At 72.1% G+C, this 55257-nt stretch carries 58 protein-coding genes, 1 tRNA gene and 1 riboswitch (1 of these 60 only partly in view); of the genes, 45 read left to right on the forward strand and 14 right to left on the reverse strand.

The features are described from left to right. Positions 1-383 precede the first annotated feature (383 nt). Positions 384-932, reverse strand: coding sequence for a MarR family winged helix-turn-helix transcriptional regulator (locus tag ACZ7JA_RS08355; protein ID WP_389306374.1), 549 nt, complete (start codon positions 930-932; stop codon positions 384-386). A 122-nt stretch (positions 933-1054) separates the two neighbouring features. Between ACZ7JA_RS08355 and ACZ7JA_RS08360 the strand changes: the two genes are divergently transcribed. Beyond that, positions 1055-2329 carry an MFS transporter gene (locus tag ACZ7JA_RS08360; RefSeq protein WP_389306378.1) on the forward strand — a complete coding sequence of 425 codons (1275 nt, stop codon included), beginning with the start codon at positions 1055-1057 and terminating at the stop codon, positions 2327-2329. A 25-nt stretch (positions 2330-2354) separates the two neighbouring features. On the opposite strand, the gene ACZ7JA_RS08365 is transcribed toward ACZ7JA_RS08360, so the two are convergent. Beyond that, positions 2355-4007, reverse strand: a complete 1653-nt coding sequence (locus tag ACZ7JA_RS08365) for an ATP-binding SpoIIE family protein phosphatase (protein WP_389306372.1) — start codon at positions 4005-4007, stop codon at positions 2355-2357. A 130-nt stretch (positions 4008-4137) separates the two neighbouring features. Then, positions 4138-5517: an NAD(P)/FAD-dependent oxidoreductase gene (locus tag ACZ7JA_RS08370; protein WP_351661277.1), complete on the reverse strand. Its 1380-nt coding sequence runs from the start codon at positions 5515-5517 to the stop codon at positions 4138-4140. A 374-nt stretch (positions 5518-5891) separates the two neighbouring features. Here ACZ7JA_RS08370 and ACZ7JA_RS08375 point away from each other — a divergent pair, with 374 nt between their 5' ends. Further along, positions 5892-6719 carry a TetR/AcrR family transcriptional regulator gene (locus tag ACZ7JA_RS08375; protein WP_470807716.1) on the forward strand — a complete coding sequence of 276 codons (828 nt, stop codon included), beginning with the start codon at positions 5892-5894 and terminating at the stop codon, positions 6717-6719. Positions 6720-6967: 248 nt separating this feature from the next. Continuing rightward, positions 6968-8848 carry a sigma-70 family RNA polymerase sigma factor gene (locus ACZ7JA_RS08380; RefSeq protein WP_470807717.1) on the forward strand — a complete coding sequence of 627 codons (1881 nt, stop codon included), beginning with the start codon at positions 6968-6970 and terminating at the stop codon, positions 8846-8848. 556 nt (positions 8849-9404) lie between these two features. Here the strand turns inward: ACZ7JA_RS08380 and ACZ7JA_RS08385 are convergent. Next, positions 9405-11483 carry an asparagine synthase-related protein gene (locus ACZ7JA_RS08385; protein WP_351661286.1) on the reverse strand — a complete coding sequence of 693 codons (2079 nt, stop codon included), beginning with the start codon at positions 11481-11483 and terminating at the stop codon, positions 9405-9407. A 745-nt stretch (positions 11484-12228) separates the two neighbouring features. On the opposite strand from ACZ7JA_RS08385, the gene ACZ7JA_RS08390 reads away from it, so the two are divergent. The 4 genes from ACZ7JA_RS08390 (at position 12229) to ACZ7JA_RS08405 (ending at position 17349) form a co-directional block, all read left to right on the forward strand. After that, positions 12229-13653: an MFS transporter gene (locus tag ACZ7JA_RS08390; protein ID WP_351661289.1), complete on the forward strand. Its 1425-nt coding sequence runs from the start codon at positions 12229-12231 to the stop codon at positions 13651-13653. A 60-nt stretch (positions 13654-13713) separates the two neighbouring features. Then, positions 13714-14931, forward strand: a complete 1218-nt coding sequence (lhgO, locus tag ACZ7JA_RS08395) for an L-2-hydroxyglutarate oxidase (RefSeq protein WP_351662135.1) — start codon at positions 13714-13716, stop codon at positions 14929-14931. Between the two features lie 80 nt (positions 14932-15011). Beyond that, positions 15012-15857, forward strand: coding sequence for a tRNA (guanosine(46)-N7)-methyltransferase TrmB (trmB, locus tag ACZ7JA_RS08400; RefSeq protein WP_351661292.1), 846 nt, complete (start codon positions 15012-15014; stop codon positions 15855-15857). A 58-nt stretch (positions 15858-15915) separates the two neighbouring features. Continuing rightward, positions 15916-17349, forward strand: a complete 1434-nt coding sequence (locus ACZ7JA_RS08405; protein ID WP_470807718.1) for a PrsW family intramembrane metalloprotease — start codon at positions 15916-15918, stop codon at positions 17347-17349. 25 nt (positions 17350-17374) lie between these two features. Here ACZ7JA_RS08405 and ACZ7JA_RS08410 read toward each other — a convergent pair whose 3' ends face one another. The 5 genes from ACZ7JA_RS08410 to ACZ7JA_RS08430 form a co-directional block, all read right to left on the reverse strand. Then, positions 17375-18322, reverse strand: coding sequence for an aldo/keto reductase (locus ACZ7JA_RS08410; RefSeq protein ID WP_351661298.1), 948 nt, complete (start codon positions 18320-18322; stop codon positions 17375-17377). Positions 18323-18470: 148 nt separating this feature from the next. Then, entirely contained in the window at positions 18471-19511 is a 1041-nt protein-coding gene (locus ACZ7JA_RS08415; RefSeq protein ID WP_389306363.1) for a M23 family metallopeptidase, read from the reverse strand. A gap of 9 nt (positions 19512-19520) precedes the next feature. Further along, positions 19521-19687: riboswitch (cyclic di-AMP (ydaO/yuaA leader) on the reverse strand. Positions 19688-19921: 234 nt separating this feature from the next. Next, complete coding sequence (locus tag ACZ7JA_RS08420) at positions 19922-21118, reverse strand: PP2C family protein-serine/threonine phosphatase (protein WP_470807719.1); 1197 nt, start codon at positions 21116-21118, stop codon at positions 19922-19924. Positions 21119-21309: 191 nt separating this feature from the next. After that, positions 21310-21383: transfer RNA gene (locus tag ACZ7JA_RS08425), tRNA-Met, on the reverse strand. A 66-nt stretch (positions 21384-21449) separates the two neighbouring features. After that, the gene (locus ACZ7JA_RS08430; protein WP_470807720.1) at positions 21450-22583 is read right to left on the reverse strand and encodes a dihydrofolate reductase family protein; all 1134 of its coding nucleotides are present in this window, start codon (positions 22581-22583) and stop codon (positions 21450-21452) included. A gap of 86 nt (positions 22584-22669) precedes the next feature. Between ACZ7JA_RS08430 and ACZ7JA_RS08435 the strand changes: the two genes are divergently transcribed. Together ACZ7JA_RS08435 and ACZ7JA_RS08440 are read left to right on the forward strand one after the other, a co-directional pair. Beyond that, complete coding sequence (locus ACZ7JA_RS08435; RefSeq protein ID WP_351661310.1) at positions 22670-23209, forward strand: MarR family winged helix-turn-helix transcriptional regulator; 540 nt, start codon at positions 22670-22672, stop codon at positions 23207-23209. A 151-nt stretch (positions 23210-23360) separates the two neighbouring features. Continuing rightward, on the forward strand, positions 23361-24005 hold the full coding sequence (locus ACZ7JA_RS08440) for a GTP cyclohydrolase II (protein WP_389306358.1): 645 nt from the start codon (positions 23361-23363) through the stop codon (positions 24003-24005). 33 nt (positions 24006-24038) lie between these two features. Here ACZ7JA_RS08440 and ACZ7JA_RS08445 read toward each other — a convergent pair whose 3' ends face one another. The 5 genes from ACZ7JA_RS08445 to ACZ7JA_RS08465 form a co-directional block, all read right to left on the reverse strand. Next, positions 24039-24818, reverse strand: a complete 780-nt coding sequence (locus ACZ7JA_RS08445) for an SDR family NAD(P)-dependent oxidoreductase (RefSeq protein WP_351661315.1) — start codon at positions 24816-24818, stop codon at positions 24039-24041. A 187-nt stretch (positions 24819-25005) separates the two neighbouring features. Continuing rightward, positions 25006-25533 (reverse strand): NUDIX domain-containing protein, encoded by a 528-nt coding sequence (locus ACZ7JA_RS08450; RefSeq protein ID WP_351661318.1) that lies wholly within the window; start codon positions 25531-25533, stop codon positions 25006-25008. Positions 25534-25926: 393 nt separating this feature from the next. Further along, a complete protein-coding gene (locus ACZ7JA_RS08455; protein ID WP_470807721.1) occupies positions 25927-27564 on the reverse strand; it encodes a site-specific integrase in 1638 nt (545 codons plus the stop codon). Positions 27565-27569: 5 nt separating this feature from the next. Continuing rightward, positions 27570-27737: a hypothetical protein gene (locus ACZ7JA_RS08460; protein ID WP_470807722.1), complete on the reverse strand. Its 168-nt coding sequence runs from the start codon at positions 27735-27737 to the stop codon at positions 27570-27572. Between the two features lie 241 nt (positions 27738-27978). Beyond that, entirely contained in the window at positions 27979-28401 is a 423-nt protein-coding gene (locus ACZ7JA_RS08465) for a hypothetical protein (protein ID WP_470807723.1), read from the reverse strand. Positions 28402-28641: 240 nt separating this feature from the next. Between ACZ7JA_RS08465 and ACZ7JA_RS08470 the strand changes: the two genes are divergently transcribed. The 36 genes from ACZ7JA_RS08470 to ACZ7JA_RS08645 form a co-directional block, all read left to right on the forward strand. After that, positions 28642-28953, forward strand: coding sequence for a helix-turn-helix domain-containing protein (locus ACZ7JA_RS08470; protein ID WP_470807724.1), 312 nt, complete (start codon positions 28642-28644; stop codon positions 28951-28953). Next, on the forward strand, positions 28950-29255 hold the full coding sequence (locus tag ACZ7JA_RS08475; RefSeq protein ID WP_470807725.1) for a hypothetical protein: 306 nt from the start codon (positions 28950-28952) through the stop codon (positions 29253-29255). Before ACZ7JA_RS08470 ends, ACZ7JA_RS08475 begins: the two co-directional genes overlap by 4 nt. A gap of 17 nt (positions 29256-29272) precedes the next feature. After that, entirely contained in the window at positions 29273-29722 is a 450-nt protein-coding gene (locus ACZ7JA_RS08480) for a hypothetical protein (protein WP_470807726.1), read from the forward strand. Then, positions 29707-29994, forward strand: coding sequence for a hypothetical protein (locus tag ACZ7JA_RS08485; protein WP_470807727.1), 288 nt, complete (start codon positions 29707-29709; stop codon positions 29992-29994). Before ACZ7JA_RS08480 ends, ACZ7JA_RS08485 begins: the two co-directional genes overlap by 16 nt. Next, positions 29991-32636: a bifunctional DNA primase/polymerase gene (locus tag ACZ7JA_RS08490; RefSeq protein WP_470807728.1), complete on the forward strand. Its 2646-nt coding sequence runs from the start codon at positions 29991-29993 to the stop codon at positions 32634-32636. Before ACZ7JA_RS08485 ends, ACZ7JA_RS08490 begins: the two co-directional genes overlap by 4 nt. A 365-nt stretch (positions 32637-33001) precedes the next feature. Then, positions 33002-34621: a DEAD/DEAH box helicase gene (locus ACZ7JA_RS08495; protein ID WP_470807729.1), complete on the forward strand. Its 1620-nt coding sequence runs from the start codon at positions 33002-33004 to the stop codon at positions 34619-34621. 59 nt (positions 34622-34680) lie between these two features. Continuing rightward, entirely contained in the window at positions 34681-36150 is a 1470-nt protein-coding gene (locus ACZ7JA_RS08500; protein WP_470807730.1) for a DNA cytosine methyltransferase, read from the forward strand. Between the two features lies 1 nt (position 36151). Next, complete coding sequence (locus tag ACZ7JA_RS08505; protein WP_470807731.1) at positions 36152-36475, forward strand: hypothetical protein; 324 nt, start codon at positions 36152-36154, stop codon at positions 36473-36475. Between the two features lie 67 nt (positions 36476-36542). Next, a complete protein-coding gene (locus ACZ7JA_RS08510) occupies positions 36543-36731 on the forward strand; it encodes a hypothetical protein (protein WP_470807732.1) in 189 nt (62 codons plus the stop codon). Then, entirely contained in the window at positions 36728-37063 is a 336-nt protein-coding gene (locus ACZ7JA_RS08515) for a hypothetical protein (protein WP_470807733.1), read from the forward strand. The genes ACZ7JA_RS08510 and ACZ7JA_RS08515 overlap by 4 nt, the downstream gene beginning before the upstream one ends. After that, positions 37060-37527, forward strand: a complete 468-nt coding sequence (locus tag ACZ7JA_RS08520) for a hypothetical protein (RefSeq protein WP_470807734.1) — start codon at positions 37060-37062, stop codon at positions 37525-37527. The genes ACZ7JA_RS08515 and ACZ7JA_RS08520 overlap by 4 nt, the downstream gene beginning before the upstream one ends. Beyond that, positions 37524-38147, forward strand: coding sequence for a hypothetical protein (locus tag ACZ7JA_RS08525; RefSeq protein ID WP_470807735.1), 624 nt, complete (start codon positions 37524-37526; stop codon positions 38145-38147). Before ACZ7JA_RS08520 ends, ACZ7JA_RS08525 begins: the two co-directional genes overlap by 4 nt. 352 nt (positions 38148-38499) lie before the next feature. Then, on the forward strand, positions 38500-38682 hold the full coding sequence (locus ACZ7JA_RS08530; RefSeq protein WP_470807736.1) for a hypothetical protein: 183 nt from the start codon (positions 38500-38502) through the stop codon (positions 38680-38682). Then, complete coding sequence (locus ACZ7JA_RS08535; protein ID WP_470807737.1) at positions 38679-39809, forward strand: hypothetical protein; 1131 nt, start codon at positions 38679-38681, stop codon at positions 39807-39809. Before ACZ7JA_RS08530 ends, ACZ7JA_RS08535 begins: the two co-directional genes overlap by 4 nt. After that, positions 39809-39982: a hypothetical protein gene (locus ACZ7JA_RS08540; RefSeq protein WP_470807738.1), complete on the forward strand. Its 174-nt coding sequence runs from the start codon at positions 39809-39811 to the stop codon at positions 39980-39982. Before ACZ7JA_RS08535 ends, ACZ7JA_RS08540 begins: the two co-directional genes overlap by 1 nt. Beyond that, positions 39979-40287, forward strand: coding sequence for a hypothetical protein (locus ACZ7JA_RS08545; protein WP_470807739.1), 309 nt, complete (start codon positions 39979-39981; stop codon positions 40285-40287). Before ACZ7JA_RS08540 ends, ACZ7JA_RS08545 begins: the two co-directional genes overlap by 4 nt. 2 nt (positions 40288-40289) lie before the next feature. Then, a complete protein-coding gene (locus ACZ7JA_RS08550; protein ID WP_470807740.1) occupies positions 40290-40481 on the forward strand; it encodes a hypothetical protein in 192 nt (63 codons plus the stop codon). A 3-nt stretch (positions 40482-40484) separates the two neighbouring features. Beyond that, a complete protein-coding gene (locus tag ACZ7JA_RS08555) occupies positions 40485-40670 on the forward strand; it encodes a hypothetical protein (protein ID WP_470807741.1) in 186 nt (61 codons plus the stop codon). An 85-nt stretch (positions 40671-40755) separates the two neighbouring features. Beyond that, a complete protein-coding gene (locus ACZ7JA_RS08560) occupies positions 40756-42825 on the forward strand; it encodes a cell division protein FtsK (protein ID WP_470807742.1) in 2070 nt (689 codons plus the stop codon). A gap of 389 nt (positions 42826-43214) precedes the next feature. Further along, complete coding sequence (locus ACZ7JA_RS08565) at positions 43215-43415, forward strand: hypothetical protein (protein ID WP_470807743.1); 201 nt, start codon at positions 43215-43217, stop codon at positions 43413-43415. A gap of 506 nt (positions 43416-43921) precedes the next feature. Then, positions 43922-44203 carry a hypothetical protein gene (locus ACZ7JA_RS08570; protein ID WP_470807744.1) on the forward strand — a complete coding sequence of 94 codons (282 nt, stop codon included), beginning with the start codon at positions 43922-43924 and terminating at the stop codon, positions 44201-44203. 133 nt (positions 44204-44336) lie between these two features. Then, entirely contained in the window at positions 44337-44921 is a 585-nt protein-coding gene (locus ACZ7JA_RS08575; protein WP_470807745.1) for a P27 family phage terminase small subunit, read from the forward strand. Further along, a complete protein-coding gene (locus ACZ7JA_RS08580) occupies positions 44893-46635 on the forward strand; it encodes a terminase large subunit (protein ID WP_470807746.1) in 1743 nt (580 codons plus the stop codon). The genes ACZ7JA_RS08575 and ACZ7JA_RS08580 overlap by 29 nt, the downstream gene beginning before the upstream one ends. A 19-nt stretch (positions 46636-46654) precedes the next feature. Beyond that, positions 46655-48121, forward strand: coding sequence for a phage portal protein (locus tag ACZ7JA_RS08585; protein ID WP_470807747.1), 1467 nt, complete (start codon positions 46655-46657; stop codon positions 48119-48121). Next, the gene (locus ACZ7JA_RS08590; protein WP_470807748.1) at positions 48118-49095 is read left to right on the forward strand and encodes a VG15 protein; all 978 of its coding nucleotides are present in this window, start codon (positions 48118-48120) and stop codon (positions 49093-49095) included. Before ACZ7JA_RS08585 ends, ACZ7JA_RS08590 begins: the two co-directional genes overlap by 4 nt. Positions 49096-49165: 70 nt before the next feature. Then, the gene (locus tag ACZ7JA_RS08595; protein ID WP_470807749.1) at positions 49166-49891 is read left to right on the forward strand and encodes a hypothetical protein; all 726 of its coding nucleotides are present in this window, start codon (positions 49166-49168) and stop codon (positions 49889-49891) included. Between the two features lie 42 nt (positions 49892-49933). Further along, positions 49934-50881, forward strand: coding sequence for a major capsid protein (locus ACZ7JA_RS08600; protein ID WP_470807750.1), 948 nt, complete (start codon positions 49934-49936; stop codon positions 50879-50881). A gap of 19 nt (positions 50882-50900) precedes the next feature. Beyond that, positions 50901-51224: a hypothetical protein gene (locus ACZ7JA_RS08605; protein ID WP_470807751.1), complete on the forward strand. Its 324-nt coding sequence runs from the start codon at positions 50901-50903 to the stop codon at positions 51222-51224. A 1-nt stretch (position 51225) separates the two neighbouring features. Further along, positions 51226-51783, forward strand: coding sequence for a hypothetical protein (locus tag ACZ7JA_RS08610; protein ID WP_470807752.1), 558 nt, complete (start codon positions 51226-51228; stop codon positions 51781-51783). 6 nt (positions 51784-51789) lie between these two features. Then, a complete protein-coding gene (locus ACZ7JA_RS08615; protein WP_470807753.1) occupies positions 51790-52134 on the forward strand; it encodes a hypothetical protein in 345 nt (114 codons plus the stop codon). Further along, a complete protein-coding gene (locus tag ACZ7JA_RS08620; protein ID WP_470807754.1) occupies positions 52131-52469 on the forward strand; it encodes a hypothetical protein in 339 nt (112 codons plus the stop codon). Before ACZ7JA_RS08615 ends, ACZ7JA_RS08620 begins: the two co-directional genes overlap by 4 nt. Further along, entirely contained in the window at positions 52466-52870 is a 405-nt protein-coding gene (locus ACZ7JA_RS08625; RefSeq protein ID WP_470807755.1) for a hypothetical protein, read from the forward strand. The genes ACZ7JA_RS08620 and ACZ7JA_RS08625 overlap by 4 nt, the downstream gene beginning before the upstream one ends. Before the next feature lie 59 nt (positions 52871-52929). Next, on the forward strand, positions 52930-53589 hold the full coding sequence (locus ACZ7JA_RS08630) for a phage tail tube protein (RefSeq protein ID WP_470807756.1): 660 nt from the start codon (positions 52930-52932) through the stop codon (positions 53587-53589). 104 nt (positions 53590-53693) lie between these two features. Beyond that, a complete protein-coding gene (locus tag ACZ7JA_RS08635) occupies positions 53694-54020 on the forward strand; it encodes a hypothetical protein (protein ID WP_470807757.1) in 327 nt (108 codons plus the stop codon). A gap of 128 nt (positions 54021-54148) precedes the next feature. Then, positions 54149-54451, forward strand: coding sequence for a hypothetical protein (locus tag ACZ7JA_RS08640; protein ID WP_470807758.1), 303 nt, complete (start codon positions 54149-54151; stop codon positions 54449-54451). Between the two features lie 3 nt (positions 54452-54454). Beyond that, positions 54455-55257, forward strand: the 5' end (the start) of a protein-coding gene (locus tag ACZ7JA_RS08645) for a phage tail tape measure protein (RefSeq protein WP_470807759.1). 3550 nt of this gene lie beyond the right edge of the window; only the first 803 of its 4353 coding nucleotides appear in the window; the start codon lies at positions 54455-54457; its stop codon lies off the right edge, out of view.

The following is a 55257-nucleotide window of genomic DNA, read 5'->3' on the forward strand; positions in this document are numbered from 1 at the left end:
TCTTTTCTCGACCCGATTTCCTCGGTGCTTTCCAGGTTCCCGCTCTCGCGTTTCCCTTTCCGGCGGTTCCGACTCTATCAGATCCTTTCGGCGTCTGACCCCCAGTCAGCGGGGCTTGTCCTCGCGGCCGTTGGGCCGTTCCGACGTCTCAAACCTTAGCGGATCCGCTCGGCGATTCCCAATCGGGCCGTCGAGTCCCTATTCGAATTGAATTCAGGCATGCCTAAAACAATCCCTAGGGAGATCGTGCTGGTGGTGTGAGGTGCCGCTCGAGGCGGCGGAGGCGTCGTCGAGGAACCGTTACGGCTCCGCGGCAACCCGAAGAACTTTACGGATCGGGCAGGGGGGTGTCAAGCACTCCCTGTCAAGATCTTTTGTCGGGCTCAGTCCAAGTCGCTGAGCCGGCCGCCGGCGTCCGGCTGGGCGTGCTCGACCCGGCGCAGGAGCCTCGTCAGCACCTCGCCGAGCACGGTGCGCTCACCGGGGCTGAGGTCCTGGAGCAGCTCCTCCTCGAAGACGGTGGCGAGGCGCATCGCCTCCAGCCACTTCTCGCGGCCCTCGGGAGTCAGCTCGACGATCACCCGGACGCGGTTGGTCTCGTCCCGCTCACGGGTGACCAGGCCCTCGGTGACCATGCGGTCGATCCGGTGGGTCATCGCGGCCGGCGTGAGGCCGAGGCGCTTGGCCAGTTCGCTGGGGCCCAGGCGGTAGGGAGCGCCGGAGAGGACCAGGGCCTTGAGGACCTCCCACTCGGCGTTGCTGATGCCTAGGTCGGCGGTCTGGCGGCCGTAGGCGACGTTCATACGGCGGTTCAGCCTGGACAGCGCCGACACGATCTTCTCGACCTGGGGGTCGAGGTCCTGGAACTCGCGCTGGTAAGCGGCGATCTGTTCTTCGAGGGTCGGCTCCGTGACGCCGGGCGTGTCGGCCATGGCCGCAGTATGGCACGACGTCCCTTTGCCTTGAAGTCCTTGAATGTGTACTCTTTAGCTTCGAACTTTAGCTTCGAAGTCTTCACTCCTAACTTGTGAGAGAGGTGAACGTGACCAGGGCGATGGGCGCAGCGATGCGCCGGATCCACGTGGGCAACGCACTCAGCGCTTTCGGGCTCGGCTTCACGGTCCCCTACCTGTACGTCTATGTGGCGCAGGTGCGGGGCCTGGGGTCCATGACGGCGGGTCTCGTGCTCGCCGTCTTCGCCGTGGCCGCGCTGATCGTGCTGCCGTTCGCAGGCCGGGCGATCGTGCGCCGTGGCCCGCTGCCGGTTCTGCTCGCCGCTCTGGTCACCGCCGCGCTGGGCGCGCTGGGTCTGGGACTCGCGGGCAACGCGGGTGCCGTACTGCTGTCTGCCGCGGCGCTCGGCGCCGGGCAGGCCGTCATGCAGCCGGCGCTGGCCACGATGATCGTGGACTGCTCCACGGCGGAGACCAGGTCGCGGGCGTTCGCGATGCAGTTCTTCCTGCAGAACCTGGGACTGGGCGTCGGCGGCCTGATAGGCGGCCATCTGGTCGACACCACCCGGGTCTCCTCCTTCACCCTGCTGTTCGCGATCGAGGCGGGGATGTTCCTGCTGCTGGTCGCGGTGATGGCGAGCGTGCGGATGCCGCACTCGCCGCGCATCGCCGACGCTCCCTCCGCCGGGACGCGGGGAAGCTGGCGGCGGCTGCTCGGGAACCGGGTGATGGTGCAGCTGTGCGTGCTGGGCTTCGTGCTGTTCTTCGCCTGCTACGGGCAGTTCGAGTCGGGTCTGAGCGCCTACGGCGTAGAGGCCGCGGGGATATCGACCTCGGCGCTCGGTACCGCGCTGGCCGCGAACACCCTGATGATCGTCGTCGCGCAGTTCGCCGTGCTGAAGTTCGTCGAGCGGCGCCGGCGGTCACGGGTGATCGCCGGTGTCGGACTGGTCTGGGCCGTGGCCTGGATCGCGGCAGGGTACGCGGGGCTCGGGCACGGCAGCCAGGAGATGGCGACGGCGGCGTTCGTGTCGACGTACGCGCTGTTCGGTCTGGGCGAGGCGATGCTGTCGCCGACGGTCGCCCCGCTGGTGGCCGATCTGGCGCCGGAGGGGATGGCCGGGCAGTACAACTCGGCTTTCGCCCTGGTCAAGCAGTTGGCCCTGGCCGTCGGGCCGGCGGTGGGCGGCCCGCTCGGCGCCTCGCTGCACGCGCCGTACATCGTGACGTTCGTGCTCTTCTCACTGGGGATCACGGTGCTGGCGTTGCGGCTGGGGCGCGGGCTGACGGTAGCGCAGGACCAGCCCTGGGCCGCCGCGAGGAGCCGGGTGGTGGCCCGGGGTGCGGCTGCCGAGCCGGTCGTCGCGGAGGCGTAACCACCGCGCGCACCGCCGACGGCCGCTAGTCCTTCGGCAGCAGGAACTCGCACCACACCGCCTTGCCTCCGCCTGGGGTTCTTCGTGAACCCCAGGCGGAGGCGATGGTGGCCACGATGGCGATGCCCCGGCCCGACTCGTCGGCCGGTTCCGCCTGGCGGCGGCGAGGCAGGTGGTCGTCGCCGTCGGTGACCTCGATGATCAGGCGGCGGTCGGTGCGGCGCAGTCGCAGCCGCATCGGGGGTGTGCCGTGCTGGAGGCTGTTGGCGACCAGCTCGCTGGTGGCGAGGACGCCCAGGTCGTGCAGTTCGGCGGGGAAGCGCCAGCTCGTCAGGACGCCCGAGGCGAACGCTCTCGCCCGGGGGGCCGCTTCCACTCCGCCGAGGAGTTCCAGGGCCGCGTTGCGGAAGAGGTCGCCCTGGGGGCCCTTGCGCGCGGGGTGCTGGAGGACGAGGACGGCCACGTCGTCGTCGTGGTCGGCGGTGACGCCGGCCGAGCGGACCAGGCGGTCGCAGACGACCTGGGGGGTGCCGGTCGCGCCGGACAGGGCGCGCTCCAGGGAGGCGATGCCCTCGTCCAGGTCCTCGTCCCGCCGCTCGACCAGTCCGTCGGTGTAGAGGACCGCCGTGGAGCCGGGGCCCAGCGCGATCGAGCCGGAGGCGTGAATCCAGCCGCCGGTGCCGAGCGGCGGGCCGGTCGGTTCGTCGGCGCGCAGCACGGTGCCGCTCTCGTCGCGGACCAGGATCGGCAGATGGCCGGCGGAGGCGTACACCAGGCGGCCCTCGTTGGGGTCGTGGACGGCGTAGACGCAGGTGGCGATCTGGTTGGCGTCGATCTCGGTGGCGAGGCCGTCGAGGAGCTGCAGCACCTCGTGCGGGGGGAGGTCGAGGCGGGCGTAGGCCCGTACCGCGGTGCGGAGCTGGCCCATGACGGCGGCCGCCCGCACGCCTCTGCCCATGACGTCGCCGATCACCAGGGCCGTGCGGCCGCCGCCGAGGGTGATGACGTCGTACCAGTCGCCGCCCACGGCGGCCTCGGTGCCGCCGGGCTGGTAGGTGGCGGCGACGCGGAGGTCGTCGGGCTGTTCGAGTTCCTGCGGGAGCAGGGAGCGCTGGAGGGTGACGGCGGTCTCGCGCTGGCGGCGCTCGCTGGCGCGCAGGCGCTCGGCGGCCTCGGCGTGGTCGGTGACGTCGGTGGCGAAGACGAGTACGCCGGCGTCGCGGTCCCCGTCCTCGGTGACCGCGACCGGGGTGCAGGTGAACGTGTACGAGCGGCCGTCGACGGCCTTGCGGGACTTCAGCGTGCGGGGTCTGCCGCTGCGCAGCACCTGGTCGAGGAGCGGGAGCAGGCCGAGTTCGGCGAGTTCGGGCAGGCCTTCGCGGGCGGGTGCGCCCGGTGGCCGCAGGCCGAATGCCGAGGCGTAGGCGTCGTTGACGTAGGCGATGCGGTGCTCGGGGCCGTGGACGAGGGCGACGAGGGCCGGGACGCGGTCGAGGACGTCGCGCGCGGGCAGATCGTCGACGGCGGGCACCGGCGGGGCCCCGTCGGCCGGCTGTCCGGCGCGGGCCATGGGCACGGAGCCTTCCCCCCGGCGGTCCGGCGGTACCGCGGTGTCGGTGCGCGCGGCGGTGCGGCGCTGCGTTCCGGGGAGCCGGGCGCTCCAACGCGTGAAGTTCACAGTGAGGAAAGCCTCGTGGGTGCTGTGGGCGGGCAGGTGCCCGTCCGAGGACGTGGGGCAGTCTGGCAGGTGGCCGTCCGCGGCGACATCCGTCAGACGCCGGGGCGGCCCGTGGAGTTCCCGGGCGCGGTCAGGACGACCCCTTCGGGTCGTCGGAGGGGCTGTGGGGAGGCTTTCCACCGGCCGCGAGTTCGAACTCCGCGCGCGGGTGTTCGAGCGAGCCCAGCGAGACGATCTCCCGTTTGAAGAGTCCGGCGAGCGTCCATTCCGCCAGGACCCGGGCCTTGCGGTTGAAGGTGGGCACCCTGCTGAGGTGGTAGACGCGGTGCATGAACCAGGCAGGGTAGCCCTTCAGCTTGCGCCCGTAGATCTGGGCGACGCCCTTGTGCAGGCCGAGGGACGCCACCGAGCCGACGTACTTGTGGGCGTACGTCTCCAGGGGCTCGCCGCGCAGCGCGTGGGCGATGTTGTCGCCGAGGACCGCTGCCTGGCGGACGGCGTGCTGGGCGTTGGGTGCGGTGTGGGCGCCGGGTTCGGCGGCGGTGACGTCGGGGACGGCCGCGGCGTCGCCCGCGGCCCAGGCGTGCGGGGCGCCGTCGACGGTCAGTTCGGCGGTGCACTTCAGGCGGCCGCGCGCGTCGAGGGGCAGGTCGGTGGCGGCGAGCAGCGGGTGCGGTTTGACGCCGGCCGTCCACACCAGGGTGCGGGTCGGGAAGCGCTGGCCGTCGCTGAGGACGGCGACGCGGTCGGCGCAGGACTCCAGGCGGGTGTCCAGCAGGACCTGGATGTTGCGCCGGCGCAGCTGGGTGACGGTGTAGCGGCCCATCTCCTCGCCGACCTCCGGAAGGATGCGGTCGGAGGCCTCGACGAGGATCCATTTCATGTCCTCGGGGCGGAGGTTGTGGTAGTAGCGCGCCGTGTAGTGGGCCATGTCCTGCAGTTCGCCGAGCGCCTCGACTCCGGCGTAGCCGCCGCCGACGACGAGGAAGGTGAGGGCGGCGTCGCGGACCGCGGGGTCACGGGTGGAGGAGGCGATGTCCATCTGCTCGATGACGTGGTTGCGCAGTCCGATGGCCTCCTCGACGGTGCGGAAGCCGATGCCGTACTCGGCGAGGCCGGGGATGGGCAGGGTGCGGGCGACCGAGCCGGGGGCGAGGACGAGTTCGTCGTAGCCGACGAGCTCGGCGGTCCGGCCCTCCTCGGCGGTGGCGAGGGTGGAGACGGCGGCGGTGCGCACCGCGTGGTCGATGGAGGTGACCTCGCCGACGACGATGTGGCAGTGGTTCAGGACGCGGCGCAGCGGTACGACGACATGGCGCGGGGAGATGGAGCCCGCGGCCGCCTCGGGGAGGAACGGCTGATACGTCATATAGGGGTCGGGAGTGACGACGGTGATGTCGGCCTCTCCCCGCCTGAGCTCCTGCTTCAGCCTTCGCTGCAGGCGCAGGGCCGTGTACATCCCGACGTAGCCGCCGCCGACAACCAGAATGCGCGCACGTTCCTTCACCATCCCATGACGCACCCGGCGCTCTTGTTTGTCCACAGCCCCGGCAATTTGTGTGACCGGCGAGCGGGGGTGCGGGCGTCGGCGCGCGCTGTCCGGGCGGGGAGGAAGCGGGCAGGTCAGCAGGGGCGGCCCAGAGGGGGCGAAGGGTCTGTATCGGGGCGTAACCGGCCCGTAGTCCGATCGAGGGGCGCACTGTGCGGAACCTGCCCCTTCTGAATTGACTGTCTCTCAACTATGTTCGTGTGTCGACGGGGTGTAGGGGATGTGGCCGAACGGGTCCGCGAAGGCGGTTCCGCTCGGGACCGATGCCAGGTCCGCGCACTCCGTTTCAGTGGCGGGGAGTCTCCGGGGGGAGACGTCATTTACCGGGGGAACACATGCATGTTCAGGACACTCATTGGTCGTCGGCAGCCGCTCTCGCCTCCGGCGGCACGGCGGTGAGCGCGGCGCATGGCGGGCGCGCGGACTCGGCGCGCACGACGCCGCTGCGGGTGGACGCGCAGCGCAATCTGGAGCACGTGCTGCGCGCGGCGCGTGAGGTGTTCGGCGAGCTGGGGTACGGCGCGCCGATGGAGGACGTGGCACGGCGGGCGCGGGTCGGGGTCGGCACGGTGTACCGGCGCTTCCCGAGCAAGGACGTGCTGGTCCGGCGGATAGCCGAGGAGGAGACCGCGCGGCTGACCGAGCAGGCGCGGACCGCGCTCGGGCAGGAGGACGAGCCCTGGTCGGCGCTGTCCCGCTTCCTGCGGACGTCCGTGGCGTCCGGCGCGGGCCGGTTGCTGCCGCCGCAGGTGCTGCGGGTCGGCTCCGCCGGTGCGGGCGACTCGGCCGGCCCGGTCGGAGTGGTGGGCGCGGTCGGTGCGGGCGGTCCGGTGGGTCCGGTGGGTCCGGTCGGCTCCGGCGACGAGTTCCGGGTGCCGCAGCAGCGGGTGCAGCCGGGCGGCGGTGAGCTGCGGCTGGTGCCTGAGGAGGCGTCCGCGGCCGTGGCCGACGACGCCGGGGTCGGCGCGCTGCTCGAGGTCGTCGGGCAGTTGGTGGACCGGGCCCGGGAGGCGGGCGAGCTGCGGACGGACGTGTCCGTGGCGGACGTGCTGCTCGTGATCGCCACGGCGGCTCCCTCGCTGCCGGACGCGGCGCAGCAGGCCGCGGCTTCGGCGCGGCTGCTGGACATCCTGCTGGAGGGGCTCCGGTCCCGGCCGGCGTAGTGGCGGCGGCCGTCCCCCGCCCCGCGTCCGCGGCGGCGGGTCTGCCCCACCCGCACCGCGGTGCGCCTTCGCGGCCGGGCGGTGCGGGTGGCCCGCGCGGTGTGCGCGGGCGGGGGTAGTTCGGCGCCAACTGGGCGCTGGGAGGCCGAATTTCTCGTTCGGGTGACGCCTGGTACTGCGGAGATCGCCGCTGTGGCACCCTGAGCCGGTGACGGGTTGGGCTGTGCCGGTTTCGGGGGCTTTGCGCGATGGGCGTTGACGGGCGGGACGAGCCGCGTGGGGACGGTGACTCCGAGACCGGAGGACTGACCTCGCCGCAGGTGCCGAAACAGGGCGGGCCGGCCGGGGCGCCGGTCGAGGCGGGTGTGCCCGCGCAGCGGGACGGCAGGGCGCCCTCGGCCCGGCGGACGCCGCCCGCGGACGGTGAGCTGATCCACCGGATGCGCGGCGGCGACGACTCCGCCTACGCGGAGCTGTACCGGCGGCACGCCGACGCCGTGCGGCGCTACGCCCGTACCTGCTGCCGTGACGCGCACACCGCGGACGACCTGACCGCCGAGGTCTTCGCCGCGATGCTTCAGGCGGTACGGGGCGGTGCGGGGCCCGAGTACGCGGTGCGCGCCTATCTGCTGACCTCGGTGCGGCGCGTGGCCGCGCACTGGGCCAGGTCCGCCCGGCGCGAGCGGCTCGTCGACGACTTCGCCGTGTTCGCCGAGCAGGCCGCGCGGCCCTCGGAGGGGGCCGCTGACGACTCGGTGGACGTGGGCGCCGATGTGCGCGCGTTGCACGAGGCCGAGCAGTCCATGGCGCTGCGGGCCTTCCGCTCGCTGCCCGAGCGCTGGCAGGCGGTGCTCTGGCACACCGAGGTGGAGGACGAGTCGCCCAGTGACGTGGCGGTTCTGTTCGGGCTGGACGCCAACGGCACCCGGGTGCTGGCGAGCCGGGCCCGGGAGGGGCTGAAGCAGGCCTATCTCCAGGCCCATGTCAGCGCGGCGCTGACCGCTGACGAGGAGTGCGCGCGCTACGCCGACCAGCTCGGCACCTATGCGCGGCGCAAGCTGCGGCTGCGCGCCGAGCGGGGGCTGCGCAAGCACCTGGAGGAGTGCGCCAGGTGCCGGCTGGCGGCCGCGCAGGTCGAGGAGGTCGCAGGCGGTATCCCGGCGGTTGTGCCGGTCGCCGTCATCGGCTGGTTCGGGGCCGCCGGGTACGGGAAGGTCCTCGCGATCATCGCCGGGGGCGCCGGGGCGGGCGCCGCCGGGGCCGCAGCGGCCGGTGGGTCCGCCGGGGGTTCGGGGGCCGGTGGGGCGGCCGCCGCCGAGGGGCTCGGGGTGCCGGTGAAGGCCGGGATCGCGGCCGGTGTGGTCGCGGTGGCCGCGGCGGCGGTGGCGCTGGCCCTGGTGAACGACGGCCGTCCGGGGCGGGAGGTGGCCGGGCCGTCGCCGTCGGCTCCCGCCGTGACGACGCCGGCGCCGTCGGCGTCCGCGTCGCCTCCCGCGTCGTCGGCCGCGCCGACTTCCGCCCCGAGGAGGCCGCCGGTCGCGCCGCCGGTGGTGCCGGCCTCCCGGAGGAGTCCGACGCCGGTCTCCTCGGCTCCCTCTCCCGCGCCGACGGGTGCTCCGCGGCCCACTTCGACGCCGGGTCCCGATCCGAGTCCGACGGCCACTCCCAGTCCGGCTCCGCCTCCTCCGCCGGCTCCCGTCGTCTACGAGTGGAGCCGTCTGCGCTACGACGTCAACGGCGACGGGACCGCGCCGGAGATGCGGCTGTGGGGGAGCAGCTGGGTGTGGCAGCGGTACGGGATGTCCGTCGGCGGGAAGCGGTACGCGCGGGGTGTCAGCGTGCACGGTGGGTCGTCCGTGGTCGTGGACCTCAATCGCCGGTGCACGGCGTACGACGCGCTCGTCGGGGTCGACGACATGACTCTCGGTCTCGGTGAGGTCGTGTTCTCCGTGTACGCCGACGGGGTTCCGGTGTGGCGGTCCGGGGTGGTCGCGGGGCGGGACGCGGCGGTGCCCGTGCATGTCGATCTCACCGGGCGGGAGCGCGTGCGGCTGGTGGTGTCGCCGGGGGGTCCGGGGTTCGGGCGGGTGGCGCTTGCGGACTGGGCGGAGGCGCGGTTCAGCTGCTGAGGCGGGGGCGCCGGTGCTCGGGGGTTCACTGAGCCGATGCTTCCTCGGTGCCCTGAGCCACGGTGGGCCGGGGGCCTGGTCGCGCACCGGCGCCGGAGATGCACCGCTGCTCGGGGATCCGCTGAACCGGTGCTCGCTCAGCGCCCCCAGCCACGCTGGGCCGGGGGCCGGGACGCGCACCGGCGCCGGAGAGGCACCGCTGCTCGGGGATCCGCTGAACCGGTGCTCGCTCAGCGCCCCCAGCCACGCTGGGCCGGGGGCCTGGTCGCGCACCGGCGCCAGAGAGGCACCGCTGCGCCCACCCGTGCCGCCCCTAGCGGCACGCATGCCCGCAGCTGGGGCGAGCCCGATGCCGTCAGCCGGCTGGGGGTGGGCGCTGGCCCTAGCACTCGGGAGCCCGCAGCTGGGGCGGGACCACGCAGCCTCATCGGCCGCTGCCGGGTGGGCGCCGCCCCTGGCTGCATGCATGCCAGCAGCTGAGCGGCTCGAGTGTCGGTGGCTGCGCGGGCTCGGGGGGCCGCAGTCCCCCGGTGTCTCCCCTTCCCCCGGACACGGTTCAAGCGCCGGAGGCCAGGGCGTTTTTGCGGGGTTGGATTCCTGAGGGGACTGCTCGGGCTCGGGCTGGGGTGCCGGTCCAGCAAGTGCCTCGGCGGGACAGCAGGCGGCGGAGCCAGAGTTCGAGGGCGGTCAGGTCGGCCAGGCCGTCCAGGGGGAGGGGTTCGCCCATCGCGGCGGCGCGGACGGCCTTGCGGATCACCCGGGCCTCCACCAGGCCGGCGTCGGCCAGCAGGGGTGTGGCGAACAGGTCCATCAGGTCGTCGGCGGCGAGGCGCAGGCCCGCGCGGGTGGCCGCCGCCGAGGAGGCCTGGGACGGGGCGCCCCAGCCGGGCGGGAGGTCGGTGACGCCGGCGCCCTCCAGCACCCTGCGCAGGACGGAGGCGCGGGCGCCGGGCTGGACGCGCAGGGCCTCGGGGAGGGCGCGGCAGGCGCGGACGACCTGGTTGTCGAGGAAGGGCGCGTGCAGCCGCTGGGAGCGGACCTCGGCGGCCTGCTCCAGGACGCGGAGGTCGGCGGCGTGGCGGGCGAGGGCGGCACGCGCGCGGTAGTCGCCGGGACGCTGGCCGGAGCCGAGGGCGGACCGGTCCGCCTCCCCCTGCAGCAGAACCGATACTTCAGCCAGTGCCTCCCCGGTCAGCCAGCGGGCCGCCGGGCCGGGTCTCGCCCAGGTGAGCCCGGCGAGGGAGGCGCCGACCGCGCCCTTGGGCTCGTCGAAGCGCTGGCGCATCAGCCGCTCGGCGAGCAGTTCCAGGCCCGTCCGGTACGGGGTGCGGGCCAGTCGCCGGGCGGCGCCGTACACACGGGCGGGGACCATCACCGAGCCGTCGGCCCGGGCGAGCGCGGCGACCGGCCGGACCAGGTGGCGCCGTCTGCGGTCCAGGAGGAGGTCGGCGAGGCGGGCGGGGTGGGCGTCCAGGACCTGGCGGGCGCCGTGTCCGGTGAAGTGGTCGGCGCTGCCGGCGGCGAGGCGGGCGCGGTGGCGGGCGGCCGTCACCAGGGAGGGGCCCGGTTCGTCGGTGAGGGGGCCGTCGAGATCGGCGTACGGCAGGCTCTCCTCGCCTCCGGTGACCACGACGTGGTGCAGGCGCGGGTTGGCCGCGAGGGCGCCGGCGCGTTCGACCTCGGACTCGCGGCCGCGGACGGCGAGGTCGTTGAAGGTGACGGCGAGCAGCCGCTCCCCGGCGCCCGTGCCGTGGCCGAGCAGCGTGCCGGGCCTGCCGGGCAGCCCGGCGGCCAGCAGGGCGAGGGTGCCGGAGGCCGGGCCGCCGGACAGGTCGGCGCCGATGCCGGGCACGGGCATCCCGCGCGCGGCCCGCCGCTCGGCCGGTCCCATGCCGGGCACCGGCCCGGGGTCGAGGTCGGGCACGTGCCGGGGCGCCGACAGCCGTGTCCGCACCGCCTCGACGAGGGCGTCCCGTACGGCGTCCACCGCGACGTCCGGGTCGGCGGGGGGCGCGGCGACCGCGAGGGAGGCGACCGGCTCGTAGCCGGTGATCTCGCGTGCTCCGGCGCGCAGGACGAGCGCGTGTCCCGGCGGCACGCGCCGCACGCCCTCGTAGGGGGTGGTGTCGCGCAGCGCGGCCGGTACGTCGGGGGCGGCGAGGAGGGCGGCGAGGTGGCCGAAGTCGAGGTTGGCCTCGATGAGGTCGGCGAGCGGCAGCGCGGCGGTGGCGTAGGCCGTGCCGCCGGCCCAGGGGGCGTGGAAGACGGGGCGGGCGCCCGCGAGGTCGCCGCAGACGGTGATGCGGCGGCCCACCTGGACGACGGCGGTGTAGCTGCCCGGCCAGGCGGTCAGATGGCGCAGCGCGCCCCCGCGCGCGGTGAACAGGCCGCGCCGCAGCTCTTCGTCGGTGGCGCCGCAGGTGCCGAGGACGGCGATGCGGTTCTGCGCGTCGGCGTGCACCACGCGCACCTCGTCGGGGCGCCAGTCGCCGACGGCCCACAGCGGGTCGGGGTCGCCCCACAGGAGGTGGGAGCCGACCGGGTGCAGCGTCTCGCCGTCGTGTCCGGTGGCGCCGGCGGAGCCGATTCCGGCGACGCCAGCGGCGGTGCTGCTCCAACCCACCAACCACCGCATCGACGCCTCCACACAGCGTGGACAACCAGTGCACCGTACGAACCGGACCCATGCTGCCATGAAGAACGCGCCACGGAGGCGCGGTGACGCCGCCTTCGATCGAGGGAAACCGGTGCCGGAAGTCGCAGGGGGCGGCAGAGTACCGGTTGCGCGCCGGTGGGTGAACACCCGGTCGGTCGGGCGGCGGTGGCGGGAGTGCACGCCAGCGGTGCGACGCGAATGCGCCCCCTGCGTGCGCCCCGAAAACGCCCTTCACGCCCTCAAGTCCCGTGGTGGGAGCGGTATTCGCTCAACCGGGGCGGGGGCTGTTTTCAGCCAAATAAGTGACAGGCTCAGGGGTTTGAGCACGCTCCGTACAGGCCTGCGCAAGGCCTGTACGTACGGGCGCGCGCACGGTCCGGGAGGCGGTCTTCGCCCCCCGGACCGGTCCGCCACCCGCGGGGATGAAGGCGGCGGTGTCCCCCAGCCCACTGGATCCAGTACAGCGGGCCGACCCACGCGACTGCCATGGAACCGCTCCCCGGATGGCCGGAGAAGAGCGCACGGGCGGGCGCACGGCCACACGTGCGGGGGCACGCCGCGACGCCTCGTGCACGGTGCGTACAGGACCGTACTCCCGTACGGACCACAATCCCGCCATCCGGAACAATGCCCCTTAACGCTTGGGATGCGGCGAACTACGCTGGGTTTACGAATGCCGCACGGTTATGCCAGCGCGGCAGCCGTCTGTGTCGAGGGGTGACGCATGTCCAGGGAGCAACGCGGGCCGAACGACAAACTCGGCGCCGTTCTCGCCCTCGCGGGAATCAGCAACGCGGGACTCGCGCGACGCGTCAACGACCTTGGCGCCCAACGCGGGTTGACGCTTCGCTATGACAAGACCTCGGTGGCGCGCTGGGTGTCGAAGGGGATGGTGCCGCAGGGCGCGGCGCCGCACCTCATCGCGGCCGCCATCGGCCAGAAGCTCGGCCGTCCGGTGCCGCTCCACGAGATAGGGCTGGCGGACGCCGATCCAGCGCCGGAGGTGGGCCTCGCCTTCCCCCGGGACGTGGGGCAGGCGGTGCGGTCGGCCACCGAGCTGTACCGGCTCGACCTGGCCGGCCGCCGGGCCGGCTCGGGCGGCATCTGGCAGTCCCTCGCGGGGTCGTTCGCGGTGACCGCGTACGCGACGCCCGCGTCCCGGTGGCTGATAACCCCCGCCGACAGCTCGGTCGCGCGGGAGGCGAACTCCGCCGAGGGCTCCGGCGCACCGCTCAAAGTCGGCCACAGCGATGTGCAGAAGCTGCGGGAGGCCGCCGAGGACGCCAGACGCTGGGACTCCAAGTACGGGGGCGGCGACTGGCGTTCGTCCATGGTGCCGGAGTGTCTGCGGGTGGAGGCGGCGCCGCTGCTGCTCGGCTCCTACTCGGACGAGGTGGGCCGCGCCCTGTTCGGCGCCTCCGCCGAACTGACCCGGCTGGCCGGCTGGATGGCCTTCGACACCGGGCAGCAGGAGGCGGCCCAGCGGTACTACATCCAGGCGCTGCGTCTCGCCCGCGCGGCGGCGGACGTCCCGCTCGGCGGGTACGTGCTGGCCTCCATGTCGCTGCAGGCGACGTACCGAGGCTTCGGCGACGAGGGCGTCGACCTGGCGCAGGCGGCCCTGGAGCGCAACCGGGGGCTGGCGACCGCCCGCACCATGAGCTTCTTCCGGCTGGTGGAGGCGCGGGCGCACGCGCGTGCGGGGGACGCGCCGGCCGCCGGCGCGGCGCTGAAGGCGGCGGAGAGCTGGCTCGAGCGGTCCCGGGACGGTGACAACGACCCTTCTTGGCTTGGTTTCTATGGCTATGACCGATTCGCCGCCGACGCGGCGGAGTGCTACCGCGATCTGAAGGCGCCGCGCCAGGTGCGGCGGTTCACCGAGCAGGCGCTGTCGAAGCCGACGGAGGAGTTCGTGCGGTCGCACGGGCTGCGCCTGGTGGTGTCCGCCGTCGCCGAGCTGGAGTCGGGCAATCTGGACGCCGCCTGCGAGCAGGGGGTGCGGGCCGTCGAGGTGGCCGGGCGGATCTCCTCCGCGCGCACCACCGAGTACGTGAAGGACCTGCTGCACCGGCTGGAGCCGTACGGGGACGAGCCGCGGGTGGTGGAGCTGCGCGAGCGGGCCCGGCCGCTGCTGGTGGCTCCGGCATAGGACCGCCGATCCGGGTTTGAAGGCATTGTCAGTGGCGCAGTGCACTATCGGAGCCGGGAGGTGGTGCGGGTGCGTGAGGGTGCGTACGACTGCGACGTGCTGGTGATCGGAGGCGGCATCGTCGGCCTGTCGACGGCCTACGCGATCACGCGGGCGGCGCCGGGTACGCGGGTGACCGTGCTGGAGAAGGAGCCGGGGCCCGCCCGGCACCAGACCGGGCGCAACAGCGGGGTGATCCACAGCGGCGTCTACTACCGGCCGGGCTCGCTCAAGGCGCGGTTCGCCGTGCGCGGCGCGGCCGAGATGGTGAAGTTCTGCGCCGAGTACGGCATCGCGCACGCCGTCACCGGCAAGCTGATCGTCGCCACCGGGCGGGACGAGCTCCCCCGGCTGCACGCGCTCGCGCAGCGCGGCCGGGAGAACGGGATCCAGGTCCGCGAGCTGGGCGCCGCGCAGATCGGCGAGTACGAGCCGGAGGTGCGCGGGCTGGCCGCGATCCACGTCGGCACGACGGGCGTGTGCGACTTCGTCGGCGTGGCCCGGCAGCTCGCGCAGGCGTCGGGGGCGGAGATCCGGTACGGCGCGCGGGTGGTCCGGGTGGACCGGCGCCCGGAGCGGGGCGTGGCCGTGCTGACCGCGGCCGGGGACGTCGTGCGGGGCCGGGTGCTGGTGAACTGCGCCGGGCTGCACTGCGACGAGGTGGCGCGGCTGACCGGGGACGAGCCCGGGGTGCGGATCGTGCCGTTCCGGGGCGAGTACTACGAGCTGGCGCGGCCGGAGCTGGTGCGCGGGCTGGTGTACCCGGTGCCCGATCCGGCGTTCCCGTTCCTCGGGGTGCATCTGACCCGGGGGATCGACGGCGGCGTGCACATCGGGCCGAACGCGGTCCCCGCCCTGGCCCGCGAGGGTTACGGCTGGGGGGTCGTACGGCCCGGGGAGCTGGCCGGGACGGTGGCGTGGCCGGGGTCGTGGGTGATGGCCCGGCGGCACTGGCGGTACGGGGCCGGGGAGCTGCGCCGGTCGGTGTCCAAGGGGGCGTTCCTGACGGCGGTGCGCAGACTGCTGCCGGCCGTCGAGGAGGCGGACCTGGTGCGCGCCCCCGCCGGGGTGCGGGCGCAGGCGGTGCTGCGGGACGGGACGCTGGTGGACGACTTCCTGATCCGGGAGGGGAACCGGGCGGTGCACGTGCTCAACGCCCCGTCCCCCGCGGCGACCGCCTCGCTGCCGATCGGCCGGGAGATCGGCCGCCGCGCGCTGGACATGCTCGGGGCGCTGTGACGCCCGGGCACCGGGACGCCGCCCGCCGCCTCGGGCGGCGTCCCGGGACCTCGCGCCACCGCCGTAAAATCGGTGTCACTGTGTCTGACTCGCTGAACCTCCCCGAAGCCCCCCGGTCCGAGACCGCCGCCGCGCCGCGGCCCTCGCACGTCCCCGGTGTGTCCGTGCGGCACAGCCGGGCCAAGGGGGAGCCGCGGTTCCCCGACGGGCCCAGGGCCGACCCGGCCGGATCGCACTTCGAGCGGCGGATCCGGAGCTTCCAGCCCCGGCGGAGCAGGGTCACGGCCGGGCAGGCCGACGCGCTGCAGCGGCTGTGGCCGAAGTGGGGCCTGGACATCGACGGGCAGCGGGTCATCGACCTCGGCGAGCTGTTCGGCGACGACGGTCCCGTCGTGCTGGAGATCGGGTTCGGCATGGGTGAGGCGACCGCGCGGATGGCGGCCGGGGACCCCGGCACCAACATCCTCGCCGTCGACGTGCACACCCCGGGCCAGGGCAACCTGCTCAATCTCGCCGACCAGGCCGGGCTGTCCAACGTCCGGGTGGCCAACGGCGACGCCATCATCCTGATCCGGGAGATGCTCGCGCCCGACTCGCTCGACGGGCTGCGCGTGTACTTCCCCGACCCCTGGCCCAAGAAGCGGCACCACAAGCGGCGGCTGATCCAGCCCGAGTTCCTGACGCTGGCCGCGAGCCGGCTGCGGCCCGGGGCGGTCGTGCACTGCGCGACCGACTGGGAGCCGTACGCCGAGCAGATGCTCGAGGTGCTCACGGCGCACCCGGACTTCGAGAACACCCGGGCCGACGGCGGTTTCGCGCCCCGTCCGCCGTTCCGGCCGCTGACCCGTTTCGAGGGACAGGGGCTGGAAAAGGGACACGTGGTGAACGATCTCCTCTTCCGCCGCGTACCGCACCGGGATCGCTAGGTCCGGTACTCCCGACCAGCACCAGCCCCTTCCCCCGGTCACCGTTAGGGTCGATGCCGTGGCCATCAGTCCTCCGTCCCCGAGCTACTCCCCCGGTCCCGGAAGCGGAACGCACCCGCACTGGTGGCAGCGCCGGTGGGTGCGCTACGGGGCGCTGATCACGCTGCTGGCGCTGTCCGGCCTGGTCATCCTGGCGCTGGTGCGCCGCCAGACCGGTACCCAGGGCTTCCTGGTCGGGCTCGGCCTCGCCGTGCTGCCCGTGCCGTGGCTCCTGGCCGCCTTCCGCTGGCTGGACCGGGTCGAACCCGGCCCCTGGCGGAACCTGGTCTTCGCGTTCGCCTGGGGCGCCTGCGCGGCGGCGCTGATCGCCATCGTCGCCAACAGTTTCGCGACGAAGTGGATAGCCACCTCGACCGCCGATCCGGCCGGCGCCGACACCCTGGGCGCCACCCTGATAGCGCCCGTCGTGGAGGAGTCCGCGAAGGCCGCTGCCGTGCTGCTGGTCTTCCTCTTCCGCAGACGGGACTTCACCGGGATCGTCGACGGCGTGGTGATAGCCGGGGTCACCGCCACCGGCTTCGCGTTCACCGAGAACATCCTCTACCTGGGCACGGCCTTCGGGACCGACCAGCTCAGCGGCGGCCACGGCATCGCCTCCGTCACCGCCGCCACCTTCTTCGTGCGCGTCGTGATGTCGCCGTTCGCGCACCCCCTGTTCACCGTGCTCACCGGCATCGGCTTCGGCCTCGCCGCGCTCTCCACCGAACGCGGCCGGGCCCGGCGCGCCCTGGTCCCGCTCGGCGGACTGCTGCTGGCGATGGGCATGCACGCCCTGTGGAACGGCTCCGCGACCTTCGGCCGGGTCGGGTTCCTCGCCGTCTACGCCGCCTTCATGCTCCCCGCGTTCGGGCTGCTGACCTGGCTGGCGGTCTGGACCCGGCAGCGCGAGCTGCGGACCGTGCGGGAGGAGCTGCCCGCGTACGTGTACGCCGGGTGGCTCGGGCCTGCCGAACCGTTCGTCCTCGGGTCGATGCGGGCGCGCCGCGCCGCCCGGGACCACGCCCGCCGCCACCTCGGCGGGCGGCCCGCCGCGCGGGCGGTCGCGCAGTACGAGGCGTACGCCACCTCGCTCGCCTTCCTGCGGCACCGTGGGCGCCGGGGCCGGGCCGGCGCCGGTTCCGCCGTCCGGGAGCAGGAGCTGCTCGCCGAGCTGTGGCGGCGCCGGGAGGTGGCCCGGCCGGCGCTGGAGCACGCGGCCAGGACCGTGGCCCCGGTGCCGGCGGCCTCGGCGTACTGGGCGCGGTACGGGTATCCGGCGATGCCCGCAGGCCGCCCGGCGGCGTACGGACACCCGGGGGCGTACGGGCACCAGGGTGTCCCGTACGGATATCCGCCGGTGCCGTACGGCGCGGCGCCGAACCCGCCCGCCCCCTACGGGAACCCGTCCGCGCCGCCGCCCGGGTACCCCGGGTACAACCCGTACCGGTCCTGACCGGGCGTCCGCCCTCCGGCCGGGGTCAGGCGGAGGCCTGGTTCAGGCGGTCCACTTCCTCCTGGGTGAGCCGCAGCTCCGCCACGCCCAGCAGCGCGGGGAGCTGTTCCACCGTGCGGGCCGAGGCGATGGGGGCGGTGACCGTCGGCTGGGCGGCCAGCCAGGCGAGGGCGACCGTGGCGACGGGGGCGTCGTGGGCTCCGGCGACCTCGTCCAGGGCCGTGAGCACCCGCTGACCGCGCTCGGAGTCGAGGTGCTTGGCGGCGGAGCCGGCGCGGGCGCTGTCGACCGTCGTGCCGGGGCGGTACTTGCCGGTCAGGAAGCCCGAGGCGAGGGCGAAGTACGGGACCGCGGCGAGCCCCTCGCGGGCGGCGAGGTCCTGCAGCGGGCCCTCGTAGGTGTCGCGGGAGACCAGGTTGTAGTGGGGCTGGAGGGCCACGTAGCGGGCCAGGCCCTCGCGGTCGGAGAAGTCGAGGGAGGCCCGCAGCCGCTCGGGGCTGATGTTGGAGGCGGCGATCTGCCGGACCTTGCCCGCCTTCACCAGCTCGTCCAGGGCGCCGACGATCTCCTCCACCGGCACCTCGGGCTTGTCGAAGTGCGTGTAGTAGAGGTCGATGTAGTCGGTGTCCAGGCGGCGCAGGGAGGCGTCGGCGGCGGCCTTGATGTTGGCCGCGCTCAGCCCCTGGTACTGCGGGTGCTGGCTGACCTTGGTCGCGACGACGACGTCGGAGCGGTTGCCGCGGGCCTTGAGCCACTTGCCGATGATGGTCTCCGACTCACCGCCCTCGTTGCCCTCGATCCACGCCGAGTAGGAGTCGGCGGTGTCGACGAAGTTGCCGCCCGCGGCCGTGTAGGCGTCGAGGACGGCGAAGGAGGTCTTCTCGTCGGCGGTCCAGCCGAAGACGTTGCCGCCGAGGGCGAGCGGGAAGACCTCGAGGTCGGAGGAGCCGATCTTGCGCAGGGAAACAGTCATGCCCTGTTACAACGATCAACCCCATACCGCCCATTCCGGATTCACGCGAACGGTGTGTGAACAAGACCGGCGGCCCCGACTCCAAGGGGAGTCGGGGCCGCCGGGAAGACGGTGCGCGGCGCCGGGCCGGGTCGGGCCCGGGCCGGAATCAGGGGTTGAGGCCCTTGCCGTGCAGCCACGCCATCGGGTCGATGCCGGTGGCCGCGCCGCCGGGGTGGACCTCCAGGTGCAGGTGCGGTCCGGTGACGTTGCCGGTGGCGCCGACGCGGCCGATGACGTCGCCGGTGCTGACCTTCTGGCCGACGGAGACGCTGATCGAGGACTGGTGGCAGAACCACAGCTCGGTGCCGTCGTCGAGGGTGAGAATGGTGCGGTAGCCGTAGGAGCCGGCCCAGCCCGCCTCGGTGATGGTGCCGCTGTGGATGGCCTTGATCAGCGTGCCGGTGGGCGCGGCGAAGTCGAGACCGGTGTGGTAGCCGGAGGACCACATCGAGCCGGCCTGGCCGAACGTCGAGGTGATCGTGTACGAGGACGTCGGCAGCGTGTACTGCTTGGCCAGCTCGGCCAGCCGCTCCGCCTCCGCCTTCTTCTCCGCGGCGGCCTCGGCCTCCTTCTTGGCCTCGGCGGCCTTGGCGGCGGCTTCCTCCTTCGCCTTGGCGGCCGCGTCGGCGGCCTGCTTCTCGGCGGCGGCCGCCGCTGCCGCGGCGGCCTTGGAGTCGGCCTTGCTCTGCTGCTGCTCGGCCTGGGCCATGATCCGGCTGCGCAGGGTCTCGCCCGCGTCGGAGCCGCCCTGGTCGCTTTCGGCGGCCGCGGTGGTGCCGACCGTGCTGAGGGAAGCCGTGGTGGCCTCGGCCGCCTCGGCGTGGTCGTCGCCGAACAGGGAGCCGACGGACGGCAGATCGGGCATGGAGATGGACACCGGCGGCTTGCCGGTGTGGGCGCTGGCCATGCCGCCCGCGCCGACGGCCGCTATGACGCCGACGCCGAGGACGGTGGAGCTGCGGGCGAGTCCGCCGCCGCGCTGCTTGGCGACGCGGTGCCGGCCGCGTACGGGGCGGATGGACTCCTCGGTGGGGTTCCACTCCTCCCAGGGGCCCTCTTCGGCGCGGTAGCCGCCGTAGCCGAACGTTTCGGTGTCGGGCTGGCTGGGCACGTATGGGGCTTCGGGGGCAGGCCGGTTGGACGCCACGCGGGCGCACTCCTTTCCTTCCTCCGCCTACCGGGTTAGCTGACGGGTTCGGAGCAGGAAGGTCTCCTACGCGCGTATACGTACCGGGAACCGGATCGGTTCACGGTGGCATCCGCGTGATTCACCCCAAGGTGGTGGTTCCCCGGTTCCCTTGCGGGATTCGGCGCGTGCGCACGGAGCCGCCTCTTGTGACGGCTGGGACGACCGCGCTGCGTTATCGAACGTTAATAGACTCACGTGTGAGATTCCAAGCCGTTCGGCTTGATCATTAACGTTTCCGGGGGTGGACGTACGCCGCGCGGCCGTGGAAAACGGGCGAGTTGACCGGCATTCAGGAGTCACGAGGTTTTTGATGGTGACTCAGCGGGCAAGCGGAGGGCTTCCATCCGATCACTTTCGGTCACCTCGGGTCAGGGCCGGCGTACGGCGAGCAGTGCCATGTCGTCCGCCATGCCGCCCCCGGAGTGCCGTCTGACCTCCGCGGCGAGCCGGGTGAGCAGGGTCCGCGGGTCGGTGCAGCGGCGGCCGGCGAGCCGGCGCACCGGGTCGTAGAACCGGCCGTGGGCGTCCCGGGCCTCGGTGAGGCCGTCGGTGTGGAGCAGCAGGGTGGCGCCGGCCGGGAAGCGGGACTCGGCCGCGCGGTCGGGGCGCCGGCCGAGCTCGCCCAGGCCGAGCGGCAGCGCGGGCTCGCCCGCGGTCAGGACGTGCAGGGCGCCGTCGGCGTGCAGCAGCAGGGGCGGCGGATGACCGCGGTTGACGATCCGCACCACCCCTTCGTCGGGCGGCAGTTCGGCGAGGACGACGGTGGTGAAGCCCTCCAGCGCGTCCGCCCCGTCGCGCCGGGCGCCCTCGCGGGCCAGCGCCCGCTCCAGCCGCCCGGCCACCGCCTCCAGCGTGGGCTCCTGTTCGGCGGCCTCCCGGAACGCCCCGATCACCACGGCGACGGCGGCGACCGCGCCCATGCCCTTGCCGCGCACGTCCCCGACGACCAGCCGCACGCCGTACGGGCCGTCCTGCACCGCGTACAGGTCGCCGCCGATGGACGCGCCCTCCTGCGCCGCCTCGTACCGGGCCGCGATGTCGAGGCCGGCGATACGGGGAGCGGGCTCGGGCAGCACGGCCCGCTGGGCGGCCTCGGCGATCTCCCGGACGGAGGCGAGCCGCCGGTCGCCGAGGCGTACGACCCGGTTGATGACGACGGCCAGCAGGGCGACCGTGGCCACGGTGACCACCTGGGTGACGGTGTTGACGTCCAGGCCGGGGCCGAAGTGGGCGTGCACCGCATAGGTGGCGCCCAGTGCGGCCAGTCCGGTGAGGAGCGTGGTGCGCAGCGAGGTCAGGGGTGCGGCGACCAGCGGGGCGGCGGTGAAGAAGGGCACGGCGGTGAACTCGCGCGGGGTCAGCAGGTCGTACAGGAGCCCGCCGGCGATGAGCAGGAGGGCGAGGGCGTGGGGCAGGCTGCGCCCGGCGGAGCGGCGGCGCTCCGGGGGCAGCGGCGCGCGGCCGGCGCCGAGGACCGGGTCCGGGTCCGGGTCCGGAACGGGTCCGCTGGGGAGCCGGCCGCCCGCCCTGGCGTACGGGCTGTCCTCCACCTCACCAGGGCGCACTGCTGGTCTCCCGTGTCCTCGACGTGAGACCAGCGTGGCGGGGGCGCGGGAGGCGGGCGACCGCTGTGGCCCGAGCGGATGACCTGCTGTGACGTACGCCACTCGGCTTCCATGGGGCGGCCGTGCGGACAGGCGACGGAAAGCACTCAGGGCCGGAATCCATGAACTGGATTCCGGCCCTGAGTCTTCAGTAGCGGGGACAGGATTTGAACCTGCGACCTCTGGGTTATGAGCCCAGCGAGCTACCGAGCTGCTCCACCCCGCGTCGTTGTGTCTCAAGCATACGTCATGTCCGGGGGTGCTCCGCACACACGTTTCCGCGCGGCGCCGCTCAGGGCAGCAGATGGGCGTTCGGCGCCTTGGCCGGGCCCTCGTACTCGGGGAGCAGGACGACGTCCACGCCGGCCGCCGCCAGCACTCCGGCGCCGTCGGCGCCGGGCACGAAGGTGTCCGGCTCCCGCCAGGCCGTGACCACCCGACGCACGCCCGCGCGCAGGATCAGCTCGGCACAGGATGCGGGGCGGGAGGCGCGGCGGGAGCAGGGCTCCAGGCTGCTGTAGACGGTGGCGCCGGGCAGCCGGGGGTCGGCGGGGTCCAGCTTGGCCAGGGCCGCCTCCTCGGCGTGCACGACGGGGTCGCCGCCCTCGCGCGAGTGGCCGCGGGCCAGCTCGGCGCCGTCGGCGGCCACCACCACCGCGCCGACGCTGAACGCCGTGCGGGAGGGCGGGCACAGGGCGGCCAGCTCGCAGGCGGTGGCCAGCCAGCGCCGGTCGGCGGCGGCCGGCGCGGGGCCGGCGCCGGGGGCGGTGGGCTCGTAGCGCATGAGGACGACGTCCTCGATCCGGCGGGACTCGGTGAGCCGGAGCCGGCCGCCCTGGTACCCGCCCGGGCCGAACAGGCGCGGGGCGGCCGGGTCGCCGACGAACAGCGGGGCGAGGACGAGCTGGAGTTCGTCGGCGAGGCCCTGCTGGAGGAGCTGGGTGTGGACGGTTCCGCCGCCCTCGACCATCAGGCGCCGCACCCCGCGCACATCGTGCAGGTGGGCCAGCAGGGCGCGCCAGTCGAGCTCGGGGCCGAGCGGGACCACGTCGGCGGTCCCGCCGAGGACGCGGGCGGCCCGTTGGGCGCCCCGGTCCGTGCTGTACACGACCTTCTCGCCGCCGGTGTGCCAGAAGTTCGCGGCCGGGTCGAGGTCTCCGGAGGCGGTGACGGCGACCTTGAGCGGGTACGCCGGGCGGCCCTCGGCGACCCGGGCGGCGCGGCGCGCGGGCGAGTTGACGAGGAGCCGGGGGTTGTCGGCGCGGATGGTGCCGGCGCCGATCAGGATGGCGTCCACCGAGGCCCGCACCTCGTCGACGCGGTCGAAGTCGGCCGGGCCGGAGAGCAGCAGCCGGTCGGGGCCGGTGTCGTCCAGATAGCCGTCGAGGGAGACGGCGGCGGACAGCAGGACGTACGGGTACGGCATCGGCGCGCTCCCTCGCGAAGACCCCGGCGGAGCCTTGTTCACATTCGAATCTTGGTTCAAGTTTGAAACAAACCTACACTGGCGGCATGACGACCCGCTGGCTCACTCCCGAGGAGCAGCGCGCCTGGCGCGCCTACATCGCCGCCTCCCGGCTGCTGGAGGACGCCATCGACCGGCAGCTCCAGCAGGAGGCCGGCATGCCCCACCTGTTCTACTCCGTGCTGGCCAACCTCTCCGAGGCGCCCGGCCGGCGACTGCGCATGACCGACCTCGCCGAGACCCTGAAGATCACCCGCAGCAGGCTGACCTACGCGGTGACCAGGCTGGAGCGGGACGGGCTGGTGCGCCGGGAGGACTGCAGCCAGGACCGGCGCAGCAGTCTCGCGGTGCTGACGCCGGAGGGCACGGCCGTGCTGGAGCGTACGGCACCCGGGCACGTCGAGACGGTCCGCACGACCCTGTTCGACCGGCTCACGCCCGAGCAGGTGGGGCAGCTGGAGGAGATCTGCGCCGGGGTGGCCCGGGTGCTGGAGGGGGAGGAGACGGGGGCCGCGCCGGAGGACGTGCCCTGGCGGCGGCGGTCGTCGCCCTGTCCGGGACAGCCGCCCGAGCCGCCCCGCTCCTGAGCCCTGGCCCCGGGCGGTCCGGGCGCGGAGCCCGCGAAGCCGACCCGCGCGAAATCCGTTGCTTGAACTTTTAAGCATGAGGTAGTGTCCGGGATTGAGCTACTGCTTCAAATCTGAAGCAGATGCCCAGGGACGGAACCCGGAGGCCCGCATGTCCGACACCCCCGCCGCCACCCAGCGCGCCCGCGTGCGGGTGCCGCTGCACTTTCACGACGGCTACCGCGTCGACGCCGAACTCGTCACCTTCCACGGCCTGGACGACGGCCAGGAGCACGTCGCCGTCGTCCTCGGCGAGCCCGGCGCGGTTCCGCTGGTGCGGCTGCACTCCGAGTGCCTGACCGGGGACGTCTTCGGCTCGGCCCGCTGCGACTGCGGGCCGCAGCTCCGCGAGGCGGTCGAGCGCATCGCCGAGCGCGGAGGCGTGCTGCTCTACCTCCGCCAGGAGGGGCGCGGCATCGGCCTGTACAACAAGCTCGACGCCTACGCCCTGCAGGACCAGGGCCTCGACACCTACGAGGCCAACGCCGCGCTCGGCCTCCCCGAGGACGCCCGCGACTACACGGCCGCCGCCCAGATGCTCCGCGCGCTCGGCATCGGGGAGCTGGACCTGCTCTCCAACAACCCGGACAAGGCGGAGCAGTTGCGCTCGCTCGGCGTACTCGTCCGGGACCGGGTGCCGACCGGCGTCTTCACCACCGCCCACAACGTCCGCTACCTGCGCGCGAAGGTCCTGCAGACCCAGCACACGCTGCCGCTCGGCGAGTTGGACCTGCTGCCCGAACTGAGCGCGGGCTGAACGCGGGCCTGCCCGGGTCCGGGCGGTCCCGGACTAGTGCACGGAGAGGCCGCCGTCGACGAAGACGGACTGGCCGGTGACGTAGGCGGAGGCACGGCTCGCCAGGAACACCGCGGCGCCCGCGAAGTCCTCGGCCAGGCCGTTGCGCCCCACCATCGTGCGGGCGGCGAGCTCCGCCACCCGCTCCGGGTCGGACGACAGACGCGCGTTGAGCGGCGTCATGACGAACCCGGGCACCAGCGTGTTGCAGGTGACCCCGTACGGCGACCACGCCTCGGCCTGGGACCGGGCCAGCGACTCCAGCGCGCCCTTGGAGACGCCGTAGGCGCCGCTCTGCACGAACGCCCGGTGCGCCTGCTGGGAGGTGACGTGGACGATCCGCCCGAAGCCGCGTTCGGCCATGCCGGGTCCGAACCGCTGCCCGAGCAGGAAGGGCGCTTCCAGGTTGACCGCCATGGTGGCGTCCCAGACGTCCTCGCCCACCTCGCCCATCGGGGGCCGCAGATTGATCCCGGCGCAGTTGACGAGGATGTCGGGCTCGCCGAACACCCCGGCCGCCTTCTCGGCCGCGGCGCGCACCCCCGCGCGGGTGCTCAGGTCGCCGCTCACCCGGGCCGCCCGGCAGCCGTCGGCCGCCAGCTCCCGGACCGTGGCGTCGAGTTGCTCCTCCCCGCGCGCCACCACCACCACGCTCGCCCCGGCGCGCGCCAGGGCGCCGGCGACGGCGCGCCCGATGCCGGAACTGCCCCCGGTCACCACGGCGGCCAGACCGTCCAGCGAGAACAGCTCCGACAGATACGCCCGCGAACTCATCCCCGCACTCTAGGTCGTGACCGCGAAGTCGCGTCGTTCGCCCGCAGGGCTGGCGTCGCGGCGTCCGGTGCGTGCTCTCGGGGTGCCGGCCGGATGCCCTCGTACTGGGTGTACTCGGGCTTTCGGCCGGTGCGGCGAGAGTGCGTACTGGGGCGTCGTGACGCAGGCGCGACTTCGCGGACACGGCCTAGGACCCCCCGGGCGGCTGTGCGGGACCGCCCCACCCGTGGAGCGACACCCCGACGCCGCCGCCGAGGTACCCGCGCAGTGCGCGGCGGGCCGAGGGCACGCAGTCCTCGGGCAGCTCGTCGACGCCGGTCCAGCGGACCTGGGCGTGCTTGGCCGGTTCCCGGTTCTCGGGCTCCCCGGTCCACTCGTGGGCGGCGAAGACGACGGTGAGATAGCCGTCCGGAGCCTCGGCGCCCCGGGCGCCGTGGACGAGGTGCGCGACCTCCAGCGCCTCGGGCCGCACCGTCAGGCCGGTCTCCTCGTACAGCTCGCGCACGGCGGTGGCGGTGACCGGCTCGCCCGGTTCGCTCTTGCCCACCGGCAGGTCCCACAGGCCTCGCCCGAACTTGGCCCGCTCGCCGCGCCGCAGGAGGACCACCCGGCCGGCGGACCGGTCGTGGACGATGACGGCGGCGGCCAGCAGGGTCATGGACGCGAGGGCCGGGAGCAGGGCCCCGGGCCGGCCGTCGGTGTGCGGCTGGGTCACGGCGAGTCCCTTCGACGGGCCGCCGGGCACCGGCCGGCGGAGGCGGAGAACCCCGGGAAACGGCTCGCCCCCGGCTCGGTGTGTCGTCGAGCCGGGGGCGGTCCTTCGTAGGCCCTGTGGGACTCGAACCCACAACCAATGGATTAAAAGTCTGATGACCCTTCATTGCGTCTCGTACCGCCTCGCCGCGCCGTTCAACGTGTCACGCCCTAGTGCCTGCTCAGGGGCGTTTATCGTTCGTTCAACCTCTAGGCTTCATCGCGTCTCGTACCGCGCCGTACCGTCCCGTTGCGCGGCTTCCGGGCCAGCAGCGGGCCAGCAGGAAGGGCCCCTGACCCGCAGGTCAGGGGCCCTTTGCCCGTACGTCAATTCTACGCCGCAGAGTGTCCGTTGTCAGTGCTGGCCCGTACCGTGGGAGGCGTCCCTAGCAGCGTCTGCTGGCTGCGATGCTGTGCGCCCCTGTCCCGGTACAGCGCCCGGGGCGGGGGCGTTGTCGCGTGCCTTCCTCGCCCTCGGCACCGCGGCGGCCGCCGCCTCGGTCAGGGTCTGCTCGTACTCCGTGAAGAGGTCCAGATAGGTGTCCGCCGTCAGCGTGATGGTGCTGTGCCGCAGCTTCACCTTGGCGTCGTGGACGTCGCCGCCCCCGGCCTTGACCAGGGCGGCCGCTCCGTGCCGGAGGTCGCGCAGGTTGATGGGCGGGAGGTCGGCGGCCTCGGCCAGCCGCTTGAACTCCTTGGACACGACGTCTGGGTGAAGCCAGGCTCCGTCCTCGCCCACGAAGACCTTCCCCGTGTCCGTCCACGGCAGGCCTGCGGCCAGACGCGCCTCTCGCTCTCCCTGCTGGCGGGCGCGATGCTCCCGGAGGACGGCCACGGTCCCCCGGTCGATCATCACGGACGACATGCTGCCCTGCGTCTTCGGCGCCGTCTCGATCGGCGTCCAGCCGTCCACCACGATCTCCGTCAGCACGTCGATGCGCGGCTGGGCCAGGTCCAGGTGACAGTTCGTCCAGTCGACGCCGACGCCCTCGCCGCGGCGGAGGCCGTGGTGGGCCACCAGATGGAAGAAGGCGTACAGGCGTGAGGCGTCCTCGGCGTGGTCGAGGAACTGACCGAGCTGGGCCGGGGTCCACACCATGACCGAGCTCGGCGTCTCGCCTGTCTCGCGCCAGCGCGCCACGCGCTCATCGGTCCACAGCAGGCCCTTGGGGCGAGCGCTGGATCCCAGCTCCACGTAGGACGCCGGATTGAAGGTGATCAGCTGCTCAGCAATGGCCCGGTTCAGCGCGGTCCGCAGCGTGCGCCGGATCGCGTGCCGCGTCGCTGCCGTGTTGGTCTTCCGGTACGGCGGCATCTGTGCCAGCTGCTCCCGCTCCGCTGCCAGCCGCTCGCGCTCCCTGACGGGTGGCCGTCCAGGCCTGGGCCACTTAGCGCGGGCTTCCTGCTCGCGCCGGGCGGCATTCTCCGCGCGGATCACGTCCGACTCATCGGCGATGGCGTCGAACATCTCCTGGACGTGCCCGACAGTCAGTCGGTCCAGGCGCAGGTGCCCGATGCGCGGTTTCAGATGGACGCGGATGTGCGAGGCGTACCCGTTGTTCGTGGTCCGCCGGGTCTTCTTGTTCGCCATCCATCTGTCGAGCCACTCGGACACGGTCATCTTGCCGGAGAGTGGCACACCGACGCCCAGACGCCGCTGGACTTCAGCTGGCTCGGGGATGCCGGCGCGCTGCTTCGCCACCTCGGCGAGCAGGTCCCCGACACGTCGCTGGTCGTTCTGGTCGTCGCCCGGTAGGGCGAGAATCGCCTGTAGGCGAGACAGGTCGCCTTGGGCCGCGGCCACACTTCCGTAGCCGGTGCGCCGGAACGCCCTGCGCTTGCCCTCGGCGTCGGGCGGCAGCTCCTGCCGGAGCGCGACCGCACCGTGTCCCTTCTTCCGCAGCTGCGGGCAGTTCTTCCCCAGCAGCCGGCCATCGCCGTCTCGGCACTCGCACCGTTTGTAGATGCTCCCAGCGCGGCGTGCAGACGGCATAGCGCCTACTCCTCCTGTTTCGGGGCCCGTTCGCTTCCATCATCCCCGGGCTGCCACAGGCCGGTGCCGGTGAGATGGCCGAGAGTTTCATTCAGTGCCGTAAGGAGTCGGGGCGTCATCTCGCCCGGGCGCACGGCCAATGCGGTGTCCCCGTTCTTCAGCACGATCGGCACGACCAACTCCCCCTCGGGTATGTCGTCGCTCTCGACGTACCAGGCTCTTGCGGTCGTCGTCCCCGGAGACGTCATGCAGTACCCCCACCTCTCCCGCGCGTGCGTTCGATTCAGAGCGGCGACCTGCGCCCTTCCGAGCGCAGACGTCCGCACATGATCGCACTGCGTCGGCCGCCTGACCACACCCCGCTTGCAAGAGTTACTGACAGTAAGGCGAAGGGGAATGCGTGATTCTCACTGCCTATACATCCCCTTCCGGTGGCAGGAGTGAGTCGATGAGCCGAAGTAGCCTGTCTCGCTGCTCAGTTGGCAGCTGGTCCAGTTTGTGAACGTAGGCCTTGGCCTCCGCTGAGCCGCTCACAAGTGGATCCACTCCGTGAAATTGACTGCCGGCCGCATCCTGGAGAGCCTCGACGGGCAGCTCGGCGGCTGCCGCCAGCGCCCGGATCTCTTCGAAGTTGGGCGGCGTGACCGGCTCCCCCGTCTCCAGCCGATAGATCCAGCCGCGCGTGATCTTCAGCCCGGTGACCGGGTCGACCGCGCGCGCCGAGAACTTGTCCAGGCCCAGGTTCAGCTCAGCGCGTCGCCGCTTCACCAGGTCAGCGAATTGCGTACGCCGTTCAGGGTCTCGCGTGTCATCACTCTGGGCCGCCATGAGGCTCATCCTGCCACTCCTGCGAACAAAGGGATCAACGGGCGTTCAGGGTCTACACGAACTGTTGAGACGTACGTGCAGGTCAGTTGCGCCGTTCAACTCACTCACGGGACGGATTGTTCAGCATGTGAGTCGCCGTCGCCAGGTCGCGTTGAGTCATTGGCCGGTTACTAACGCGCCTCTCACCTTTCAGCGCGCTGGACAAACCGTTCAGGGCGTGGAAAGGTGGCGCCATCGCCGTTCAGTGCGATGAACGATTCTTTCCGCGAGGTGACTATGGGCGACTCTCCACCCTCGATGTACGCGGTCGTCAGCGGCGACCGACTGAAGCTCCTGATGGAGCGCACCGGCTCCGGTGAGGAGATCACCAGCCGCGAACTGGCCGCGAAGGCGGGCGTAGCCCACGGGACCATCGGCTCCCTGATGAACGGGACGCAGCAACTGGTCCCCGAGCACAAAGCCCAGGCGATAGCCGACGCCCTCGGCGTGCGGCTGCTGGTCCTGTTCGTGCCCATGGAGCGCGCCGGCCGCAGCTGGATACCGGCGGAGGTGGCCTCATGAGCACCGCCACCGCACTCACCCCGGACCAGGTCCGCGCGCTCCCCGCGATGTGCACCACGAAGCAGGCCTTCGCCGCCATCGCCGTCGGGGAAACCCTCGGCTACGACCTGATCAAGGCCGGTGAGTTCCCGGTGGAGGTCATCCGCCTGGGCCGCGTGTTCCGCGTTCGCAAGGCCGACCTGCTCGCCTACCTCGGCCTGACCGAGACCGCTGCTGCCGAGGTCCAGTCGGCAGCAGACAACGACGCCCCCGGGGTCCAGCCGGGGGCGCCTGCAGAGCAGCCCGCACCCACCAGCAAGTAGAGAAACGGAGCAGCTCTATGCAGCAGCTTCCCACGCCCGACGACGCCAAGGTGACCGAAGCCCTGGCCGCCGTCGAGGCCGCCAAGCAGGGAGCCGACCCGGACCTGGTCGAGTGCCTCGACGCCATCGCCGACATGGTCAGGACGTACCGCGACCCAGAGCTGGTCTTCGACCGGGTCCAGGACGCCCTCCGCTACGAGAGCCTCCACGCCCTGGCCACCAGCCACGGCCTGAACCTGTATGAGTCCACCACGCTGGACCAGGTCGAGGTCTACTGGCCCGTCTTCGCCCTGGTGCCGCGCGGCCAGAAGCCGGGCGACAGCCTCGCCCAGCTGCGCCGGGCCATAGCCGACCGCGAACACGAGCAGCACCTGGCTGACTCCTTCCAGGCCTCCGTCGCGGCCGGCCACGTAGAGGACCTCGATACCTGGTACAGCCGCACCTCCGCCGCATGGAAAGCGACGTGACCGCGGCCCCGGCGGCGGACGCCCGACAGAGCCGCCCCTATCAGCCGCAGCGCATCGACGGCGCCCTGTTCGTGGACATGGACAACGTCCGCGCCCGCTACGAGTGCCTGCGCCCTGACTGCCCGCACCGCATGGAAGGGCCGGTGACCGCCGTCGACGGCGTGAGGGGGCCCGACGGCCGCCCGGTGCCCCGCGGAGCGGCAGGCGTCCAGGCCTTCATCGCGGGCGTCAAGGACTACCACCTGACCAAGTACCACCGGAGTTCCCGTTGACCGACCCGCAGACCACACCAGACCTCCGGGCCGCCGCCCGCGAGCTCCACGACGCTGGCCTGTGCGTCCTCCCCATCAAGGCGGACGGCAGCAAGCGGCCGGCCGTGTCCTGGCTCCCGTACAAGGTGAGTCGCTCCCTTCCTGCCGACCATGACCAGTGGTTCAGCGGCGACCGGGCCCGCGGCATCGCCGTGGTCTACGGGGCCGTCAGCGGCGGCGTAGAGATGATCGAGTTTGAAGGCCGCGCCATCGGCCTGCTGGACAACGTGACCGAGGTGATGGAGGCCTCCGGCCTCGGCGAGGCCTGGTCCGCGATCCTGCACGGCTGGGTCACCGAGTCCCCGTCCGGCGGCCGCCACTTCCGCGTCCGCGTCGAGGGCGGGGACGTCGCCGGCAACCGCAAGCTGGCCAGCAGGCTGGCCGAGGAACACGAGTACACCGACGAAGAGCGCCAGCGGCTCCGCGAGAAGCCCAACAGCCGCATCATCCGCGTGGAGATCGAGACGCGCGGCGAGGGCGGCTACGGCCTGGTCGAGCCGTCCGGCGGCACCGTCCACGCCACCGGCCGGCCGTACACCCGACTGGAAGGCAGCCCGGCCAACATCCCCACGCTGGACGCCGAGGTGGTCGACGCGATCCGAACCGTCTGCCGGATGTTCGACAGCCTGCCGGAGCCGGAGGCGCCGAAGACTGCGCCCAAGGCCCAAGAGCCGCTGCCTGACGGCGGCCTGCGCCCCGGCGAGGACTACGAAGCACGGGCCGACTGGGCAGACATCCTGCGCGGCGTCTTCCGCCCGGTCATCACCCGCGGCCACACCACCTACTGGGGTTACGCCGACGGCGTCGGCGGCATCAAAGCGACCACCGGCCGCGACCCGGAGAAGGACCGCCTGTGGGTGTTCGCGACCGGCTCTGAGTTCCAGGCTGACACGCCGTACTCGAAGTTCGCCGCCTACGCCCTGCTCGAGCACGGCGGTAACTACAAGCAGGCGGCGGCCGCCCTGCGCCGCGACGGCTACGGCTCCGAACTGCCCCGCCGACGCCTGTCCTCCGTCCCCGCCCAGCCGGGCCACTTCAGCGACGGCTCGACCGCGCTGGACCCCGACCACGCGCCAGAGCGCGGCGAGGGCTTCGAGGGCGGCCCGCAGCTGCGCGCCGTGTCCGCCAAACCCGAGCTGGACATCACGAACGAAGCCGACGCCATCGACGGCATCCTGGCCCTGATGGCCAAGGGCCAGCTGCCGGACCTCTACACCCGGTCGGGCGGCCCCTGCTGGGTCTACCGCGACGACAACGACGACCCGGTGATCCAGCAGCTTGGCACCGACAACCTGCGGGCCTACCTCGCCGACCACGTCAACACGTACGTGATCAAGCGGACCCCGGAGGAAGTGGTCGAAGACCGCGAGCTGTTGATGCCCAAGTCGTGCAGCACGATCCTGGGCCGCAAGGCCTGGCCCCTGCCCGTCCTCCGCGGCGTCGTCACCTCCCCCGTGATCCGTCCCGACGGCAGCCTTCTCGACAGCCTCGGCTACGACCGGGCAACGGGCCTCTACCTGGAGCCGCGGGTGAAGCTGCGCCGCCTGCAGCCGCAGGTGACTGAGGAGAGCCTGGCCCGGGCCAAGGCGATCGTCCTGGGTCAGGTTCTGAAGGATTTCCCCTGGGTCGCCGCCAGCGACCGGGCGCACTACCTGGGCGCGCTGCTCACACCGATCTTGCGGCCCTTCTTCCACGGTCCGACTCAGATGGTGACCATCACCGCGACGGCGGCCGGCAGCGGGAAGACCCTGCTGAAGGACATCTTCAGGTACTGCTACGGCACCGCTGACACCGCATGGCCGGAGAACGACACCGAGTTGCGTAAGTCGATCACCACGCAGCTGTACGGCACCGGTCAGCCGGTGGTCGTCTTCGACAACCTGCCGAACGGCTTCGTGCTGAAGTCTCCGATCCTGTCCGCTCTGCTCACAGGCGACACCTGGGGCGACCGGATCCTGGGGTCCACCGGCAAGGTCACCATGCGCAACGACCGGCTATGGGTCGCCACCGGCAACGCCCTGCGCACCGGCGGGGACAACGGCCGCCGTGTCCTGTGGGTGCGGCTGGACCCAGACTGCCCCGACCCCGACCAGCGCGACAACTTCACCATCGGAGACCTGCGCCCCTGGCTCCGTGCCAACGCCTCCACCCTGGTCGCCGCCCTGGTGACCCTGGTTCGGGCCTGGGTCGCCGCCGGAGCTCCCACCGTCCGCGTCCGCAAGGGCGACTACTCCGAATGGGCGTCCATGATGGCCGGCCTGCTCGACTACCTCGGCGTCGAGGGCTGGATGGCCGACCGCAACGACGCGCGGGACCAGGACGACGAACTGCAGGAGTGGACCGCCTTCCTGGAGATGTGGCGGGAGACCTACGGCACCGAGCCCATCACGGCCGGGGCCGCCATCAAGGGCCTTCCGGCCCACGTACCGCGCCGGGGCGACGAACCACCGAGCGCCAACCAGCTGGGCGTCTGGCTGAAGGCCCGCGCCGGCCGGTACTTCGGCACCCACAAGGTCGTCATGATCTACGACTCCCACAAGCGCCAGAACCTGTGGCGCGTGGACGTCCACGCCGACCGCGGCACCGGGCGGCACGAGTCATGACCGCGACCGCGCGCGATGCAGGGACTGCAGGGACCTTGCGGGGACTCCCGCAGGGACTCCCGCAGAGTCCCGCACGGCACGCCACCTGCGTCGATGCAGGGAGGCAGGGAGTTGCGGGGACCGGACGCCGCACCTCCTATAGCGCGCGCGTCCCACATGCATCGCACAACCCGCATGGCGCGTCCTGTCACGAACCAGTTCTGAGGCTCTCCGTCGTGAAGGACTGACCTCAACTCCCTGCAAGTCCCTGCGTCCCTGCAAAACCCCTGATCAGCACCACAACGGATCGCTGCGGGACTCCCCGCAGGACTCCCGCCAGCTCCCTGCACTCCCTGCAAAGCACCAGCAACCGAATCGAGGTGACCATGTCCGCCTTCACCCCCCGCCCGTACCAGCGCGACGCCATCACCGCGCTGCGCGAGGGATGGGCCGCCGGATCCAACCGGCTGGCCGTCGTCCTCCCGACCGGCGCCGGCAAGACCGTGGCGTTCGCCCACCTGGCCCACCAGATGCTCGACCACCTCGGTGGCCGCCGCGTTCTGGTGATCGCCCACCGCGAGGAGCTCATCGAGCAGGCCGCCGCCAAGCTGCTGGCCGTGGACCCGATGCTGCGGGTCGGCATCGTCAAGGCCCAGCGTGACGACCACCACGACGCCGACGTGATCGTGGCCAGCGTCCAGACACTGGCCGTGCCGAAGCGCCGCGAGGCCATCCGCGATATCGGCCTGGTCATCGTGGACGAATGCCACCACGCCGCGGCCAGGACGTACATGGAAGTCCTCGCGCACTTCGGCGCCTGGGACGGCGTCCCGGTCGCTGGCTTCACCGCGACGATGACCCGCACCGACGGCGGCCTCGCCGAGGTGTGGCAGGACGTCGTCTTCCGCCTGGACATCCTCGACATGATCAGCGACGGCTACCTGTGCGACGTCCGCGGTAAGCGCATCACGGTCGACACGCTGGACCTGGACAAGGTGAAGACCCGGAATGGGGACCTGGTCGACGGCCAGCTGGGTCAGGCACTCGAAGACTCCGGCGCCCTGGACGCCATCGCCAAGGCCTACACCGAGCACGCGAGCGAACGACCGGGCGTGGTCTTCACGCCGACCGTGGCGACCGCCCAGGCCGCCGCCGAGGCCCTCACCGCCGCCGGCATCACAGCGGCCCCGGTGTGGGGCGACATGGGCCGCGACGACCGGCGCGCGACGCTCGCCCGGTACGCGGCCGGAGAAGTCCAGGTACTCACCAACTGCATGGTGCTCACGGAAGGGTTCGACGCTCCGGCCACGAGCTGCGTCGTTATCGCCCGGCCGACGAAGAGCCCCGGCCTGTACGTCCAGATGGCCGGCCGCGCGCTGCGCCCGGCACCCGGCAAGCGGGACGCGCTGCTGTTGGACGTCATGGGAGCGTCCACCCGCCACAAGCTGGCCTCCATGGTCGACCTGACCGCGCGGGAGATCGGCCAGGCGGAGGAAGGCAAGTCGCTGCGCGAGGTCGCCGAGCAGGCGGAGAAGGCCGCGGCCGCCGAGAAGCGCCACGCCATCGCCGCCCGCGTCGAGGCCGAAGAGTTCAACCTGTTCGGATCGTCCGCGATCCGCTGGCTGCGCACGGCCGAGGGCGTCTGGTTCATCAGGCTCACCAGCGCCATGTTCCTGTTCCTGCAGCGCGACCCCGGCACCCGGCTGTACCGGACGCGCCGCTGGACCGAGGCGGACGGCGTACACCCGCCGAAGCAGGACATCGCCCGGCCCCTGCCGGAGGCCCTGGCCTGGCTGGAGCAGCAGGCCAAGGTATTGGCGCCGCACGCGTTCGTCGTCCGGCAGGCCCGCTGGCGCTCGGCGAAGCCCAGCCCCAAGCAGATGGGCCTGTGCCGCCGCATCGGCATTCAGGTGCCCGCCGGCAGCACGGCCGGAGACGTCGCCGACCTGATCGACCAGGACCGCGTCGGCCGCGTCCTCGGTCAGCTCATCCTTCCCGCCGCATAGCGACCCGGGCCTGTCGCTATCAGGCCCGGGTCTCCACCCATCACATCACGGAGGAACCCATGCTCACCTTCACCGACATCTTCTGCGGCGCTGGCGGCTCGTCCACCGGCCTTGTCGCCGCGGGCCTGGAACTCAAGCTCGCGGCGAACCACTGGCAGCGCGCCATCGAGACCCACGCCGCGAACCACCGCGACGCCGACCACCTGTGCGCCGACGTCAACAACTACGACATGCGGCGCCTCCCGCGCACCGACGTGCTGTGGGCATCGCCGATCTGCACCGAGCTGAGCCCCGCCGGCGGACGCCGCCGCCGCACCGCCGCCGGAGCCGGGCAGCTGGGAATCGAGGAGTTCGGGCCCGTCGCCAGCGCCGCGTTCGAGCGCACCCGGGCCACCTTCTGGGACGTCATCCGCGCCACCGAAGTCCACCGGTACCGGGCCGTCCTGGTGGAGAACGTGATGGAGGCCGCGGACTGGGAGCTGTTCGACGTGTGGCTCGCCGGGATGCGCACCCTCGGCTACAACATCCAGTTCGTCTCCCTGTCCTCGGCGCACGCTGGTGACGACACCAACCCAGCCGCACCGCAGTGGCGGGACCGGATCTACATCGTCTGCACCCGCGAGGGCATCCCGCTCCCGGACGTGCAGCCCCGCCCGCGCGCATGGTGCCCGGTGTGCGAGGAGACCGTCACCGCCTTCCAGTCCTGGAAGAAGGAGGGCCGCAAGCTCGGGAAGTACGGTCAGCAGTACGTGTACCGCTGCCCGAACGGGCCGCGGTGCCGCCACACGGTCGTCGAGCCCTACGTCCGCCCGGCCGCCTCGATCATCGACTGGTCCAACCTCGGCGTGCGCATCGGTGACCGCGCCGCGCACGGGCTGCGCCCGCTGGCGAGCAACACCGTCACTCGGATCCGCAAGGGGTTGGAGCTGCTCGGCGACCGCCGCATGGTCCTGACCGTCAACCACGGCGGTCACGACGGCCGCGCCTTCCCAGCCGACTCAGGCCCGCTTCCGGCGCGCACCGCGAAGATCGGTGACGCGGTCCTGGTGCCGTCCGGCGGCACGTGGAACACCACCTGCACGACGACGCGCGAGCCGATGCGCACCCGCATGGCGAACCCGAAGGGCTTCGAGGCCCTGGTGACGCCGCCGCAGGCCGACGAGTCGTTCATCGTCACCCTGCGCCGCAACAGTAGCGCCCGCCCCGTCACCGAACCGGTCGACACCGTGACCGGGCAGGGCAGGCACCACTGGCTGGTCATCCCCTACCGCAACGCGGCCACGAAGACGACCGGCGAGCCGCTGCACACCCTGTCGACGGTCGACTCCGCGGGCATCGCCTCGCCGGCGCCCGCGCTGGAGGACTGCCACTACCGGATGGTCCAGCCGCGCGAGCAGCTGCTGGCGCAGCGCTTTCCCGAGGACTACATCGTGCTCGGCAACAAGGGCGAGCAGACCATGCAGGCCGGGAATGCGGTCTCCTGCAACGTCGCCCAGTGGCTGGGCGGCCGTGTGGCGGAGGTGCTCTGACATGAGCAACCGCCCCCCCCTCGGGGTCTCCACCGTCTGGAAGGCCGTCATGGACGCCGCCGGCAGCCAGTGCCAGTGCGAGGGCGGCCTGTGTGGCTCCCAGCACTCTGACACCGGCCTGCGCTGCTTCAAGACGACCGGACACGGGCGCCTGATCGTCGCCCCCGCCGACCTGACCCTGTCGACCGTCGCCGCGGCCGCCGTGCCTGTCGAGCAACTGCGCGCCTGGTGCACCAGCTGCCACGCCAAGGCGCAGAAGCGGCAGCGTGCCGCCCAGCTGGAGCTGGAGCGCCGCGAGGCTGAGGAACCGCTGGCCCTGTTTTGACCATGACCGGCCGCCCCGCGGGAAGGGCGGGGCGGCCGGCCACTCACCACACCACGGAGAGGACGCCATGCGCCTGACCCCCTGCTACTCCTGCAAGAAGCCCCGCCAGCCCGGTCACTACCTGTGCAGCCGCTGCTGGGGCCAGCTCCCCGTCGGCGTCCGCCGCGCGCTGTGCAAGCGCGACCGCCTCGCCCTCACCCGCCTCCGCCAGCTGGACGCCGCCACGCCCCTGTCCCAGATCGGAGTCATGGCATGACCCGCTCCACCCGCGCCCTGCAAGTGTTCTACGTAGCCGTCGCCGTGTTCCTGGCCTTCGCCGCCGTCCAGCAGGCCATCCACGGCCAGCCCTGGGCCGCGCCCGCCCTGGCCATCACCTCTGTCGCCCCGCTGCTGGCGGCCGTCCGCGAGGTCGACCACGCCGAGGCCCGGGAAGCGGCCAGGGCCCGGGCCGAACAGCCCCCGCTGCCGCGCCGGACCAGCCTCCGCGAAGCCGCCGACGCCCTCGGACACAGCTGCTGCGAACGCTGGTGGACCAGCCTCGGCGACGACCACGACCCCACCTGCGCGAAGCAGCGGAGGACCGCATGACCAGGAAGCGCCACTCCGCCAGCACCATCACCGACGACGCCCTAGACGAGCTGTACGACAACGCGACCGAGGGCTGGCGCCGCGGCGACCGCTGGAAGGCCAAGGCGCAGGAGATCGAAGCCGAAAGGGACCAGCAGGCCGCCGTCCTCGCCGAGGTGCTACGTCACTTCACCGAGCATGGGCACCCGGGCGCTCCGTGTGTCCGAACTCCGTGGCTGCGCACGGACACCGTGGACCGGTGGCGCAGCGTCGTCCATCACAACGTGGAGCAGCCCTGGTGGCAGCAGTTGGACACGGTGCGCGGCGAGCTGGCCGAGGTGCAGGCCGCCCTGGAGCGGGTGCGCGCAGCCCGCGCCCGCATGGCACGTGGCCGCAACGTCGATGCCATCTGGTGCCTGGACCTACTAGACGCCGCTCTGGACGGTACCGACCAGCCCACCACCGAGGAGAGCAGCACCCCGTGAACGTCTGCGGACTGTGCGACCAGCAGCTGGAGTCCAGCTACCTGTGCCAGCGCGACACCCTCGCGCTGGCACGGCGCTTGGCCGACCTCCCGACCCTGTACGCCGAGGTCGGGGAGTGCCTGGTGCCTCGCCGGTACGGCTGGGGGGAGATCGTGGCCACGAAGAGCGCGGCCGGCCCCTGCTCGCCACTGAATGAGGACGTGCTGGACACCGTGACCTTCAGCCGGGCCGCCGAGGTCCTGCACCTGTGGCGCGTCGATGTGCAGCGCGTCCGCTGGCCGCACCACGGGGCGCCGCCGCCGGCCGACCTGGCCGCGGACTGCCGGTGGCTCGGCATGGAGCTGGACTGGGTCACCGCGCGCTACCCCGCGGCCGGTGAACTGGCGCGCGAGGTCCGCGAGCTGGAGACGCAGGCCCGGTCCATAGTCGGCGACCCGGCGCCGAAGGTGCAGCGGATCGGGCTGTGCATTGCGGTGACGGATGGCGAGGGGGCCGTGTGCGGCGCCGTGCTATCTCGTCTTCCTGGCCAGGTGGTTCGGTGCCGGTGGTGTGGCACGGAGTACCGCTCCGAGGCGGAGCTGCTGCTGTTGCGGCACTATCAGCCGAAGAGCATTGCCTAGAACCCTAGTGTTCTAGTAGCCTGGTCCGGTGCCAACAACCGATTGGCGCGCACGCGTTGACGTCGAGGAACAAGAGCAAAGCCGCCTGCTGGACCTGATCTCGGCAAGCGCCCGGAGGCGAGCAGAAGCGCTCGAAGACGGCGTAAGAGACCTGGGCAGCATCTCGGCGGTAGCGAGGGACCGCGGCGTCAGCGCCAGCGCAATCCGAAGATCCATCCGCGAGCACGGGACGGGCACCCTACGCCCCACCGGCTCCCCGACCACAACCGAATAGCCCGGAAAGCGGGCGACCCCGGCAAGGCGACCCTACCGCCCGCCGGGGACACCACTTGATCACTGAGGAGTGCACCTCATGACCCAGCGGAACCCTATCGCCCCCGACCAGGGGGCCGAAGCGCGCGTCACCGAACTGCTCAACCGGTGCCGCGAGGACTACACCAGCGCCGCCAGCAGCCGCGCGGCCGACGCCGGCGCCGCCCGCGACCAGCTCGCCCTGGCCCGCGCGCACGCCGCCGAAGGCGGTACCAGCCGATGAGCGCCCGCAACCTCAGCAAGGGGCAGCGCGTCGTCCTGAGCGCGGCCGCCGTCGTCATGGTCGGCGTCGGAGCGGCCGGCGCCATTGGCACCTTCTCCAACGTCCTCTCCCAGTTCCATCGCGCAGCCACCGCGGCCGGAGTCGTCGCCGCCGGCGAGGGCCTCACCCTGGTCCTGACGCTGACCATGCTCGGCCTGACCATGCTCGGCCAGCCCTCCCCGGCCTGGGTGCGTGGCGGCCTGTGGCTCGCCCCCCTCGCGGCCTGCTTCATCGGCCTGTCCCTCGCCTCCAACCTCACCGAGGCCGCCGTCTACGGTCTGACGCCGCTCGGCATGTCCGGCGCCGCTGAAGGCCTCGGTCTGATCGCTCGCCGCATCGTCATCTACACCACCGGTGTGGACGCTGACGCCGTGCGCCGTAACGCCGACGCCGTCCAGCAGCTGGCCTATCACCAGGCCGCCGCCGAACGGCACCCCGACGCCGACAGGCGCAAGTCGTCCCTGAAGAAGTCGTGGAAGCTGGCCCGGCACGTCGGCGTCGGTGACCACGTCCTTGGCACCGCGCTGGTCGAGGTGCAGCGCGATCGCCTCCGGGGCGGAGCTGATGCGGCCCTCGCATCCATGTACGGCGCCGCCGCCCAGCCCGCCGTCGAGCAGGCCGCCTCGCGGCCCCGGCTCGGCTCCGCCACCGAGGCCCTGCGCCGCCACTTCGACACGCTCGACCCGGCCGAAGCCATCCGCCTCGCACACCAGGGCCGCCCTGATGCGCCGCCCGCCGAGCTCGCGCATCTGCTCGGCACCTACGGCGTGGCCGTGGACGCCGTAGCGGTCGCCCTGGTCCTCGGCCAGCAGCCCCCCGAGTACGAAGTGCATCGCGACGATGCGCCCGCGCATCAGCAGGTCAGCGCCCTGGAGCCGGTGAACCTGCAGGGTGCCGTGGAGGAAGCCGCATCCACTCTGGGACCTGACGCCAAGGCCAAGGAGATTGTCGAGCACATCGCCCGACACCGGCGGCTGATCGTGGATGAGCCGTACGTCCGCACCGCCCTGCACAGGGCAGCGAAGAAGGCCGACTCCACACCCGAACCGGCCGCTCCGGCCAAGCCCATGGAAGGCGGATACGCGTGATGCGCTGGATCCTCTTTGGTGCCCTGCTCGGGGTACTGCTCATCGTCCCGTCCGCAGCCACCCTGGCCGCCGCGGTCGCCAGCTGGGCGATCGGCCAGCCGGTCCTGCTGGCCTTCGTCCTCGGCGCCGTCGCCCGCCCGCACCTGCCCCGGATGCGGAGGTGGGCGCGATGAGCGACGCCCTGCAGAAGGCGGAGGACGCCGTCCGGGAGGCCTCCGCGAACACGGTCGACGTCGCCCAGATCGTGGCCACTGTCCTCGCGGTCCAGCAGGCCGCACAGCAGCAGCCGGCCGCCCCGGCGTCCCCGGTCCCGAAGCCGTTCGACACCCGCAAGTGGGTGACCATCGGCACCCTCGGCATCGCCGGCGGCCTGGTCGCCGCCCTGTTCGCCGTGGCCGTGGCTATCGGCGCCGTGTCCGTCGCCATCCTCGCCCTGGTCCTGCGCGGCCTGTGGGCGGACTACCAGAAGGGGAAGTGACCATGACCCGCACCCAGCGTCTGACCATGGCGGACGCCGCCCTGCAGCGGGCCGCCACCCTCGCCCGGGACGCCGAGACGCGCGCCCGCCACGAGGACACCCGACACGAGGCCGCACCGCTCGCCGCCGTCGGCGCCCTGTGGGCCGACATCGCCCGCACCCACACCGCGCTCGCCGATACCACGGAGGACTGACCCATGCCCGCATCGCAGCATGACCCGCACAACCTGCGTGAGCTGGCCGCAACGGTGGTGATCGGCTACCGGATCGCCCGCCGCGAGGAAAAGGGCAAGTCCACCAAGGCCTTGGAGAACCGGGCCGACCGGATCCGCGAGAAGGCGCAGGCCCGCGAGGACGCCCGCGCCAAGGGCCGCAAGAAGTAGCTACGCCACGGGGCGGCCGCCACCGGCCAAGGAAGTCGGCCGCCCCGTGTCTCCCGTCCCTCCGCAGAGAGCAGGAAGCACCAGCATGACGGACACCCTGATCCCTCCCGCAACCGAGGCCCCGGCCGACATCCCGGAGCAGCAGGCCCCGCCCGTACCCGTCGACAACCCGAAGCTGCCGGACCCCGGCGTCACCACCGAGAAGCGGCGCCCCGTCGTCGCCCCGTGGCTGCGCTCGCGCCGCGACCTGGTCGCCACCATCGAGCGCGCCGCAGGTCACGCCGGATATGCCACCGCGTATCACGGCCTGCGCGCCCCCTGGTACGCCACCCAGCTCGCCCTCATGGCCCCCCGCGGCGCCGCCCGTCTCATCACCGCGACGAATCGGTGGGTGTGGGACCGCGAGGCCGCGCCCCTGCGGGACCACGCGGTACGGCAGGAGGACGTCGAGGAGTACATGCGCCTGGCCCGGCTGCGGGCCGGCCGCGTCCGCCTGCGCGGCCTGGTCACCGTCGTGGCCTGCGTCTTCGGCCTCGGCTTCGCCCTGTTCCTGTACGTCATGGCACCCGCCTTCTTGTACGTGTTCGCCGCCGGCGGCGTGATGACGATCGGCTACTTCGGCCAGCAGCCGGACGCCCCGGTCATCGGCCCGGCCGTGATGCGCACCGAGCTGCAGAAGCTGACCGGCACCATCGTGCTGCGCGCCCTGGAGTCCATCGGCAACCCGCGCATCACCGCCGCCATCAAGAAGGGCGGCGACATGAACGGGATGCGCTTCACCAGCGAAATCACCCGCGACGGCCCCGGCTACCGCGCCGACCTCGACCTCCCGTATGGCGTCACCCCGGAGGACGTCATGGAGGAGCGGCAGGCCCTCGCGTCCGGCCTGCGTCGCAAGCTCGGCTGCGTCTGGCCGTCCGGGGACCCCGAGGAACACGAGGGCCGGCTGATCCTGTGGGTGGGCGACAAGCCCATGAACGAGACGACGAAGCCCGCCTGGCCGCTGCTGCGCGAGGGCGAGGTGGATCTGTTCAAGCCGGTCGTGTTCGGCAACGACCAGCGGATGCGGGACATCGTCGTCACCCTGATGTTCGCCTCCGTCGTCATTGGCTCCATCCCCCGCATGGGCAAGACGTTCCTGCTCAGGCTGCTGCTGCTCATCGCCGCCCTGGACCCGCGCGCGCAGCTGTACGCGTTCGACTTCAAGGGCACCGGCGACCTCGGCCCGCTGGAGCCGGTCTGCCACCGCTACCGGTCCGGCGAGGAAGACGAGGATCTCCTGTACGTGGTCAACGCCATGCGGGAGCTGAAGGACGAACTGCGCCGCCGCGCCAAGGTGATCCGCCAGCTGCCCAAGGCGCGCTGCCCCGAGTCGAAGGTGACCCCGGCTCTGGCCAGCGACAAGAGCCTTGGACTGCACCCCATCGTCGTCGGCTTCGATGAGTGCCAGGTGCCGTTCGAGCACGAGAAGTACGGCGCCGAGCTGGAGTCCATCTGCACGGACATCGCCAAGCGCGGCCCGGCCCTCGGCATCGTCGGCATGTTCGCCACCCAGCGCCCCGACGCGAAGAGCCTGCCGCCCGGCATCTCCGCCAACGCCGTGCTGCGCTTCTGCCTGAAGGTGATGGGCCACACCGCCAACGACATGGTGCTGGGCACCGGCGCCTACAAGGCCGGCGTCCGCGCCACGATGTTCTCCCGCTCGGACCGCGGCATCTGCTGGATGTCCGGCGAGGGCGACGACCCGCTCATCGTCGCCTCAGCGTTCGTGGACGGCCCGGGCGCCGAGCAGGTCATCGCCCGCGCCCGCCAGCTCCGCGAGGCATACGGCAACATCACCGGCCACGCCATCGGCGAGGGCCCGCAGGAGTCGTCCGGCATGGACCTGCTCGGCGACGTCCTGAAGGTCGTGGGAGCCGACGAAGAGCAGGTGTGGAACGAACGCGTGGCCGCCCGTCTCGCCGAGCTCCGGCCCGACGTCTACGAGGGTTGGACGGGCGAGAACGTCACGGCCGGACTGAAGCCCTGGGGCGTTAAGGCGGGCCAGGTGTGGGGCACCACCGACGACGGCGAGGGCAAGAACCGGCGCGGCATCAAGCGCGCCGATGTGGTCGCCGCGATCACCCGGCGTGACGCCGACAGGGCCGCCGCGTAGCCATCAGAGACACGCTAGACCTAGCACCCCACCCTGCTAGGTCTAGCACCCTCGCTAGCAACACAATCCGCCCCTGACCTGCCAACTAGCGTCTAGCGGCAGGGGTCCCGAGCACCGGGAAACACCCACGAATCGAGGGGAAGAGACCCCATGCTGATCGCTATGGCCACAGCCCTGCTCTGGCTCGGCGGCTACGCCGTGTTGTGTGCCGTCCGACCGTTCGCGCCGTGCCGCCGATGCCGTGGCGCAGGCGAGATCACGCGCTTTAAGAAGCTGCGGACGTGCCCGCGCTGCCGCGGCCGCAAGCTCCGGCTGCGCGTCGGCCGACGGGCCCACAACGCCTGGCGCCGCACCCACCAGGCTGGTAGCCGCTGACGCATGATGGGCACATGGAGTCGCCCAACATCCGCCCCGGCTATCTCACTGCGCACCAGACCGCGCGCGTCCTCGGCATCGGCCTGGGCGGCGTCCGGCAGCTGGTCCACCGAGGCCAACTGAAGCGGGCCGGAGGCACCGAGCGACAACCCTGGTACGCCGTGGAGGACGTCTCCGCCTTGGCTGTCAAGAGGACGAAGCGGGGCAGTGCTTGACCCTCGGTCAGAGAGCGTGTAACGATCTCGGTGTACAGCTGTGCCCACCAAGAGGCACCCACAGACACGTAGGCCCCGCCCACCAGCGGGGCCTACTGCATACCCCCTGCTCTCCAGGGAGGCCTACCCCATGCCCTCCCGGCCCCGTAGGCCCTGCCCCATACCCGGATGCCATGAGCTGGTAGCCCAGGGCCGATGCGAGAAGCACACACGCGAGGCTGAACAGCTGAGGGGCAGCAGTAGCGAACGTGGCTACGACACACGATGGGCCAGACGCAGAGCCAACTACCTGTATCACCATCCATGGTGCGTGCTCTGCGGACGTGCATCACGGACGGCTGACCACTTCCCCGTCAGCCGCAAGCAGCTGGTCGAGCGTGGAGACCCAGACCCAGACGCGGACAAGCATCTGCGTCCGCTCTGCATCCCATGCCACAGCAGCGAGACAGCACGGCATCAGCCAGGCGGCTGGAACGCCCGCTGACCCGACCCGAGAGGCAGCCCGCATGACCATGCATCAGCCGACGCCCGAGCAGTTGCAACGCCTCGAACAGGCGGGCATCGCCGCACGCAAGACCAGCGTGGCCGTGCGCGAGGCCCGTGGGACGCTCACCAGGCTGGTCGCTGTGGACGCCCAGGCCCAAGACGAGCTGAACCGTGCGATGGCGGACGTCCTCTACGGACCGCAGGGCGGCGACCAGCCACAGCGCTCAGCGACCGCCTACGAGCTGTCCAGCCCTCTCGCACAGCAGCACTGGCCCTCGCCGCCGCCCACCCCTGGGGGGTGACTCCCCCCGGCGGCCTGCGGCCACCCGCCGGGGAGGGCAAGGATCACGCCCGCGATTCGGGGCCTTTCGATCACCGGGCAAATCGGCCCGGCTCCGCGGCAATCCGTCACCAAAGGGGGTGATCACCGTGGCCGTGCCCGGACGTAAGCCGAAGCCGGCCCTGCAGGTCGTCCGCGAGGGCAACCCCGGCCACCGGCCGGTCCGCGAGGGCGCCAAGGTGCCGCCGGCCGAGCTGGTCGAGCCGTCCTGGGCGGACCTGTTCCCGGACGTCCAGGTGCCCGACAAGCCGCGAGCACCGTCGGGCGCGAGCGACGTCGAGCTGCAGGAGTACCGGCGGGAGGTCGACGCCTGGCAGCGCATCCGCCTCGCCAGCGAGGCCGCGGTGTTCTGTCGTGACGTGGCGGCCCGGGAGTGGTCGCGCGTGGTGCCGATCCTGAAGGTGGCCGTGGGCCTCTCGAGCGTCGACCGCTCCACAGCTGTGGACTACTGCCTGTGCGTGGCCCGGCTGGAGTGGTGCGAGCGGCGTCTGTCCCTTGAAGGGCTGATCACGATGGGGCAGCGCGGACCGTGCCGTAACCCGCTGACGACCGTGGCGACTCAGTACCGGACGCAGCTGAAGGCGTACATCGGCGAGCTGGGTCTGAGCCCCAGTTCCCGGGGGCGGATAGCGCCGCCGGAGGGCGGGGACGATGACGACGACGGAAGCGTGTTCGACTGAGCGGCTGCACCTGACCTTCGAGGACGAAGCCGACGGCCTGCCGGTGCCGCGTGCCGGTCTGCACCTGCTGGGCGTCACGGACGATGAGATCGCCGAGGCCCTCACTTCCAAGCCCCTGGTGGTGGCGAACCAGGCGCACCTGAAGCCGGGCGCCTGGTTCGACGTGCAGGCCGTGCTTCGCGCCAAGCGGGCCGTGGAGTCCTTCCGTCACACCAAAGGCCGCTGGGGCGGCAACCCGCTGCTGCTGGCGCCCTGGCAACTGGTCTGGGTGATCGCCCCCATCTTCGGCTGGCTGTACGAGGATGAAGAAGCGGGCCGGCCGGTCCGCGTCGTGCGCACGGCCTGGGTCGAGGTGCCCCGCAAGAACGGCAAGTCCACCATCAGCTCCGGCGTCGCGCTGACGCTGCTGCTCGCCGACCGCGAGGTGGGCGCCGAGGTCTACGCGGCCGCCGGATCGCTCGAGCAGGCCAAGCGCGTCTTCGATGACGCCAAGCGGATGGCGCAGACCTCGAGGGCTGTCCGCGGGCGCGTGGACGCTCGAGCGACCGCGCTGCTGACGCCGAGGACCGGCGGCGTACTGCGGGCCCTGTCGAAGGTCGCTGAGACCGCGCACGGCCTGAACGTGTCCGGCGGCGTCATCGATGAGGTCCACGTTCACCGCAAGCGCGATCTCGTGGATGCCATCGAGACAGGCACGGGCGCGCGCGACCAACCGCTGATCATCTTCATCACGACGGCCGACGAAGGCGACGAAGGCACCATCTACGACGAGAAGCACGTCTACACCGTGCGCGTCGCTGAGCTGGTCGTGGAGGACCCTTCCCACTACGGCGTCGTCTGGGCCGCCACGGAAGCCGATGACCCGTTCGCCGAGGAAACCTGGCACAAAGCCAACCCGGGCCTGGGCGTCAGCCCGACGCTGGCATACCTGCGCAAGGAAGCCGCCAAGGCCAAGGTGACACCGTCGTACTTCCCGACCTTCTGCCGGCTGCACCTGAACCGGCGGATGCGCTCGAAGGTCCGGTGGCTGCCGATGCCGCTGTGGGACGCGAACGAAGGCGAGCTGACCCCGGCTCGGCGGCAGCGCTTCCAGCCGGCCTGGGGCGGCCTGGACCTGTCGGCCGTGTCCGACCTGTCGGCGTGGCTGCTGGTGGTCCGGTCCCGGCAACCGGGCAAGGAACTGGAGATCATCCCCCGGTTCTGGGTGCCGGAGGACCGGTGCGATGAACTGGCACACCAGCTGCAGGTGCCGCTTCGGGACTGGGTGGAAGCCGGCCTGCTGACGCTGACCGAGGGCGACGCCATCGACTACGCGGCGATCGAGGATCAGATCCTGTCCGACTCACGCACGTACCGGATCCAGCGCGTGTCCTATGACCGGATGTTCACCGGCGGCTCACTGCAGCGGATCGAGGCCAACCCTCGGATCGGCGAGGTGGTCCCGGTGTCCCAGACCTACCTCGGCATGGGGCCGGGCGCGAAGGAAGTGGAACGACTGCTGAGGGAGCGGGCCTTCGTGCACGACGGACACAAGGTCCTCCGCTGGAACGCGTCTTGCGTCGAGGTGATCCGCGACGGCAACGACAACATCCGCCCCGTGAAGCCGAAGCGCGATGAGTCCTCCGCCCGTATCGACGGCATCGCCGCCCTGGTGATGGCCGTGGACGGCTACCTGCGCCGCAAGGTCGTCCGGGAGACCGCAGACAGCGCGTGACGCGCGGAAGGGAGGGCGCGTGTTCACCGACACGGAGAACCGGCTGGCTGACACCGACGGCCCCGAGACGATGATCCGCAAGCTGCGCGCTCGCCTGGACAGGCGGGAGTCCAAGGTCAAGGAGTGGAACAGCCTCTATGAGGGCGACCGGCCGCTGAAGTACGCGTCTCCCGAGTTCTCCGAGCAGACCGGCGGCCTGTTCGATGACTTCAGCGACAACTGGTGCAAGACAGTCCCGGACACGCTGCGCGAGCGGCTGGCCGTGGTCGACTTCGAGGGCGAGGACGGCACCTCCGACAAGGAGGCGATGAAGGCCTGGAAGCGGACCCGGGCGGACGTCGAGGTGGGCCTGGCCATCCTCGACGCGCTGGTGGTCGCACGCTCCCACGCGATGGTGTGGCGGCCCGACGGCCAATCGGACATCACCTTCATCCCCGCCGGACAGGCCATCGTGGACTACGTGCCCGGCACCCGCGGCGTGCGCCGGGCAGGCCTGCGCGTCTGGTCTGACGGCTCCCACGAGTTCGCCACCCTGTTCGTTCGCGCGACCGCGACCGACCGGGCGCGTGTCTACCGGCGCCAGCGCACGGTCGGCGGCGGCGACTGGGTGGCCCGCACGATCGGCCTGCGGACCTCCGAGCAGACCGACATGGTCAACCCGCTCGGCGAGGTCCCCATCGTGGAGATCGCCAACCGGGCCCGGCTGCACGGCAAGCCGCAATCGGAGATCGCTCAGGTGGCCCCGCTGCAGGACGGCGTGAACACCCTGTGGGCGCACCTGTTCACCGGCGCCGACTTCGCCGCGCTGCCCCAGCGTGTGGTCCTCGGCATGGACCGGCCAACCCGGGACATCATCGACCCGGACACCGGCGACATCATCGACGTGGAGAACATCCCGCTGGGCCAATACTCCAAGGACCGCCTGCTGTGGCTGTCCAAGGCCGGGGCCCAGATCGCCCAGTTCTCGGCGGCGGATCTCAACGCCTACCTTCAGGTCATCTCCCAGTGCGTGCGGCACATCGCCGCGCAGACCCGCACCCCGCCCCAGTACCTGCTCGGCGAGATGGCCAACATCGCCAGCGACGCGCTGGAAGCCGCGGAGTCCGGCCTGGTCGCCAAGGCCATGGACAAGCAGCTGCACTTCGGCGCCGACCTACGCGAGGTGATGCGGCTGGAGGCCCTCGCCTCCGGCGACGCGGCCCGGGCCGAGTCGCTGGCCATGGGCCGCGTCGTCTGGCGGGACGCGCAGTTCCGCTCCGTCGCCCAGTACGCCGACGCCCTGACGAAGTACAAGGCGATCGGTGTCCCGGACGAAGCGCTCTGGCGGATGATCCCCGGCATCCGGCCCGAGCAGGTCGAGGAGTGGATTCGGATGCGGGACGAGCAGGCCGCGGCGGCCGCCGCCGCGACGGCCGCCGCCTTCTCCGAGTTCGGCGCCAAGGACGGCTCCGACCCGGCCGACGCAGGAGGGACCGAGGCGGCATGACCGAAGCCGCAGACGCCCGGTATACGCAGGTGCAGTCCCTCGCCCAGGCGGTCGTCGGCCGCGTCTACTCGATCTGGTTCGGCCTGGACCCAGCGAAGATCCTGGCCTCCCTGCAGGGCGACCAGGGCGCGGCGATCCTGGACGCGGTCGTGGCTGGCCAGCTCACCGCCGCCCAGGGCGCGCAGGCCTTCGTCGCCGCGGCCATGGCCGAGCGCAGAGCCGCCGAACGGATGGCCGCCGATCTGGCGCCTGGCTCATTCGTCGGCTCCGCCTCGGACGGGCGGCCGCTGACCACGCTGCTCTTCCAGCCGGCCATCACCACGTTCACGGCCCTGCGCACGGGCGCGGACCCGCGCACGGCGCTGCTGACCGGCTTCAACCAGATGGCCCGCATGACGGCAACACAGATCGCCGACACCTCGCGGTCCGCGACCCAGGTGGCGATGGTGACGCACCCACGCTGCGTCTCCTACGTGCGCGTGGTGAAGCTGCCCGCGTGCGGCCGGTGCATCATCCTCGCCGGCCGCCAGTACAGCTACAGCACCGGCTTCCAGCGTCACCCGAAGTGCGACTGCGGCATGGACCCCGTCCACACCGATGAGGAATGGGGGGCTGTCCCCAGCCCTGACGACCTGGTGGCCCAGATGTCCGACGAAGACAAGCGCCGCCGCCTCGGCGCGGCCGCGGTCGACGCGCTGGACAAGGGCGCGGACCTGGCGCAGGTCGTCAACGCCCGGCGCGGAATGCAGACGATGACCGTGCACGGCCGCAAGGTGCAGGCGACGACGGAGGGCACCAGCGTGCGCGGCATCGCCGGCAAGCGACTCACTACCGACGCGGGCGCGAGCAAGGAGAAGGGTCAGCGCTACCGGATCGCCCAGCGGCCCCGGCTGATGCCCGAAGAGATCCTGCGCCTGGCCGACGACCGCGAGCACCAGCTGAGGCTGCTGAAGCTGCACGGCTACATCTACTGACTTCCCGGGCGCGACGCCCGGGCGCGCGCGGCGCGATGCCGCGCGGATCACCCACAGAAGGAGGAGCGCGATGCTCCACACCCGCAAGCACCGGCTGTCCGTCATCGGTGGCGGCTGGGCCCACCCCTACGGCACCGGCCCTTTCGGTGCGGTCCTGTACGCCGACGGCGGGGACGGCGGCGGCTCCGGGTCCGGCAGCGGCGCCGGAGGTGACGGAGGATCTGGCAGCGACGGCGGCGGCTCCGGAGACGGCGGAGACGGGGACGACGGCAAGCTGGGCGAGGGCGGGAAGAAGGCACTGCAGGCGGAGCGCGACGCTCGCGCGGCGGCCGAAGCTCGCGTCCGGGAGCTGGAAGCCAGGCTCAGCCGTAAGCCCAAGCCGGAGGGCGGCGACGGCAAGGGCAAAGGCGACGACGGCAAGGGCGACCAGGCCCCGGACGTCGACACACTCAAGAAGGAGATCAGGGACGAGCTCACGGCGGACACCAACGCCCGCCTGATCCGTGCCGAGGTGAAGGCCGCCGCGGCCGGCAAGCTCGCCGACCCGGCCGACGCCCCGAAGTTCATCGACCTGGCGAAGATCAAGATCGGTGAGGACGGCGACCCCGACGCCAAGCAGATCAAGAAGGCGATCGAAGACCTGCTGAAGGAGAAGCCCTACCTGGCCGCCAACGGCGCCGGGCAGGGCTGGGGCGACGTCGGCGGCGGCGGTCAGCAGACGCCCCCGCCCGCGGACGTCGAGCCGGGCCTAGGCCGCCTGCGGCACGCCTACGCCACCGAATCCAAGACCAAGTAAGCGGCCCGCACAGCGGGTCTCACCTGACGAAAGGGGCCCGCTGTGGCCGTGACCCTTGTCGAGGCGGCGAAGCTGTCTCAGACCCAGCTCCAAAGGGGCGTCATCGAGACGTTCGTGCAGGAGTCCTCCATCCTCGACCGCATCCCGCTGCTGTCGATCGAGGGCAACGCCTACGCCTACAACGAGGAAGCCACCCTCCCTGGCGTGGCGTTCCGCTCGGTCAACGAGGCGTACACCGAGAGCACCGGCACCGTGAACCAGAAGAGCGAGTCTCTGGTGATCCTCGGTGGCGACGCGGACGTGGACAAGTTCATCGTCCGCACCCGTGGCAACCTCAACGACCAGCGCGCCGTCCAGACCCGCATGAAGGTCAAGGCGGCCAGCTACAAGTTCCAGGACACGTTCTTCAACGGCGACGTGGCCGTGGACCCCAAGGGCTTCGACGGCCTGAAGAAGCGACTGACCGGCGCCCAGGTCATCGACGCGGCCACGAACGGCATGGGCCCGGTGGCCGGCGGCCACGACTTCTTCGACGTCCTGGACGCCGCCATCGCCCGCGTCCCGGGCATCAACGGGTCCAACGGCGCGATCTACGCCAACGCGGCCGCCATCGCCCGCGTCAAGTCCTCGGCGCGACGCCTGGGCGGCGTCGAGATGGTCCGCGAAGCCCTCACCCAGAAGATGATCGCCACCTACAACGGCATCCCGCTGCTGGACCCGGGCCAGACCGCGGCCGGCGTGGACATCCTGCCGCAGACCGAGACGCAGGGGACCGCGGCCGGTACGGCGTCGTCCATCTACGTCGTGCGCTTCGGCCAGGACGAAGGCGACCGGGCCGTCACCGGCCTGACCAACGGCGGCGTGCAGGCCTACGACCTCGGCGAGCTCCAGGAGAAGCCGGCGTACCGGACCCGCCTGGAGTTCTACTGCGGCATGGCCGTCTTCGGCGGCAAGGCCGCCGCCCGTATCCGCGGCGTCCTGAACGCCTGACCCTGAAGGGAGACGGCCCATGGCCGCGAAGAGCAGCAGCACGCCGGACGAGACCCGGCTGGACGAACACCTGGACGCCCCGTCCACGACCGCACCGGGCGACGGCCCAGCGGACACCACCGACCCCGACGAGCGGGCCACCTCGGCCACCCCGGACAAGGGGGCGGCCGCACAGGCCGGGCACGGCACCGTCAACGCCGTGCTGCCGCTGCCGAAGAAGACGGCGGCGGCCCGCAAGGGCAAGGACCGCACGGAGACCTACGCCGCGACCCGCCCCGACGGGACCGAGGTCACCGTGGAGCGGAACATCGAGACGGGCGAGTCGACCGTCAAGGGCGGCTGACGTGAGTGCGCTGCCGCCGCTGGCCACCGTCGCCCAGCTCGAAGACTGGCTGCAGGTGCCGCGGGGCAGCGCCCCGGAGAACACGGTGAGCCTGGCCCTGGACATCGCCTCGGACATGGTCCGGCGTGAGGCCAAGACCAGCTTCACCGTGCGCACCTCCACCGCGTCCAGGCTGGTCGAGGACGGCAGGATCCCGCTCGCCGGCCCCGTCCAGTCAGTCGACCGAGTCGACGTGGACGGCGTGACCCTGATCCGGGCCAGCGACTGGGACCAGGACGGGGACGGCGTCCGGTTGTCCCACCGGCTCTGGTCGTCCAGGCGCGCGCTGGTGACGTGGACGTACGGCTGGCCCGTGGTCCCCATGGAGATCGTGGGCCTGGTCCTCGACGTCGCCGCGCGAGCCTGCGTCAACCCGAAGAACCTACGGCAGGAGGCGACCGGCCAGCGGTCGGTCACGTTCGCCTCGGAGACCCTGGCCACCTCACTGGCCCAGGTCGAGATCGACAAGCTGGCCCGCTACCGGCCGTCGGCCACGCTGACCTCACGCTGGGGGAGGTGACGTCAGGTGGTCTTCGGTCAGTCGCCGCTGCTGGACCAGACCGTGGAGCACATCCCCCGCCGCTATGGGGAGGACGACCGCGGCAACGACGCCTGGATCCAGGGTGACCCCGTCCAGGTCGCCAACTGCTCGGTGCAGCCGTTGGACTCGGCGGAGTACCTGACCAGTGCCAGCGACCGGATCGTGTCCCGCTGGCAGTTCTTCGGGCCGCCCGGCATGGGGCTGACGGCCACCGACCTGATCCGGGTGGACGGCATCGCGTATGAGGTCGACGGCTCGCCGAGCCAGGCCCGTTCCGTCTCGCCGTTCCTCGCCCACACCTCCGCCGTGCTGAAGGAGTACAAGGGATGAGCAGCCGACCCCGCGTCGTCTTCGACCAGCGCGGCCTGGAACAGATCATGCGCCTGCCGGAGGTCCGGGCGGCCCTGCACAACAAGGCCGCTGAGATCGCAGGCCCGGCCAAGACGATCGCCGCCGCCGAGATAGACGACGGTTTCGCCGATGAGATCCGCGTCAAGGACGAGACTCGCCCGTCCGGTCGCCCGGTGGCCAAGGTGGAGGCGACCCGCGCGGATGCCTCCGCACATGAGTGGGGCAGCACCAACACGCAGCGCCGCCGCGTGCTGGGCCGGGCGGCCGGCGTGCAGCCGGAGACCATCTTCCGTCACCGTTCGGACCGGCCGTGACCTGGCCGGAACTGGACTGGGGAGACATCGAGCAGGCCGCAGCGCTCTGGCTCCGCGGCCGCCACGTCGGTGTTCGCGTCGTCAACGAGCTGCCTGCCGACCTGGAGAAGAAGGTTCCCCTGGTCCAGGTGCAGGTCACCCCGGGCGGCGGCGAGGACTCCACGACCGGCGAGACGCTGCTGGACGTGGAGTCCTTCGCCGCCACCCGCACAGCGATGTGGGACCTGGCCCGGGCCGTGCACACCACCATGCTCGCCCTGGCTGGCCAGCGCTCCGGAGGCCTGGTCATCGACTCCGTCTCCAGCGACATGCGGCCCGCTCCCGTCGACTACGGCAACCCGGCGCTGCGCCGGGCGGTCGCCACCTACCGGCTCACCAGCCGCGCCCAGGCGCCCGCCTGACGCGCAATCATCCGCACGCCTCCGCCCGCGCGGGGGCTTCGTCATGGAAGGGGGGCGGCATGGCCGCCGCTGACTTCTCCACCATCGCGGAACTGCGCCAGTCGCTGATCCGCAAGGCACTCAGGTACGCGATCTTCGCGGCCGACGCCTCCGCCGATGCCGTGTCCAACCCGTTCGACGCCGGCGGTGTGCTCCAGGCCCTGCCGCCCGGCTACTTTCCGACCGGCTACACCACCACCGACGGCGTTACCTTCTCCGGTGACCTGTCGACCTCGGACGTGGAGTCCGGGCAGTCCGCCTCGCCGACGCGGTCGGACGTCGAGACGGACACGGCGACCGCGGCCTGGGTGCCGCAGGAGACCAACATGGCCGCCGTGGCGCTCTACGAGAACCTCCCGCTCAGCGGTGCGGGCTCTCTGCCGGCCCTGGGCACGGCGACCTGGACCTGGTCCCGTCCGAAGACTCCGCCCACCCTGTACAGGCGCCTGCTGTTCATCGCCGAGGACCTGAACAAGGAGACGGGCAACGCCATCTACATCGTCCGGCACTTCCCCAGTGCGCTGCGCACCGGCCGCGAGGACGAACAGTGGACGCGTACCGCGGAGATCAGCCGGGGCGTCACCTACCAGGCGTACATCGATGACGTCCTTGGTACGGACTCCGTGACCTGGATCGACGGCCCGGGCTGGCGCGACCTCGCGCCCGCTGAGACCCCGTGACGTCTCCACGCAAGCCGGCACGGCGGACGCGGACCCGGGTGAGCCCTGCGTCCGCCGTGCCTCCACCCGCTCACCCACCGGCCACCCAGAAGCGAGACGAACCCATGAGCAAGCCCAACCGCAAGCGCTACGTCCTGGAGACCGTCCGGCAGCAGTACGCCGAGGCCGTCGGAGGCGAGGACATCGAGTTCGAAGGCCCCGGCGGCCAGGTCTTCACCATGCCCCACCCGATGTTCGCCCCCGCCGAGTGGACCCGGGCCGTGGACGACGCCGAGACGGACGAAGAGACCGCCGAGGCGATGCTGGGCACCGAGCAGTACACCAAGTTCATCGAGGCAGGCGGTAACCCGGCGGACGTCAACTTCATCCGCATGGCCGCCATGGAGGACATGAAGGGAGCCCTCAAGAAGGGCCGCCCTACACGGTCCTAGACGTCCTCGGAAACCATCCCGAGGCCGTCGAAGCGGACCTGTGCCACCAGTACCAGCAGTACGGCGAGGGAGGCCCCCTGCGGGCCTTCTTCCAGGGCCGCATCACGCTGCGGCACCTGCGCGTACTGGTGGAGGGCCTCCCCTCAGACGGGGCCCTGGTCCGCGCCCAGCTGGGCCACCACTGGCGTCACCTCGAGTTCATGCTGGCCGACCTGCTGGACCTGCAGGCCCGCGCCCGCATCGACTTCGGCAACGCCAACCGTGAGGAGAAGGCCGCGCCACAGCCCTACCCGGAGCCTGTGTGGCGGCCGGAGGCGCCAGGCGAGAAGAAGAAGCGGCAGAAGAAGGCACGCAAGGAAGCCGCGGACGCCCGCACGGGCTACCTGCGGATCGTCGCCCAGGTCACACCGGACTACGCAGAAAAGGGGTGAGCCATGCCCCGCGCCGCATCCGTGTGGGTGGACGTCCTGCCGTCAATGGCGGAGTTCCGCCGCGAGCTCCGCCGCCAGCTCGAAGAGCCCGTCCGCCAGTCCGCCACCCGCGCGGGCGAGCAGGGCGGCGAGAGCCTGATGTCCAGCATGGGCGGGAAGATGAAGGCCGGAGCCCTCGCCGCCGGTGCGGCAGCGGGGGCCCTGGTCGCCAAGGGCGTCGCCCTTGAACTGGAGAAGGCGGCCGCCACCGGCAAGCTGAAGGCACAGCTGGGCCTGTCGCCCAAGGAGGCGCAGCGGGCCGGGAACGCCGCCGGCCAGCTCTACGCGGGCGCGGTCACCGAGTCCATAGACGAAGGCGCGGACGCCATCAAGGCGATCATGTCCGCAGGCCTCGCCCCGGAGAAGGCCACCACCAAGCAGCTGGCCAGCATCGGCACCAAGGTGCAGGACGTCAGCAAGCTGTTCGAGGTCGACCTGGGGCAGGCGGCCAACGCGGCCGGCCAGCTGGTGAAGACGGGCCTGGCGAAGAACGCGAACGAGGCGTTCGACGTGATGACCCGTGGCTTCCAGGTCATGGGCCCCAGGGCCGATGACCTGGCCGACACCTTCAACGAGTACTCCACGATCTTCCGCAGCCTCGGACTGTCGGCGCAGACCGCCACCGGCCTGATGGCGCAGGGCATGAAGAACGGCGCCAGAGACACCGACGTGGTCGCCGACGCCCTGAAGGAATTCCAGATCCGGGCCACCGACGGCAGCACGGCGTCCGCGGACGGTTTCAAGGCTCTGGGGCTGTCCGCCAAGGG

The organism is Streptomyces sp. NPDC038135, assembly GCF_055601245.1.

What these genes read in the sequence shown, in the direction of transcription:
- ACZ7JA_RS08565 (WP_470807743.1), top strand. Translation starts at nt 43,215, where the DNA reads ATGGAGTCGCCCAACATCCGCCCCGGCTATCTCACTGCGCACCAGACC.
- ACZ7JA_RS08520 (WP_470807734.1), top strand. Translation starts at nt 37,060, where the DNA reads ATGACCAGGAAGCGCCACTCCGCCAGCACCATCACCGACGACGCCCTA.
- ACZ7JA_RS08430 (WP_470807720.1), bottom strand. Translation starts at nt 22,583, where the DNA reads ATGCCGTACCCGTACGTCCTGCTGTCCGCCGCCGTCTCCCTCGACGGC.
- ACZ7JA_RS08355 (WP_389306374.1), bottom strand. Translation starts at nt 932, where the DNA reads ATGGCCGACACGCCCGGCGTCACGGAGCCGACCCTCGAAGAACAGATC.
- ACZ7JA_RS08560 (WP_470807742.1), top strand. Translation starts at nt 40,756, where the DNA reads ATGACGGACACCCTGATCCCTCCCGCAACCGAGGCCCCGGCCGACATC.
- ACZ7JA_RS08465 (WP_470807723.1), bottom strand. Translation starts at nt 28,401, where the DNA reads ATGAGCCTCATGGCGGCCCAGAGTGATGACACGCGAGACCCTGAACGG.
- ACZ7JA_RS08480 (WP_470807726.1), top strand. Translation starts at nt 29,273, where the DNA reads ATGCAGCAGCTTCCCACGCCCGACGACGCCAAGGTGACCGAAGCCCTG.
- ACZ7JA_RS08510 (WP_470807732.1), top strand. Translation starts at nt 36,543, where the DNA reads ATGCGCCTGACCCCCTGCTACTCCTGCAAGAAGCCCCGCCAGCCCGGT.
- ACZ7JA_RS08410 (WP_351661298.1), bottom strand. Translation starts at nt 18,322, where the DNA reads ATGACTGTTTCCCTGCGCAAGATCGGCTCCTCCGACCTCGAGGTCTTC.
- ACZ7JA_RS08475 (WP_470807725.1), top strand. Translation starts at nt 28,950, where the DNA reads ATGAGCACCGCCACCGCACTCACCCCGGACCAGGTCCGCGCGCTCCCC.
- ACZ7JA_RS08535 (WP_470807737.1), top strand. Translation starts at nt 38,679, where the DNA reads ATGAGCGCCCGCAACCTCAGCAAGGGGCAGCGCGTCGTCCTGAGCGCG.
- ACZ7JA_RS08550 (WP_470807740.1), top strand. Translation starts at nt 40,290, where the DNA reads ATGACCCGCACCCAGCGTCTGACCATGGCGGACGCCGCCCTGCAGCGG.
- ACZ7JA_RS08620 (WP_470807754.1), top strand. Translation starts at nt 52,131, where the DNA reads ATGAGCAGCCGACCCCGCGTCGTCTTCGACCAGCGCGGCCTGGAACAG.
- ACZ7JA_RS08515 (WP_470807733.1), top strand. Translation starts at nt 36,728, where the DNA reads ATGACCCGCTCCACCCGCGCCCTGCAAGTGTTCTACGTAGCCGTCGCC.
- ACZ7JA_RS08370 (WP_351661277.1), bottom strand. Translation starts at nt 5,517, where the DNA reads ATGGTGAAGGAACGTGCGCGCATTCTGGTTGTCGGCGGCGGCTACGTC.
- ACZ7JA_RS08580 (WP_470807746.1), top strand. Translation starts at nt 44,893, where the DNA reads ATGACGACGACGGAAGCGTGTTCGACTGAGCGGCTGCACCTGACCTTC.
- ACZ7JA_RS08380 (WP_470807717.1), top strand. Translation starts at nt 6,968, where the DNA reads ATGGGCGTTGACGGGCGGGACGAGCCGCGTGGGGACGGTGACTCCGAG.
- ACZ7JA_RS08595 (WP_470807749.1), top strand. Translation starts at nt 49,166, where the DNA reads ATGCTCCACACCCGCAAGCACCGGCTGTCCGTCATCGGTGGCGGCTGG.
- ACZ7JA_RS08390 (WP_351661289.1), top strand. Translation starts at nt 12,229, where the DNA reads ATGTCCAGGGAGCAACGCGGGCCGAACGACAAACTCGGCGCCGTTCTC.
- ACZ7JA_RS08630 (WP_470807756.1), top strand. Translation starts at nt 52,930, where the DNA reads ATGGCCGCCGCTGACTTCTCCACCATCGCGGAACTGCGCCAGTCGCTG.
- ACZ7JA_RS08605 (WP_470807751.1), top strand. Translation starts at nt 50,901, where the DNA reads ATGGCCGCGAAGAGCAGCAGCACGCCGGACGAGACCCGGCTGGACGAA.
- ACZ7JA_RS08570 (WP_470807744.1), top strand. Translation starts at nt 43,922, where the DNA reads ATGACCATGCATCAGCCGACGCCCGAGCAGTTGCAACGCCTCGAACAG.
- ACZ7JA_RS08435 (WP_351661310.1), top strand. Translation starts at nt 22,670, where the DNA reads ATGACGACCCGCTGGCTCACTCCCGAGGAGCAGCGCGCCTGGCGCGCC.
- ACZ7JA_RS08635 (WP_470807757.1), top strand. Translation starts at nt 53,694, where the DNA reads ATGAGCAAGCCCAACCGCAAGCGCTACGTCCTGGAGACCGTCCGGCAG.
- ACZ7JA_RS08545 (WP_470807739.1), top strand. Translation starts at nt 39,979, where the DNA reads ATGAGCGACGCCCTGCAGAAGGCGGAGGACGCCGTCCGGGAGGCCTCC.
- ACZ7JA_RS08470 (WP_470807724.1), top strand. Translation starts at nt 28,642, where the DNA reads ATGAACGATTCTTTCCGCGAGGTGACTATGGGCGACTCTCCACCCTCG.
- ACZ7JA_RS08495 (WP_470807729.1), top strand. Translation starts at nt 33,002, where the DNA reads ATGTCCGCCTTCACCCCCCGCCCGTACCAGCGCGACGCCATCACCGCG.
- ACZ7JA_RS08445 (WP_351661315.1), bottom strand. Translation starts at nt 24,818, where the DNA reads ATGAGTTCGCGGGCGTATCTGTCGGAGCTGTTCTCGCTGGACGGTCTG.
- ACZ7JA_RS08440 (WP_389306358.1), top strand. Translation starts at nt 23,361, where the DNA reads ATGTCCGACACCCCCGCCGCCACCCAGCGCGCCCGCGTGCGGGTGCCG.
- ACZ7JA_RS08485 (WP_470807727.1), top strand. Translation starts at nt 29,707, where the DNA reads ATGGAAAGCGACGTGACCGCGGCCCCGGCGGCGGACGCCCGACAGAGC.
- ACZ7JA_RS08540 (WP_470807738.1), top strand. Translation starts at nt 39,809, where the DNA reads ATGCGCTGGATCCTCTTTGGTGCCCTGCTCGGGGTACTGCTCATCGTC.
- ACZ7JA_RS08455 (WP_470807721.1), bottom strand. Translation starts at nt 27,564, where the DNA reads ATGCCGTCTGCACGCCGCGCTGGGAGCATCTACAAACGGTGCGAGTGC.
- ACZ7JA_RS08555 (WP_470807741.1), top strand. Translation starts at nt 40,485, where the DNA reads ATGCCCGCATCGCAGCATGACCCGCACAACCTGCGTGAGCTGGCCGCA.
- ACZ7JA_RS08505 (WP_470807731.1), top strand. Translation starts at nt 36,152, where the DNA reads ATGAGCAACCGCCCCCCCCTCGGGGTCTCCACCGTCTGGAAGGCCGTC.
- ACZ7JA_RS08360 (WP_389306378.1), top strand. Translation starts at nt 1,055, where the DNA reads ATGGGCGCAGCGATGCGCCGGATCCACGTGGGCAACGCACTCAGCGCT.
- ACZ7JA_RS08375 (WP_470807716.1), top strand. Translation starts at nt 5,892, where the DNA reads ATGCATGTTCAGGACACTCATTGGTCGTCGGCAGCCGCTCTCGCCTCC.
- ACZ7JA_RS08500 (WP_470807730.1), top strand. Translation starts at nt 34,681, where the DNA reads ATGCTCACCTTCACCGACATCTTCTGCGGCGCTGGCGGCTCGTCCACC.
- ACZ7JA_RS08530 (WP_470807736.1), top strand. Translation starts at nt 38,500, where the DNA reads ATGACCCAGCGGAACCCTATCGCCCCCGACCAGGGGGCCGAAGCGCGC.
- ACZ7JA_RS08385 (WP_351661286.1), bottom strand. Translation starts at nt 11,483, where the DNA reads ATGCGGTGGTTGGTGGGTTGGAGCAGCACCGCCGCTGGCGTCGCCGGA.
- ACZ7JA_RS08590 (WP_470807748.1), top strand. Translation starts at nt 48,118, where the DNA reads ATGACCGAAGCCGCAGACGCCCGGTATACGCAGGTGCAGTCCCTCGCC.